The sequence below is a fragment of the Gammaproteobacteria bacterium genome (assembly GCA_036381015.1).
GTDB lineage: Bacteria > Pseudomonadota > Gammaproteobacteria > Steroidobacterales > Rariloculaceae > ZC4RG20.
Genome location: DASVDR010000028.1, coordinates 57,400 through 98,618, shown reverse-complemented (window position 1 = coordinate 98,618; position 41,219 = coordinate 57,400). Strand labels below are relative to the sequence as shown.

At 68.5% G+C, this 41,219-nt stretch carries 40 protein-coding genes (1 of these 40 running past the window's edge); 16 read left to right on the top strand and 24 right to left on the bottom strand.

The features are described from left to right. The gene (locus VF329_10605) at positions 1-948 is read right to left on the bottom strand and encodes an MBL fold metallo-hydrolase (GenBank protein HEX7081454.1); all 948 of its coding nucleotides are present in this window, start codon (positions 946-948) and stop codon (positions 1-3) included. A 249-nt stretch (positions 949-1,197) separates the two neighbouring features. Further along, a complete protein-coding gene (locus tag VF329_10600; protein HEX7081453.1) occupies positions 1,198-2,634 on the bottom strand; it encodes a sodium:solute symporter family protein in 1,437 nt (478 codons plus the stop codon). A 129-nt stretch (positions 2,635-2,763) separates the two neighbouring features. On the opposite strand from VF329_10600, the gene VF329_10595 reads away from it, so the two are divergent. Next, entirely contained in the window at positions 2,764-3,108 is a 345-nt protein-coding gene (locus tag VF329_10595) for a DUF6763 family protein (GenBank protein ID HEX7081452.1), read from the top strand. 106 nt (positions 3,109-3,214) lie between these two features. Here the strand turns inward: VF329_10595 and VF329_10590 are convergent, their stop codons facing one another. Beyond that, the gene (locus tag VF329_10590; GenBank protein ID HEX7081451.1) at positions 3,215-3,871 is read right to left on the bottom strand and encodes a peroxiredoxin; all 657 of its coding nucleotides are present in this window, start codon (positions 3,869-3,871) and stop codon (positions 3,215-3,217) included. A gap of 152 nt (positions 3,872-4,023) precedes the next feature. On the opposite strand from VF329_10590, the gene VF329_10585 reads away from it, so the two are divergent. Beyond that, positions 4,024-4,662 carry a matrixin family metalloprotease gene (locus tag VF329_10585; GenBank protein HEX7081450.1) on the top strand — a complete coding sequence of 213 codons (639 nt, stop codon included), beginning with the start codon at positions 4,024-4,026 and terminating at the stop codon, positions 4,660-4,662. A 9-nt stretch (positions 4,663-4,671) separates the two neighbouring features. Here the strand turns inward: VF329_10585 and VF329_10580 are convergent, their stop codons facing one another. Further along, on the bottom strand, positions 4,672-5,256 hold the full coding sequence (locus VF329_10580; GenBank protein ID HEX7081449.1) for an outer membrane beta-barrel protein: 585 nt from the start codon (positions 5,254-5,256) through the stop codon (positions 4,672-4,674). 321 nt (positions 5,257-5,577) lie between these two features. On the opposite strand from VF329_10580, the gene VF329_10575 reads away from it, so the two are divergent. Beyond that, entirely contained in the window at positions 5,578-6,270 is a 693-nt protein-coding gene (locus tag VF329_10575; protein HEX7081448.1) for a hypothetical protein, read from the top strand. 58 nt (positions 6,271-6,328) lie between these two features. Further along, positions 6,329-6,691 (top strand): DUF6152 family protein, encoded by a 363-nt coding sequence (locus tag VF329_10570; GenBank protein ID HEX7081447.1) that lies wholly within the window; start codon positions 6,329-6,331, stop codon positions 6,689-6,691. Between the two features lie 19 nt (positions 6,692-6,710). On the opposite strand, the gene VF329_10565 is transcribed toward VF329_10570, so the two are convergent. Together VF329_10565 and VF329_10560 are read right to left on the bottom strand one after the other, a co-directional pair. Beyond that, positions 6,711-7,262, bottom strand: a complete 552-nt coding sequence (locus VF329_10565; GenBank protein HEX7081446.1) for a DUF488 domain-containing protein — start codon at positions 7,260-7,262, stop codon at positions 6,711-6,713. After that, entirely contained in the window at positions 7,259-7,765 is a 507-nt protein-coding gene (locus tag VF329_10560; protein ID HEX7081445.1) for a GNAT family N-acetyltransferase, read from the bottom strand. Before VF329_10560 ends, VF329_10565 begins: the two co-directional genes overlap by 4 nt. A gap of 178 nt (positions 7,766-7,943) precedes the next feature. Between VF329_10560 and VF329_10555 the strand changes: the two genes are divergently transcribed. The 4 genes from VF329_10555 (at position 7,944) to VF329_10540 (ending at position 13,435) form a co-directional block, all read left to right on the top strand. Continuing rightward, a complete protein-coding gene (locus VF329_10555; GenBank protein ID HEX7081444.1) occupies positions 7,944-8,846 on the top strand; it encodes a GGDEF domain-containing protein in 903 nt (300 codons plus the stop codon). A gap of 128 nt (positions 8,847-8,974) precedes the next feature. Further along, the gene (locus VF329_10550; GenBank protein HEX7081443.1) at positions 8,975-10,444 is read left to right on the top strand and encodes a hypothetical protein; all 1,470 of its coding nucleotides are present in this window, start codon (positions 8,975-8,977) and stop codon (positions 10,442-10,444) included. Between the two features lie 185 nt (positions 10,445-10,629). Next, the gene (locus tag VF329_10545; protein HEX7081442.1) at positions 10,630-12,087 is read left to right on the top strand and encodes a phospholipase D-like domain-containing protein; all 1,458 of its coding nucleotides are present in this window, start codon (positions 10,630-10,632) and stop codon (positions 12,085-12,087) included. 241 nt (positions 12,088-12,328) lie between these two features. Beyond that, a complete protein-coding gene (locus tag VF329_10540; GenBank protein HEX7081441.1) occupies positions 12,329-13,435 on the top strand; it encodes a 3-deoxy-7-phosphoheptulonate synthase in 1,107 nt (368 codons plus the stop codon). Between the two features lie 9 nt (positions 13,436-13,444). Here VF329_10540 and VF329_10535 read toward each other — a convergent pair whose 3' ends face one another. Continuing rightward, entirely contained in the window at positions 13,445-13,876 is a 432-nt protein-coding gene (locus tag VF329_10535) for a GNAT family N-acetyltransferase (GenBank protein HEX7081440.1), read from the bottom strand. 65 nt (positions 13,877-13,941) lie between these two features. Next, a complete protein-coding gene (locus VF329_10530; GenBank protein HEX7081439.1) occupies positions 13,942-16,068 on the bottom strand; it encodes a copper-translocating P-type ATPase in 2,127 nt (708 codons plus the stop codon). Positions 16,069-16,318: 250 nt separating this feature from the next. On the opposite strand from VF329_10530, the gene cueR reads away from it, so the two are divergent. Both cueR and VF329_10520 read left to right on the top strand, forming a co-directional pair. Next, positions 16,319-16,765, top strand: coding sequence for a Cu(I)-responsive transcriptional regulator (cueR, locus tag VF329_10525; protein ID HEX7081438.1), 447 nt, complete (start codon positions 16,319-16,321; stop codon positions 16,763-16,765). A 212-nt stretch (positions 16,766-16,977) separates the two neighbouring features. Beyond that, positions 16,978-17,175, top strand: a complete 198-nt coding sequence (locus VF329_10520) for a hypothetical protein (protein ID HEX7081437.1) — start codon at positions 16,978-16,980, stop codon at positions 17,173-17,175. 99 nt (positions 17,176-17,274) lie between these two features. Here VF329_10520 and VF329_10515 read toward each other — a convergent pair whose 3' ends face one another. Further along, complete coding sequence (locus VF329_10515) at positions 17,275-17,598, bottom strand: DUF6496 domain-containing protein (protein ID HEX7081436.1); 324 nt, start codon at positions 17,596-17,598, stop codon at positions 17,275-17,277. 820 nt (positions 17,599-18,418) lie between these two features. Between VF329_10515 and VF329_10510 the strand changes: the two genes are divergently transcribed. Further along, on the top strand, positions 18,419-18,862 hold the full coding sequence (locus VF329_10510; GenBank protein HEX7081435.1) for a hypothetical protein: 444 nt from the start codon (positions 18,419-18,421) through the stop codon (positions 18,860-18,862). Between the two features lie 180 nt (positions 18,863-19,042). Here the strand turns inward: VF329_10510 and VF329_10505 are convergent, their stop codons facing one another. The 6 genes from VF329_10505 to VF329_10480 form a co-directional block, all read right to left on the bottom strand. Continuing rightward, complete coding sequence (locus tag VF329_10505; protein HEX7081434.1) at positions 19,043-22,162, bottom strand: multidrug efflux RND transporter permease subunit; 3,120 nt, start codon at positions 22,160-22,162, stop codon at positions 19,043-19,045. Continuing rightward, on the bottom strand, positions 22,159-23,319 hold the full coding sequence (locus VF329_10500) for an efflux RND transporter periplasmic adaptor subunit (protein ID HEX7081433.1): 1,161 nt from the start codon (positions 23,317-23,319) through the stop codon (positions 22,159-22,161). The genes VF329_10505 and VF329_10500 overlap by 4 nt, the downstream gene beginning before the upstream one ends. A 54-nt stretch (positions 23,320-23,373) precedes the next feature. Then, a complete protein-coding gene (locus VF329_10495) occupies positions 23,374-23,829 on the bottom strand; it encodes a hypothetical protein (protein HEX7081432.1) in 456 nt (151 codons plus the stop codon). Next, positions 23,804-24,490, bottom strand: a complete 687-nt coding sequence (locus VF329_10490; protein ID HEX7081431.1) for a DUF1080 domain-containing protein — start codon at positions 24,488-24,490, stop codon at positions 23,804-23,806. Before VF329_10490 ends, VF329_10495 begins: the two co-directional genes overlap by 26 nt. Then, positions 24,466-25,428 (bottom strand): tRNA dihydrouridine synthase DusB, encoded by a 963-nt coding sequence (gene dusB / locus VF329_10485; GenBank protein HEX7081430.1) that lies wholly within the window; start codon positions 25,426-25,428, stop codon positions 24,466-24,468. Before dusB ends, VF329_10490 begins: the two co-directional genes overlap by 25 nt. A 175-nt stretch (positions 25,429-25,603) precedes the next feature. After that, positions 25,604-27,826, bottom strand: a complete 2,223-nt coding sequence (locus VF329_10480; GenBank protein ID HEX7081429.1) for an NADP-dependent isocitrate dehydrogenase — start codon at positions 27,824-27,826, stop codon at positions 25,604-25,606. Between the two features lie 225 nt (positions 27,827-28,051). Here VF329_10480 and VF329_10475 point away from each other — a divergent pair, with 225 nt between their 5' ends. Together VF329_10475 and VF329_10470 are read left to right on the top strand one after the other, a co-directional pair. Further along, positions 28,052-28,552 carry a hypothetical protein gene (locus VF329_10475; protein HEX7081428.1) on the top strand — a complete coding sequence of 167 codons (501 nt, stop codon included), beginning with the start codon at positions 28,052-28,054 and terminating at the stop codon, positions 28,550-28,552. A gap of 55 nt (positions 28,553-28,607) precedes the next feature. Continuing rightward, positions 28,608-29,195 (top strand): membrane-associated protein, encoded by a 588-nt coding sequence (locus VF329_10470; GenBank protein HEX7081427.1) that lies wholly within the window; start codon positions 28,608-28,610, stop codon positions 29,193-29,195. 92 nt (positions 29,196-29,287) lie between these two features. On the opposite strand, the gene VF329_10465 is transcribed toward VF329_10470, so the two are convergent. Both VF329_10465 and VF329_10460 read right to left on the bottom strand, forming a co-directional pair. Continuing rightward, on the bottom strand, positions 29,288-29,554 hold the full coding sequence (locus VF329_10465) for a hypothetical protein (GenBank protein HEX7081426.1): 267 nt from the start codon (positions 29,552-29,554) through the stop codon (positions 29,288-29,290). After that, a complete protein-coding gene (locus VF329_10460) occupies positions 29,551-29,961 on the bottom strand; it encodes a peptidylprolyl isomerase (protein ID HEX7081425.1) in 411 nt (136 codons plus the stop codon). The genes VF329_10465 and VF329_10460 overlap by 4 nt, the downstream gene beginning before the upstream one ends. A 478-nt stretch (positions 29,962-30,439) precedes the next feature. On the opposite strand from VF329_10460, the gene gfa reads away from it, so the two are divergent. Next, entirely contained in the window at positions 30,440-31,012 is a 573-nt protein-coding gene (gene gfa / locus VF329_10455) for an S-(hydroxymethyl)glutathione synthase (protein HEX7081424.1), read from the top strand. A 105-nt stretch (positions 31,013-31,117) separates the two neighbouring features. On the opposite strand, the gene VF329_10450 is transcribed toward gfa, so the two are convergent. The 5 genes from VF329_10450 to VF329_10430 form a co-directional block, all read right to left on the bottom strand. Continuing rightward, on the bottom strand, positions 31,118-32,167 hold the full coding sequence (locus VF329_10450) for a hypothetical protein (GenBank protein ID HEX7081423.1): 1,050 nt from the start codon (positions 32,165-32,167) through the stop codon (positions 31,118-31,120). Between the two features lie 77 nt (positions 32,168-32,244). After that, the gene (locus VF329_10445; GenBank protein ID HEX7081422.1) at positions 32,245-33,354 is read right to left on the bottom strand and encodes a DUF6607 family protein; all 1,110 of its coding nucleotides are present in this window, start codon (positions 33,352-33,354) and stop codon (positions 32,245-32,247) included. Beyond that, positions 33,347-34,150, bottom strand: coding sequence for a DUF3750 domain-containing protein (locus tag VF329_10440; GenBank protein HEX7081421.1), 804 nt, complete (start codon positions 34,148-34,150; stop codon positions 33,347-33,349). The genes VF329_10445 and VF329_10440 overlap by 8 nt, the downstream gene beginning before the upstream one ends. Positions 34,151-34,313: 163 nt before the next feature. After that, entirely contained in the window at positions 34,314-34,772 is a 459-nt protein-coding gene (locus VF329_10435) for a hypothetical protein (protein ID HEX7081420.1), read from the bottom strand. A gap of 152 nt (positions 34,773-34,924) precedes the next feature. Beyond that, complete coding sequence (locus tag VF329_10430; protein ID HEX7081419.1) at positions 34,925-36,136, bottom strand: lytic murein transglycosylase; 1,212 nt, start codon at positions 36,134-36,136, stop codon at positions 34,925-34,927. Positions 36,137-36,371: 235 nt separating this feature from the next. Here VF329_10430 and mltF point away from each other — a divergent pair, with 235 nt between their 5' ends. Beyond that, positions 36,372-37,757 (top strand): membrane-bound lytic murein transglycosylase MltF, encoded by a 1,386-nt coding sequence (gene mltF, locus VF329_10425; GenBank protein ID HEX7081418.1) that lies wholly within the window; start codon positions 36,372-36,374, stop codon positions 37,755-37,757. 158 nt (positions 37,758-37,915) lie between these two features. On the opposite strand, the gene tadA is transcribed toward mltF, so the two are convergent. Further along, complete coding sequence (gene tadA, locus VF329_10420; protein ID HEX7081417.1) at positions 37,916-38,443, bottom strand: tRNA adenosine(34) deaminase TadA; 528 nt, start codon at positions 38,441-38,443, stop codon at positions 37,916-37,918. A 196-nt stretch (positions 38,444-38,639) separates the two neighbouring features. Between tadA and ada the strand changes: the two genes are divergently transcribed. Further along, positions 38,640-39,821 carry a bifunctional DNA-binding transcriptional regulator/O6-methylguanine-DNA methyltransferase Ada gene (ada, locus tag VF329_10415; GenBank protein ID HEX7081416.1) on the top strand — a complete coding sequence of 394 codons (1,182 nt, stop codon included), beginning with the start codon at positions 38,640-38,642 and terminating at the stop codon, positions 39,819-39,821. A 103-nt stretch (positions 39,822-39,924) separates the two neighbouring features. Here the strand turns inward: ada and guaA are convergent, their stop codons facing one another. Continuing rightward, positions 39,925-41,219: the 3' portion of a glutamine-hydrolyzing GMP synthase gene (guaA, locus tag VF329_10410; protein ID HEX7081415.1), read on the bottom strand. Its footprint extends 253 nt past the window's final position; the window shows 1,295 of its 1,548 coding nt (coding positions 254-1,548); the start codon falls outside the window, past its right edge — the gene reads right to left on this strand; its stop codon occupies positions 39,925-39,927.

Genomic DNA, 41,219 nt, shown 5'->3' with positions numbered 1-41,219 from the left:
CTAAATCACGCCGCTCACGCGGCCGCCCCACCACAACCCGTCATACGCGTTCGAGACGAACTGCTTCGAGCCGTTCCCCCACTGCGCGTCGAAATCCTTCGTGACGCCCTCTTCGATCATCTCGCGCGCGCTCTTGCCCATTTTCATCGCATCTTCAATGCGCCCCTGCAGCGTGACCAGCATCTCGTGCTCGGCTTCGAGATCCGCGCGGGTCAGCACGGGCCCCGTTTCCGGCACGATACGCGTCTCGCCGTCGCAGAGATCGATCAGCGTCTTCACCGCGTCGGCCATGCCGCCGATCCAGCCTCCGGTCGCGGTATCGAGGATCGGATAGGCGCCCTTGGCCGCGACGCCGCCGGCCACGATCACGTTGTCCTCCGGAAAGCGGACGTAGATGTCGCCGTCCGTATGGGCTTCCGGCAGGTGCGCGTACTCGACGATGCGATCGCCGATCGACGTCTCGAGCGGCTGCGGCTCGTGGGAATAGAACGTTTCCGTCGGCAGCGCCGCGTCGGGGCGCGGAGGATAGGTCCGGTCCTGCCAGTCGACGTAAAACTCGGTGCTCATCCAGAGCTTCGTGTTGATGTGAGCGTAGATGCGCGCGCCCGCCGTGGCGAACGCCTCGTTGCCGCCCGTGCTCTCGAGATGCCAGTGCGTGTTGAAGAGGGCCGAGACCGGCTTTCCGCCGAGCTCGTCCGCGAGGAAGGCGACGAGCGCGGCGGCGTGCTTCGGCGCGCCGCTGTCGACGAGCGCGAGTCCGTCCGGACCGTCCAACACGACGACGTTCCCGCCCGCTCCGCCGATCAGCGCGACCCTGTCGCTGAGCTTCGTCCTCGCAAGCGGCGTCTGCGCGAGCGCCGGGCGGAAGGCGCCGCCCCCGAGCAGCGCCGCCGACAACGCGCCGGCGCCGTACACGGCCGTCTTGAGGAAGTCGCGACGATCCGTCATTTCGCCTTCGTCAGCCCGTCCCGCACGACCCTCATTTTAAAGGACACGATTCCGTTCTGGCCAAACGAGCCTCCGGCATGCGGGCTCGCCGCGTTCGGCTTCGCGCTCGAAGCCGGTCGGAACCCGCGCCGCGCAAAGCGTCCGCCGCGCCGACGCGGGCGCCCTTGCCCCCCAAAAAGTGCATACAAAATGTAAACCGGTCCGGGCTCGGGAATGTGAAGAATTGACAAGCGTCGCGGCAGCCGCGGCTCACGAGCCCCGGAGCCGCGGCGCAATGACCCATCGCCGCCGGTACGCGGCACCGACGGCGAGGCCTTCGTAGGCGGCCCACGCGATTCCGGTGGCGGCGAGCTCTTGAGGCACCGGCACGTCGAGCCATGGGCCGGCAAACGTGTCCCAGCCGAGCGCGAGGTGGGCCATCCAGATGCCGATGCCCGCGGCCATCGCGGCGAGCGCGGCCCGCTCGTCGCCGCGCCGGCCGTGTAGCCCGCAGACGAGCGGCACGAACAAGCCGACCATCCCCACCGCGTACGCGCTCTCGAGCAGCTCGTACGCGCTGCTTCCCGAGTACGCCACCCCGAGGCTGCACGCGGCGACTCCGAGGATCGCGACCTTCGTGAGCGCGATCGTTGACGCGCGCGGCTCGAGCTTCGCGAGCAGGTTGTGCGCGAGCACGCTGCTCGGCGCGAGGATCGCGCTCTCGATCGTCGACATCACCGCCGCAATGATCGCGAGAACGAAGACGATCCCGAGCGCGGGCGTCATCAGCGCCGCGGCGAGCGCCGGCACCGTGCTGCGGCTCGTCTGCACACCGAGCGCGTCGGCCGCGAGACCCACGAAGGCGGGCACGAGACCGAGGGCCACGTAGAGCACGCCGCTTACGACGCACGCGAGGCTCGCGACGCGGTCGGAGCGCGCCGAAAAGATGCGCTGCGCGAGATCTTGTCCCGGGATGTTGCCGAGCGCGCCGACGGCGAGCACCGAGAGCCAGCCGACGAGCGCGGCCGGGTCGCCGGCCGGGACGAGCTTCAGGTGCTCCGCCGGCACCGAGCCGACGAGCGCGTCCAGGCCGCCGGCCGCGGCGAGCTTCGCGAGCATCGTCGCGGCAAGCACGGCGAGGCCGACGACGATGAGCGCGGCTTGCGCGGCGTCGGTCAGCGTCACGGACCACATCCCGCCGAGCAGCGTGTACCACGTGCCGACGGCCGCGACGAGCCACAGGCCGTGGCGCAGCGGAATGCCCCAGAAGAGCTCGAGGATGCCGGCCAGCGCGACGAACTGAGCGGCGATCCACCCGAAGTAGCCCGGGACCATGATGACGCTCGCGAGAACCTCTGCGCGCGGGCCGAAGCGGCGCCGGTAGAAGTCGGACAGCGTGAGCAGCTTCATCCGCCAGAGCCGGCCCGCGAAAAACGCGCCGGCGAGCACGAGGCAGAGGCCGGGGCCGATCGGCTCGAGGGCGGCCGCGCCCAGGCCCTCGGCCCGGATCTGATCGCTGGCCGTGAGCATCGTGCCGGCGCCGAACCACGTCGCGAACAGCGTGGCGGACGCGAGGGGCAAGGACAGCCTGCGCCCGGCGACGAGGTAATCCTCGGCCGAGCGCACGCGCGAACGCGCACGCATGCCGATGCCGAGCATCAGCAGAACGAAGGCGACCAGCGCAACAGCAAGAGCCGTGCCGTTCAACGCGGGGCCCGGGCGACCGGCGACGGAGGTGTCATCGCGCTGCGGAGAATATCTTGATGCGGTGCCCGAGGCTACCGGAACGCTATTTCATACCGATTCGGACGCGCGCAGAATAGGAAGCCCGCCTCGATGGAGAGAAGCAGCGTGAACGCGGAAGTCGATCCGATCGTCGGCTACTGGTACAGGCGCGTGGACAAGGGGCAAACGTTCACCGTCGTCGGCGTCGACGAGGACGAAGGCATTATCGAGATTCAGCACGCGGACGGCGAAGTCGAGGAAATCGACGAGGCCGCGTGGGCCGACATGGAGCTCGAGGTCGTCGACGAGCCGGACGAGTGGCGCGGCGCGCTCGACGATGTCGAGGACGAAGACCTCGATTACACCGACGACGGCACGGAGCGGGACGTCGACGAGTTGCGGGAGCTCGACGAGGACGACGACGAGTGGGACGACTCGCGCGACGAGCGGAAGTGACGTCGTCGAGCCGCCCGCCCGAACCGCGCCAAGCGCGCCGGCCGCTTGCCGGCGCGCTCGAGCAACGGAACGAAAGCAGCGCGGCGCTCGCGCCGCGCGTGCCGCCTCAACGCGGCTGCTGCACGTATCGCAGGTAAGGCTTCAGCTTGCGGAAGCTCCCATGCTTCTCTTGGACCGCCTCATCCGACAACGCCGGCGGCACGATCACGTCCTCGCCCGGCTTCCAGTTCACCGGCGTCGAGACCTGGTGCTTCGCCGTGAGCTGAATCGAATCGAGCAGCCTCAGGACCTCGTCGAAGTTGCGACCGCTCGACATCGGATACGTCAACGTCGCCTTGATCTTCTTGTCCGGGCCGATGATGAACACCGATCGGACCGTCTGGTTGTCGACGGGGGTCCGGCTCTTCGAGTCGCCGCTCGCGTTCGGATGCAGCATGTCGTAGGCCTTCGCGACCGATAGATCGCTGCCGTCGATGATCGGGTAGTTGACCGGGTGGCCCTGAGTCTCCTCGATGTCCTTCGACCAGGCGCGGTGATCGTCCACCGTGTCGCAGCTCAATCCGATCAGCTTGCAGTTGCGCTTGTCGAACTCCGGCTTCAAGCCGGCCATGTAGCCGAGCTCGGTCGTGCAGACGGGCGTGAAATCCTTCGGGTGCGAGAAGAGGATCGCCCAGCCGTCGCCGATCCACTCGTGAAAATTGATGCGCCCCTGTGTCGTCTCGGCGGTGAAGTTGGGCGCCTCGTCTCCAATGTGCAGTGCCATGCCTGGTTACTCCTCTCGGTCTCTTATGACGTTCAGCACTTATCTAATTCTAGATTGCGCCCTTTTGGGGCAATCGGGTGTGTGAAGGATACACGTGCGATACTCGGTGACAACTCCGCTGCGAGGACGATCGCCGCATGCCGACGAATATCATGATGCGACGAGCGGTTGCGCTCGTGGGTCTCGCCGCCGCGCTCTGGCTTGGGATCGCCGATGCGCAACGCGCGCCGCTCCTCATGCCGCTCGACACGGGAGCGCCGATCGGTTTCTTCGTCGCCGAAGGTGAAGCCGGCTCGGGCTACCGGCCCTCGGATCTAGAGCTCGCGCGGTGGGCGCTCGATGCGTGGGAGCGCGCGGCCGGCGGCGCCGTCCGCTTCGAGCCGGCGCCCGAGCCCGAGGCGCTGCTGCGGATCCATTTCGTCCAGGCGAGCGCGGGGCAGTACGGCGAGATGCGGCCGATCCGGGTGGGCGGCCGCCGCGGAGCCGACGTCTTCATACGTCCGGACACCGACGCGCTCGGCCCCGACATCGCGCGGCTCGCGGGCGCCGACCCGCTTCTGCGCGAGACGATCGTGTACCTCACGTGCCTGCACGAGATCGGCCACGCGCTCGGTCTCGGCCACACCGCAAACTATGAGGACGTGATGTACTTCTTCGGATTCGGCGGAAACATTCCCGAGTTCTTCGGCCGCTACCGGAGGCGGCTCGAATCGCGCGACGACATTGCCCGCCTCGAAGCGTTGTCCGCGGGCGACCTCGCGCAGCTTCGCGCGCTCTATGCAGCGCGCTGAGCGCCGCGCTCAGAATCGAAACAGCAGCGAGACGTTGAAGTTCGTGAGGTCCGCGTCGTCGGTATCGAACCACTCGTACTCGCCGCGCACGCCGATGCGATCCCAGTCGTACTGCAATCCGCCGACGACCGTGGCGCCGCTCTCGCTTTGCTCGCTCGTCAGCGTCAACGGATCCACGACGCTGTCGAACGTCCAAGTCACGTCGAGCTTCGCGTCGTAATACCCGGCGCCGCCGAACATGCTCAACCCCTCGAACGGCGCGAACGCGAGGAAGCGCACCGTCGCGATCTCGTATTCGCCGGCGACCTCGAGCTCGGCGAGATTGTTGGCGGAGTCGACGCCCAAGAAGCTCTCGGTGATGTCGCTCGTCGCACCCCATGCGACCTCGATGCCGTAAACGTCGGCAAACTGATAGCCGCCGAGGATCCGATAGGAGGTCGCACTGTCGGAGATGCTGAGACCGAACTCGTCGTCGCTCTCTCGGTACCGCGCGGAGCCGAGCGAAAGCCCGAGATAGCCGCCGTTCTGTTCCTGCGCCTGGGCCGCGGACGCAGTCAAGCCGATGAGGAGCGCCCACCGCACCGCGGTTCGCATGTCGTTACTCCCGTTTGCAGAAACGTCGTGCAGCGTAGCCGGAGGTCGCGAGAACCACAACGGCGTCGATTGGAAATCGAGAACCAGTCGCCTCTTGCCGCCCCCGCTGCCGTGTGCCAGCCTACGCGGAAAACGGCGCCGCGGCTCGGCCCGGAGAATCACGGGGGAGGAAAAACCATGAGGACGTCGAGAGCTGTGCGGGCTCGGCCTGTGCCGCCCGTCCGCCGTGCCTGCGCGATCTTGGCCGCTCTCGCCGCGGCGGGCGCGGCGCCCTCGGCATGGTCACAGGCCGAAGCGCCCGAGGGACCGGCGAGGCTCGGCGTGTTGGCTCCGGAGAACCTCGCGAAGCCGCGCCCTGCGCCCCCGTTCGACCTCACCGGCACGTGGCAGCACGACCTCACCGACTGGAACTCGTGGCGTTTCGTTCCCGAGCAATTCGAGCTCACGCCCGAAGCGCAACGGCACTACGACGCGGGGCGCCGCGCCCAGGCCGAAGGCAAGGTCTACCGGGACGACATCGGCCAGTGCTGGCCGGCGGGAATGCCGCTGATCATGACGCGAGTCTGGCCGATCGACATGATCCAGCTGCCGACCGCGATCTACATGATCAGCCACTTCATGAACAGCTTGCGCGTCATCTACCTCGACGGCCGGCCGCACAGCGACCCCGACGTCGTGGTCCCGTCTTGGAACGGCGAATCGATCGGGCGGTGGGAAGGCGACTCGCTCGTCGTCGATACCAAGTACTTTCCCGGCCACCATCATTGGATCGACCAGGGCGGAGCCAGCATCCCGGCGAGCGACGCGCTCCACATCGTGGAGCGCATCAGGATGATCGACGACGAGACCCTCGAGATCGAGTTCACGATGACGGACCCGAAGAGCTGGGTCGGCGAATGGAAGTCGACGAAGGTGTTCAAGCGTCACCACGACGTCGACATCGTCGAGGTGGAGTGCTTGCCGGATTTGAACGAGAACCTGCCGGCCACGTCGTCGCAATCTCTGGTGCGCTGATGCGTCCCGCAAACATCCGTCCACGATGCTTGCCGGGAACGGTTGGAGGGGGAAACTCATGAAACGGTTCTTCGCCGCCCTGCTGCCCGCAGCGCTCTCGGCCGCGGCAGTCGCCCATCATTCACCGGCGGTCTTCGATCAATCGAAGGAGATCACGGTCGCCGGCGTCGTCAGGGAGTTTCACTGGGGCAATCCGCACTCGTGGATCCACCTCGACGTCGCCGGTGACGACGGCACGGTGGAGCGGTGGAGCGTCGAGATGGACCCGGCGAGCCACCTCGCCCGCCGCGGCTGGCGCTCCACGACGGTCAAGCCGGGCGACGAGGTGTCGGTCGTCGTGCACCCGCTGCGCAACAACGAGAAGGGCGGGCAATACGTGAGCATCACGCTGCCCGGCGGCGCGGTGATGGACGCCCGCTGAATTTGCAACCCCGGCCGGGTCACGTTTCGGCCGGATACGTGATTCGCGTCCCGTCCACTTTGGCGAACCGCGTCAGCACGTGCTTGCGCGCGCTCTGCTCGCCGATGATGTCGACGACCTCGACGCCGCGGACGAGCAGCGCGTCGCCGACGAGCGAGCGGTGGCAGCGCCACGGCACGGCCTCGGCGCACATGATCGCCGCCGTGCGTCCCTCGGCCGCACCGATCAGCTCCGCCACGGCGGCCGAGAACTCCGGCGTCTGCATGTAGTCGGCGAAGCCCCGAAAGGAGTCGTTTCGCCAGCCGCGATTCACGGAATCGGCGGCCGGCCGCCGCAGGCCTCCGAGGCTGCCCATGTGGCGATACTCGATGCCCGCGTTCTCGAGGCTTCGGCGCAGGCTCTGCTGCTCGAACTGGGGATTGTGACGGGATTTCGGGACCGTGCGGATGTCGACGAGCAGATCGACGCGGTGGCGCCGCAGCAAGTCGATCAGCTCCTCGACCGGGCGCGTGGAATGCCCGATCGTGTAGATCGTCGGGGACGCGTGCGGACCGCCGGGCACGGAGCTCAAGGCTCGTCGGGCGCGGCCGCGAAATCGGCCAGTGCCCGCCCCGTGAGCCGATACGTCGTCCAGTCGCGAAGAGGCCGGGCGCCGACCCGCTCGTAGAACCGGATCGCCGGCGCGTTCCAGTCGAGCACGGCCCACTCGAGCCGGCCGCAGCCGCGCTCGACGGCGAGGTGCGCGACGCGGCGCAGCAACGCCTTGCCGATTCCCCGCCCCCGCAGCGCCGGTCTGACGAAGAGATCCTCGACGTAGAGCCCGGGCCGGCCGAGGAAAGTCGAGAACGTTCGGAAGAAGAGCACGAAGCCCGCGTCCTCGCCGTCGTAGCGGGCGATCAGCGCTTCGGCCGCCTTGTTCTCGCCGAAGAGCCCGCTGCGCAGCCCCGCCTCGTCGGCGACGACCTCGTGAGAAAGGCGCTCGTAGTCGGCGAGCTCGCGGATGAAGCCGAGGAGCGCCGGAACATCGTCGGCCTCCGCGGTCCGCACCGTGAGCCGCGGGCCGGCGCTCGTCATGCGGCGCACCCACCTCGCGCTGCACGTCCGGCTCGTCGCGTCGGCACGGCCGCCGGTGCCGTCACACTCGGCCTGAATCCACGTGCGGCGGCTGTCACGAGCGGTTCGAGCATTCGAAGTCCCCACGGGGCCCGAGTTGGGCTAGGTTATGCCCAATGCCCGGATCGAGCCAACCGCCATGCCGCCCGAACGGAGTCGAAAAAGTCGCACCGTGCACGGCGGCGGCGCGCACGTCCCGCTTCCCGCGGTCCTCGCCGCGGCCGCGGTGCTGCTCTTCCTGATCGCCCTCGGCGACTATCTGTCCGGACCCGAGATCTCGTTTTCGCTGTTCTATCTGGCGGTGATCGCGATGACCGCCTGGACGACGGGCCGCACGGCCCTCACGACGGTGATCGCGTCGACCGGCGCGCTGCTCTGGCTCGCGGCGGAGTGGCTCTCGCTCGGTCCGGCCAGCGTCGGCGTGGTCGCGTGGAACGCGACGACGCGTCTCGTGATCTTCACGCTGATCGGCGTGCTGATCTGCCGGCTCCGCAACGCGCTCGAGCTCGCGCACGAGCTCGCGCGCACGGATCACCTCACCGGGCTGCTCAATGCCCGGGCGTTCGAGGAGATCGCCAGGGTCGAGATCTCCCGCGCACGCCGATACGGCCATCCCCTGACGGTCGTTTACGTCGACGTGGACGACTTCAAGAGCGTCAACGACCGCTTCGGCCACAGCCGCGGCGACGACGTGCTGCGGGCCGCGGCGGGCACGTTGAAGCGCTCGCTGCGCCGCAGCGACAGCGTGTGCCGGATCGGAGGCGACGAGTTCGTCGCGCTGCTTCCGGAGACCGCGGCCGACCAGGCCGAGGACGTGATCGCGAAGCTCGGCTCGTCGCTCGCGAGCGCGGCGGGCGAGCTGGGCGTGCAGGTCACTTTCAGCATGGGCGCGGCCGTCTTCACCGTGCCGCCGGCGGACGTCGACGCGCTGATCAGGGGTGCGGACTCGCTGATGTACCGCGCGAAATCGGCGGGAAAGAACTGCGGCCACGTCGCGGTGCAGGAGCCCGCGATCGAGCCGCGGCGCCGCCTGCCCCATTAGCGACTCCGTCGCGTCGATGACGGCGCTCGGCGCGCGGGCAGGCCGCCTTCGGACCGACACGAGCACCTCCCCGTGCGCTTTCGCGCGTGTTGTTCCGCGGCGCGCGGGTCTGGTAGGTTCATATCGACATGCGAAAAGGTTTGCGTCTCCCGCTGATCGCCGCGGCCGCGCTCGCCGCGGGGGCCGTCGCGCTGACGGCGATGCTCTCGTCCCGGCTCGGCAACGAGCCGGCCGGCGAACGCGCTGCTTCCGCGCCGGCCGCGGAGCCTGCCGGCGACGCGGCCGAGCGACCGCTCCGCTACGACGTCGAGTACCCGGCCGTCGGCTACTCGACGACACCGACGACGGACCGCATCAGCGCGCTTGCGCAGACCCTTGCCGACGGCCGAGCGACGCTCGAGCACAGCGCGCCGCGAGGCTATCTCGACTCCCTGCTCGAAGCGCTCCAGATCGATCCCGCTTCGCAGGTGCTCGTGTTCTCCGCCACGAGCTTGCAGGTCGGCAACATCCGCGCGAGCACGCCCCGTGCGATCTATTTCAACGACGACGTGTACGTCGCCTGGGTGCAAGGCGGCGGGCCGATCGAGATCGCGTCGATGGATCCGAAGCTCGGCCCGGTGTTCTACACGCTCGATCAGACGGAGCCGCCGCAGTTCGATCGCCAGATGGAGCAGTGCCTGCGCTGCCACGATTCGCTGTCGTTGACCGGCGGCGGCGTGCCGCGCTTCATCGTCGGCTCCGGCTACATCGGCGCGCAAGGCAACGTCGTCGCCCACGAAGGGTGGATCCTCACGACGCAGCGAACGCCGCTCCGTAACCGCTTCGGCGGCTGGTACGTCACCGGCCGGCACGGCGACCAGGTGCACCTCGGGAACATCGTCGTGCGCAACATCGCGGACCTCACGGATCTCGAGAGTCTCCGGGTCGGCAATCTCGACGACCTCGACGGGCGCGTCGACATGACGCCTTACCTTGCTCCGGGCAGCGACATCGTGGCCCTGCTCGTGCTGCAACATCAGGTGGACGTGCAGAACGAGATCGCGCGGGTCGGCTATCGCGTACGCACGCTGCTGCCCGATACGGGCCGGGACGGCACTCGTTCCTCCGGCGAACCGGAGGATCCCGCGGTTCGCGAGCGGATCGCCGAGCTCACCGAGCCGCTCGTCGAAACGATGCTGTTCGTCGGCGAAGCGGAGATCACGAGCCCGATCACCGGCAGCTCGTCCTTCCAAGAGCGCTTCGAGCAGCGCGGTCCCCGCGACCGCCGTGGACGGTCGCTCCGCGAGCTCGACCTCACGCGGCGGCTGCTTCGCTACCCGTTGAGCTACCTCGTTTACTCCGAGGCGTTCGACGCTCTGCCCGGCCCCGCGAAAGCCTACGTCTACCGCCGCTTCGGCGAGATTCTGCGCGGAGAGGACCGAAGCGAGAAGTTCGCGCACCTGTCGCCCGCGGATCGCACCGCGGTGCTCGAGATACTGGCCGATACGAAGCCCGAGATCGTCCCCGCGCTCGAGAGGAGTGCCGCGGCGGAACCGCCTTCCTCCCCTGCGGGCGCGCAGGCCCTCCCGGAGCCCGGCCGCGGTGAGCGCGGGGGGTGACGACGGGCGGAGCGGGCCCTGGCCCGGAAGTTGCAGCCGCGGGGCATGCTCGCCGCGCACGGCACGCTCCGTCCCTCGAGCGCCGCTCCGCCGGCCTCGGGCTGAGCGCTCGAGCCGGGTTCCCGATGACTACCGGCGCTCGGAGTCCCGTCGACGCGCGAGGTGAAGCGGCCGTAGAGCGCCCGTTGCCTTCCTCCGACGACGTCGAAGCGCATCTTCGGGAGATCGCGGACGACGCATTCTCGCGCGCCGCGGGCGCGCCGCTGATCCACGGGAATCGCGTTCGGCTCCTGCGCGACGCGCAGGAGAACTACCCGGCATGGCTCGATGCAATCCGCGCCGCGCGGAATCACATCTATTTCGAGAGCTACTTCATCTGCGACGACGAGGTCGGACGGGAGTTCGCGGCGGCGCTCGGCGAGCGCGCGGCCGCCGGAGTCCATGTCCGGCTGATCTACGACTGGCTCGGTAACCTCGGCAAGGCATCGGGCCGCTTCTGGCAGGCGCTCCGCGCGGCCGGCGTCGAGGTGCGCTGCTTCAATCCGCCGAAGCCCGAGAGTCCGTTCGGGTGGCTGTCGCGCGATCATCGCAAGATGCTCGCGGTCGACAGCGAGGTCGCTTTCGTCACCGGGCTGTGCGTCGGCCGGGATTGGGTCGGCGACCCGGAGCGAGGCATCGACCCGTGGCGCGATACCGGCGTCGAGATTCGCGGTCGGGCCGTCGCGTCGGTCGAGCGCAGCTTCGCGCGGATGTGGGCGATGCTCGGCGAGCCGATTCCCCCCGGGGAAGCGGCGGACGAGGTCCGACCGGCGGGGCACAGCGCGATGCGGATCGTCGCCACCGAGCCCGCTACCGCCGGCATGCTTCGGGTCGACCAGCTCGTCGCGACGCTCGCGACGAGCCGCCTCTGGCTCACGGACGCGTACTATGCCGGCACCACGTCCTACGTCCAGGCCCTGCGCGCCGCGGCGCAGGACGGCATCGACGTGCGCCTCCTCGTCCCGAGCTCCACCGACGTGCCGCTGATGCGTCCGTTGAGCCGCGCGGGCTACCGTCCGCTGCTCGAGGCCGGCGTGCGCATCTTCGAATGGAACGGCACGATGCTGCACGCGAAGAGCGCCGTCGCCGACGGCAGCTGGGCGCGGGTCGGCTCCACGAACCTGAACGTTGCGAGCTGGTTCGGGAACTGCGAGCTCGACGCGGTCGTCGAGGACGTCGACTTCGCCCGCGAGATGGAGGAGGCGTACCTGCAGGATCTCGACCGCTCGACCGAGATCGTGCTGACCGCACGCCGCCGGGTGCAGGCGCCGGCGCCCGAGCGGGCGAGGCCGAGGCGAGCGGGGCTGTGGCCGATCGGCGGCCGCCCGAGACCCGGCCGGGGGAGCGCGAGCCGGGCAGCCGCCGGCGCGATCCGCATCGGCCACACGATCGGCGCGGCGTTCACGGATCGGCGCGTGCTGGGACCGGTCGAAGCGCGGCTCACGACGATCGCCGGCGTTCTCCTCTGCGGCCTCGCGCTGCTCTTCGCGTTGTTCCCGCGCGTGCTGGCCTACCCTCTTGCCGCGCTCGCCGCCTGGGGCGGCCTCGCGCTGCTCTATCGCGGCTATCGCCTGTGGCGCCGGGGCGCGTCCGACTCGGCGTGACGCTCGCATTTGGCGATCGCGCGGAGCTGTGGTATCAATAGCGGCCATGACGGTCGGCCGAGCCCGCTTCTACTATTTCCGGTTTTACGGTTTTCCGATGCCGCAGGCGGAGGAAGGGTTGCGATCGATCTAGAGTTCCCGTTCGAGAAGCATTCCGAAAGAGCCGCCAGCGAGACTGGCGGCTTTTTTTTCGGGCCGCCGGATCTCGCGGGCTCCAGCGACGAAAGTGAAAGGAAAAGTCATGGCGCCCCATACCGACGACCTGCGCATCCGCAGCCTCGAGCCGCTCGTCACGCCGGCCGAGCTGATCCGCGACCTGCCGTGCACGGACTCGATGTCCGAGACGGTATCCGCGGCACGAAGAGCCATCCACGAGATCTTGCGGGGCCGGGACGACCGTATCGTCGTCGTGATCGGGCCCTGCTCCATTCACGACCCGGCTGCGGCGATGGACTATGCGGAGCGCCTTCGACCGCTGCGCGACGCCCTGGGCGACGCGCTCGAGATCGTGATGCGGGTTTACTTCGAGAAGCCGCGCACGACGGTCGGGTGGAAAGGGCTGATCAATGATCCGGATCTGGACGGCAGCTTCCGAATCAACAAGGGCTTGCGCCTCGCCCGCCGGCTGCTCTGCGAGATCAATGCGCTCGGCTTGCCGGCCGGTTGCGAATATCTCGACACGATCTCGCCGCAGTACATCTCCGACCTCGTCGCCTGGGGCGCGATCGGCGCGCGCACGACGGAGAGCCAGATTCATCGCGAGATGGCGTCGGGGTTGTCCTGCCCGGTCGGCTTCAAGAACGGCACCGGCGGCAGCGTGAAGATCGCCGTCGATGCGGTGCGCGCGGCTTCCGAGCCCCACCATTTCCTGGCCGTGACGAAGGACGGCCGCTCGGCGGTCGCCGCCACCACCGGCAACCGCGACGGCCACGTGATCCTGCGCGGGGGCAAGGTGCCGAACTACGACTCGACGGGCGTCGACGCGGCAGCGAAGCTGCTCGAGGAGGCCGGCCTGCCGCCCCGAGTCATGATCGACGCGAGCCATGCGAACAGCGGCAAGCGGCCGGAAAACCAGCCGAAGGTCGTCGAGAGCATCGCTGCGCGGATCGAGAACGGCGAGAAGCGGATCATCGGCGTGATGGTCGAGAGCCATCTCGTCGGCGGCCGTCAGGATCTCGAGGCGGGGCGGCCCCTGACGTACGGCCAGAGCGTCACCGACGCGTGTCTCGGCTGGGACGAGTCGGTCGCCGTGCTCGAGCGGCTCGCTGCTGCGGTACGGCAAAGGCGCGCCGCCGAAAGCACGGCCTTCGAGGCGCGCACGCTGCGGAAAGACGTGACGGCGGCCTGAGCCGCAACGTCACGGCAAGGTTCGCTCCATCCTCACGTGCTCGATGTCCGCCTCGAGAAAGACGTCGCTCGTGATTCGGTAACCGAGGCGCTCGTAGAACGGCGCGGCCGAGACCTGCGCATGGCACCACACGCTCCGCAGTCCGTCGGCTTCGGCGCGCCGATGCAGCCACTGCATGATCGCCGAGCCGACGCCGCGACGGCGGGCCGCCGCGGTCACCGCGACGCGCCCGATCTTGCCGCCCTTGTCGAGGTCCAGACGGCCGGTGCCGACCGCCTCCCCGCCGACGTACGCGAGCACGTGCGCGCAGAGCGGGTCGCGGTCGTCCAGCTCGAGGCTCTCGGGCACGCCCTGCTCGTCGACGAACACGGCGTATCGAATGCGCCTGATCTCGGCACGGTCGGTGTGGAAATCGGCGTCGCGGACCTCGACGCTCGCCATGATCGGCTCCCGGTGCTACGGACAGGACGACAGTCTAACCCCCTCGACCGCCGTGCCCGCCGTGCTCAAACGCGAGCGCGGCGCAGCCGCAAAGCGTTGCCGATCACCGATACGGAGCTCAAGCTCATCGCCGCCGCCGCGATCACGGGGCTCAGCAGCAGACCGAACGCGGGATAGAGAACGCCCGCGGCAATCGGCACGCCGAGCGCGTTGTAGACGAAGGCGAAGAACAGATTCTGCCTGATGTTGCGCATCGTCGCCCGGCTGAGCAGCCGAGCGCGGGCGATCGCGCGCAAGTCGCCGCGAACCAGCGTCACGTCGGCGCTCTCCAACGCGACGTCCGCGCCGGTGCCCATCGCGATGCCGACGTGGGCGGCCGCGAGCGCCGGAGCGTCGTTCACGCCATCGCCGGCCATCGCAACCTTGCGGCCTTGGGCCTGCAGGCGCTTCACGACTTCGACCTTGTGCTCCGGCAGCACTCCTGCGAGCACCTCGTCGATCCCGAGACGCCGGGCCACCGCCCGGGCCGTCGTCTCGTTGTCGCCGGTCGCGATCGACAGCGTCACGCCGTCCGCCTGCAAGTCCCGGACGGCCTCGGCCGACGTGAGCTTGATCGGGTCCGCGACCGCGACGAGCCCCACGACCTCGTCGCCGTGCGCGACATACATCACGGTTCGGCCTTCCGTGCGCAGCGTCTCGGCGCGCGCAGCGAGAGCGGCCGCATCGAGGCCGAGCTCCGCGAGCAGCGCGCGGTTGCCGAGCGCGATGCGCTGCCCGCCGACGCGGCCGACGACTCCCTTTCCGGTCACCGAACGGAATTCCTCGACGGCGGAGAGCGCGAGGCCGCGGTCCATTGCGCCGGACACGATCGCCGCCGCGATCGGATGCTCGCTCCCGCGCTCGAGGCTCGCGGCGAGGGCGAGCATTTCGTCCTCGCCGATGCCGCCCGTCGTCACCGCCGAGACGAGCTTCGGCTTCCCTTCGGTCAGCGTGCCGGTCTTGTCGACGACGAGCGTGTCGACCTCGCGCAGGAGCTCGATCGCTTCGGCGTTCTTGAACAGCACGCCGACGGAGGCGCCCTTCCCTGCCGCGACCATGATCGACATCGGCGTGGCGAGCCCGAGCGCGCAAGGGCACGCGATGATCAGCACGGCGATCGCGTTGATGAGCCCGTAGGCCATCGCCGGGGCGGGCCCGAGCAGCGACCATGCGACGAACGTGACGATTGCGGCGACGACGACGGCCGGCACGAAGTACGACGCCACGACGTCCGCCAGGCGTTGAATCGGAGCTCGGCTGCGCTGCGCCTCGGCGACCATGCTCACGATCTGCGCGAGCAACGTGTCCGCGCCGACTCGCTCCGCGCGGATCACGAGCGAGCCGGTCGAGTTCATCGTGCCGCCGATCACTTCGTCGCCCGCGCGCTTCTCCACGGGCATCGGCTCGCCCGTGATCATCGACTCGTCGACGGCGCTTTCGCCTTCGATCACCGTCCCGTCCACGGGCACCTTCTCGCCCGGACGGACGCGCAGCCTATCGCCGACACCGATTTCGTCCCGCGGGACGTCCTCCTCCGTGCCGTCCGCGCCGATCCGGCGCGCCGTCTTCGGCGCGAGCTCGAGCAGCGCGCGAATCGCGGCCCCGGTGCGGCTCCGCGCGCGCAGCTCGAGCACCTGCCCGAGCAGCACGAGCGTGACGATGACGGCGGCCGCTTCGAAATAGACGGCCACCTCGCCGCCCTCGCCGCGAAACGCCGCCGGGAAGATTCCCGGCGCGACGACGGCCGCGACGCTGTACGCGTACGCCGCCGCGACGCCGAGCGCGATCAGCGTGAACATGTTGAGACGGCGCGTGGCGATGGAATACGCGCCGCGCACGAAGAACGGCCATCCTCCCCACAGCACGACCGGCGTCGCGAGCACGAGGCCGATCCAGCCCATCAAAGGGCCGTGCGCGAGCCCTGCGAGCGGCAGGGCGGGAATCATCTCGGCCATGGCGAGCACCACGAGCGGCACGGTGAGGATCGCGCTCACGACGAGGCGGCGCGTCATATCCCGCAGCTCCCGGTTCTCCGCCTCGTCGGCGCTCGTGACGACCATCGGCTCGAGCGCCATCCCGCAGCTCGGGCAAAAGCCCGGGCCGTCCCGAACGACGTCGGGATGCATCGGGCAGGTCCACTTTCCGGCCTGCACCGCGGCCGGCGAAGGCCGGCGCTTCGAGTCCGTTCCGTGGCAGCCGCAGTGCGCGTGCCGGCTCGATGTCGATTCGTGCGCCCCGTGCCCCGCTTCGGCGTGACTGCGGCGGTCCGCTTGTCTGGCTCGATCGCTCGTCATTTCCCGCATCAATCCCATCCTCCTCGACGCGGCCGTTGTCGAAGCTCCGCGGCACCCCTAGAATTGACCTTCCAATGATGGGAAGGTCAACCCGCAGCGGCAGCGAGGGATGAGCAGGAGAACGGCGAGCCCCGTCGAGCTCGACGCGGCCCGCAAAGCCGGCTACTTCAACATCGGCGAGGCGGCCGAGGCGGCGGGCGTGTCCGCGAAGATGATCCGCTACTACGAGTCGATCGGGCTGATCCCGAAAGCGGCGCGCACCTTCGCGAACTACCGCCTGTACGGCCCGGACGACGTGCATACGCTTCGCTTCATCCGCCGTGCGCGCGAGCTCGGGTTCCCGATCGAGCAAATCCGCACATTGCTCGGGCTGTGGCAAGAGCGGCGGCCGAGCGCCGAGGTCAAGCGCGTCGCGCTCGCGCACATCGCCGAGCTCGAAGACAAGATCCGGGCGCTCGATGCCATGCGAAAAACACTCGTTCACCTCGCGGACAGCTGTCACGGCGACGATCGCCCAACCTGCCCGATCCTGGAGGAGCTGACCCGCCCCGATTGACGAGGCCGTGCTGCACGGTGTCGTCCGGAAGCGGTTGCGCGGCGGCGTCGGGCTCGGGTGACGCCTTTCTTTACAGCTCTCGGGAGCGGATCCCTGCAAAGCCGCGAGTTTCGCGGGTTTGGGAGTCCGGCACGCCTTTTGCTGTGACTGTGATGGACGTCCGCGCAAACGCGGCGGCCGAACGAGACGATGAGCGAGAAAGTGCAGATTCGATGAACAGACTGATCGAAGACGGTGTCAGGTACCTGCAGGCTCGCGGCTATCCGGTCGACGAGCAGAGCCTGCTCCGCGATGCCGCCTATCGTGCGCTATTCGACGACCTGCTCCGCGCCAATCCGTGGCATCCGGAGCTCGACGCAGTCCGGAGCCTCTTGTCCCGCGTGCCGGAGGAAAGCGGCGAGCCCGGGTAGACCGGCCGCCGAGGTCGGCGCGAAGCGCTTCGTAGCGTCCCCGGGACCGCATCCCGGCACTGTTGCCGCGAAGCTTCGTCGCCGTCCGGCAACGCTCCGCTAGCTTTTCGAGCGCTTCTTCGTCGTTCGCTTCCGGGTCGATTTCTTCTTGCTCTTGTTCCGGCTCGACCGCTTCTTGCCGGATGCCTTTTTCTTCGAGGCCTTTTTCTTCGAGGCTTTCTTCTTCGAGCCCTTCTTCCTGCTCCCCGGCTTGCCCGGCACTTTCGCACCTTCGCGGCGCGCCTCGGCGAGCCCGATCGCGATCGCCTGCTTACGGCTCTTCACCTTTTTCCCGGACTTGCCGCTGCGCAGCTTGCCGCGTTTGCGCTCCCGCATCGCGCGCTCGACCTTTTTCGACGCCTTCTTGCCGTACTTTCTCGCCATCTCTCTCGTCCCGCCGTCGGTGTGCTTCCGGATCAGCACGAATCGTGCCAAGCGGGTTGCAACGAGTGCGTGCAAATTGGCGCTCGACCCCACGGGCGCGGGCACGGCAGGCTACGACGCCGTTATGACCGCGATGATCCGGCCCGTCGGGGACACTCAGACGACAGGCAGGCGGCCGCCCAGCAGCCACGGAAGGTCAGCAGCAGGGCCACGCCCGCGAATATCCCTAACAGCGCCGCGCGGAACTGCGGGACTTTGGCGGTTTAAAGACACGAGAGTCGCTCGAAACTGCGAGGCGAGTAGCGCTACGGCTGAATCGGCTTGTGCAGAGATTCGAAGTAGACGTCTGCGGACGACGCCGACGACCGGGCCGACGACAGGCTGCTCTTTGTCGAAGCCGAGTGCCGCGGACTCCGCGGAGGCGTTTTCTGAATGAGAATCGTTTCGTAAATCCCTCCGCGGAAGAGAATTACCAGGCTGCAAATGCGCTGCTCCAGCGGGCAGATGAAGAGCATCGTCCGGCTCTACGCCGTCTTTCACGCGAAGCAGAGCCGCCGATTCGCGGTGTGTCTCCTCGAAGCATTTCTGCACCATCGAGGTCAAATGCGACCTGGTTCACATTCTCCGGCTACCCCCATCGCGAGGATGCGCCGATCCACGAGCGTGGGACTCGGGAGGCGTATTCGCATGACTTCGAACGCGGGCCGAGCGGCTGCAATCATCATCATTCTGCTTCTTGCCGCGTGCGGCGGCGGCAGCGATTCCGGCGGCACGAAAGGCACTGGCGGCGGATCAGGCACGCGAAGGAGGGGGGACGATCATGCGCGCAGAGAATCAGGAGCGGGCAGGCCGACGCACGCGATGGTGGATCAAACCGCGTGCACTCGTGGTGCAGTGCAGTTCTGCTGCCCAGCTGGCCGCGTCCGGGTGCACGACGATGCAGACGGTAGAGCCGCCATCGGGCTCCGCGGCATGGCAGGAAGTCGACCCCGGAGAGACGGTGCTCGTGTCGTTGCGGGATGGAAGCGAGGTCGACCTGTCGTTCGTCAGCTGGACGTCCGAGGGGTTGACCGGAACCGACGAGGTCGGAGCTCTGCAGGAGATTGAGCCTGACGAGATCGCCAGGATCGAGGTCGAGAGGACCTCGATCGCGAAAAGCATCGGACTGGGTGCCGCCGTGGGCGCGGTCCTTGTCGGGATCGCTGTGGACACCGCTTCGGACATTACGGATGGGCTCGAGGACGTGGTCGATCCGGATCGATGAACGGCATGGGTGCAGCGGCGCTCGAAGCCGAGCTCGCCGCGAAGCGCGTTATCGCGGCGGCGATACGCGTCGCTCTGCGCAACCCCGAACCCTACGACGGCGATATCAGGAGGCTGTGGGCCCCGGCAAGCACCATGTTTGGATATTTGCGCGACACGACCGCTCGGAGGACGCGGCCGCTCACGCGGAGCGGCGTTCCCCGCGAAGACGGGCGCCGACCCGCGAGCTCCAGACGTAGAACAACGGGATGAACAGCACGGCGATGAAGGTCGCCGCCAGCATTCCGCCGATCACGCCCGTCCCGATCGAGTGACGGCTCGCGGCCCCTGCGCCCGAGCTGACCGCGAGCGGCACGACGCCGAGGATGAACGCGAGCGATGTCATCACGATCGGCCGAAAGCGAAGCCGCGCCGCTTCGACGGCGGCCTGCACCCGGGTCATCCCTTCCCGATGCATGTGCGCGGCGAACTCGACGATCAGGATCGCGTTCTTCGCCGCGAGCCCGACCAGCGTGACGAGCCCGATCTGAAGGTACAGGTCGTTGTAGATACCCCGCAGCCACACCGCCATGAAGGCGCCGAACACGGCGAACGGCACCGCGAGAATGACGGCGAACGGCAGCGTCAACCGCTCGTACTGCGCGGCGAGGATCAGAAATACCATGAGCACGGCGAGGCCGAAGATCGCGACGGTGTTCTGGCCGCTCGTCTTTTCCTGAAACGAGATTCCCGACCAGGCGAGCGTGAAGCCGTCCGGCAGATACTCGGCCGCGAGCTGCTCCATGATCGCGAGCGCTTGTCCCGAGCTGTAGCCCGGTGCCGGCTCGCCCGACAGGCGCGCGGACGGGAACAGGTTGAAGCGCTCGATGACGTCGGGGCCGGTGAGGGACTTCACCGTCGCAATGGCCGTGAGCGGCAGCATCGCACCGCTCGAGGAGCGCACATAGACGTCGCGCACGTCCTCGGGATGGGCACGATACTTCGCCTCGGACTGAAGCTGCACGCGGTACACGCGCCCGTCGCGGTTGAAATCATTCACATAGAACGCGCCGAACGTGCTCTGCAGCGTGACGTTCACGTCGTCCATGTCGACGCCGAGAAGCTTCGCTTTCGAGACGTCCACGTCGATCTGCACGCGCGGCACCTGCGCCGAGTAAGACGTGCCGACGCCGATCAGCTCCGGTCGTGCCGCGGCCGCCGCGACGAGGGCCTGCGTGGCCTGCTCGAGCGCCGCGTAGTCGCTGCCGGAGCGCATCTGCACGAAACCTTCGAAGCCGCCCGTGTTCGACATCCCTTCGATCGGGGGCGGCGACAGGGAGAAGATGAAGGCGTCCTCGATCGCCGTGCCGGCGGCGAACAGGGCCGCGGCCACCTCCTGCGAGCTCATGCCCGGCGCTTCCCGCTCCGACCAGTCCTTGAGGAGCACGAAGCTCACGCCGGCGTTGCTCCGCTGGGCGTTGGTCTGCACGTCGAAGCCGGCGACGGTGATGTTGTCCTCGTAGGCGGGATGCTCGAAGGTCGCCTCGTCGAGCTGCTCGAGCGCGGCACGCGTGCGCTGGAGCGACGCCGCCGGCGGCAGAGCGGCGATCGTGATCACGTAGCCTTGATCCTCGTTCGGCGCGAGCGCGGTCGGCACGCTGCGCGCCACGAGCCACGTCGCGAGCAGCATGACCGCGATCAGGGCCGCGGCGACCACGCCGTGGCGCAGCACCCAGCCGACGCCCGACGTGTAAAGGCGCGTGAGCTTGCCGAACGCCGTATCGAAGTGGCGCAGCGGCCCCTTCGGCTCGACCTCGCCGGTGCGCAGAAGCCGAGCGCACATCGCGGGCGTGAGCGTGAGCGCGATGAAGCCCGAGATCGTGACCGACACGGCGATCGTGATCGCGAACTGCCGGTACATCTCGCCGACCAGCCCGCCGAGGAACGCGACCGGCAGGAACACGGCGTTCAGCACCAGCACGATCGCGATGACCGGGCGGCTCACCTCGGCCATCGCGCGGCGCGTGGCCTCCCGCGAGTCGATGTGCTCCGTGCGCATGTGCCGCTCGACGTTCTCGAGCACGACGATCGCGTCGTCGACGACGATGCCGATCGCGAGCACCATACCGAAGAGCGTGAGCGAGTTGATCGAGAAGCCGAGCAAATACATGCCGGCGAACGTACCGATCAACGACACCGGGACCGCGAGCGACGGAATGACCGTCGCGCGAAGGTTGTACAGAAAGACCCAGACGACGAGAAACACGAGCACCATCGCCTCGACGAAGGTCATCGCGACCTCGCGCATCGAGACGCGCACGTACTCGCTCGTGTCGTACGGCACCGCCCAGGTGAGCCCGGCGGGGAAGCGCTGCGCGAGCTCCTCCATCTTCTCGTACACGGCCCGCGACGTCTCGAGCGCGTTCGCCGACGGTGCGAGCTGCACTGCCGCGCCGATGACGGGACGGCCCTTGCGCGTCAGCCCAAAGGAGTAGTCACGCGCGCCGAGCTCGACACGCGCCACGTCGCCGAGACGCACGATCTCGCCCGATTCGCCGGTCTTCAGCACGATCTGCTCGAACTGCTCCGGGTCGGACAGCCGGGACTGAGTCGTCACGGTGAGCGTCATATCGACGCGCTCGTGCATCGGCTCGTCGCCGAGCCGGCCGGCGGCAGACTGCGCGTTCTGCTCCCGCACCGCTTCGGCGACGTCGGAGGGCGTCAGCCCGAGCTCGGCCAAGCGGTCGGGCCGAAGCCAGATTCGAATCGAGTAGTCGCGGGCGCCGAACACCTGCACGTTGCCGACGCCGGGGATGCGGCGAATCTCGTCGAGCACGTTCCGCGTCGCGTAATTCGAGATGAAGAGATCGTCGTAACGGCCGTCGGGAGAGTCGAGCGTGATGATCTGGAGGAAGCTCGGCAGGGTTTTCGCGACGGTCACGCCCTGCCGGCGCACCTCCTCCGGGAGCAGTTGGAGCGCGCTCTGCACGCGGTTCTGGACGTTGATCACCGCGATGTCGGGGTCGGTTCCGACGGCGAACGTGATCGCAATCTCGAGCGAGCCGCTCGACGAGCTCGCCGAGCGCAGGTACAGCATGTTCTCGACGCCGTTGAGCGCCTGCTCGAGAGGCGCGGCGACGGTCTCGGCAACGACGTCGGCGCTCGCGCCGGGATACACCGTCGTGACGCTCACCTGCGGCGGCGTGATGTCCGGGTACATCGCGACCGGCAGCGCGCGAAACGCCGCGAGGCCCGCGATCACGATGAAAGCGGCGACCACGGTCGCGAAGAGCGGCCGGTCGATGAAATAGTTCGAGATCACCGCGAGCCTTCCGCCGAAACGCCGCCGCCTTGCGCGGCGCGTATCGGGGTGGCCTCGACGAGCGCGCCCGGCTGCACCTTCAGGAGGCCGTCGACGACGATGCGATCGCTGCTCGAAAGGCCGTTCGTCACTGCGGCATAGTTGCCTGACGACACTCCGACCTCTATCGGCTGCGCGGCAACGGCGCCCGACTCGTCGATGCGCCACACGAACGTCCCTTGCGCACCATTCATGATCGCGCGCTTCGGGATCACGAGCGCGTCCTCGACGCTCACACCCTCGATGCGGGCACGCGCGACCTGGCCGGGCAGCCATACGCCGTCGTCGTTGTCGAAGAGCGCCCGCACGGCGACGGTCCCGGTAGCCTCGTCGACCCGCGGTGCGATGAACTCGATCTGCGCCGTCGCGGGGCGCGTGCCGGGCGGCCCGATGACCCGGACCCTCACCTCCGCCGGATTCTCGGCAAGCGCCGCCCGCAACCGGCCCGCGTCGGCCTCGGGCACGGCGAAATCGACGTACATCCGATCGGTCTGGACGATATACGTGAGCAGGCTCGAGTCGGTGCCGGCCGTGATGAGGCTGCCTTCCGAGCGCACCTCCCGGCTCGTCAGCCCGTCGATCGGCGCGCGCACGTCCGTGTAGGAGAGCTCGAGCTCGGCCGTGCGCAGCGCCGCTTCCGCGGCAGCCACGGCCGCCCGCGCCGTCTCGTATGCCGCGACCGCGTTGTCGCGATCCCGCTGGCTTGCGAGCCCCTGATCGAACAGCGGCAAGATGCGATCGTGCTCGCGCTCGGCTTGTCGCAAGTTGGCCTGCTGCAAGCCGAGCTCGGCGCGTGCGCGCTCGACGTTCGCCCGAAACGGCGCCGGGTCGATCCTGAACAGCACCTCGCCGGCTTTGACCGGCGCCCCTTCGTCGTACAGCCGCTTGAGCAGGATGCCCGAGACCCGTGCCCGCACCTCGACCTCGCGGACGCCGTGGAGCTCTGCGGCATACTCGAGCGCGAGCGGAAGCTCACCGGCGCGCACTTCCAGAGAGGTGACCGGGACGCGGGGCTGGGCCGCCTGCTGGGCGGCCGGCTGCTCGCAAGCGGTGAGCCACGGGATCGCGAGCAGCGCTGCGCCGGCGGCGCCCCACGCAGCCCTATTCTTGCTCGGCACGGAAAAGCTCCTTCGCGAGGGGGGCGGCATGATACCAAAAGTGACTGCGGTCCTTCATCGCGGTTCGCGCCCCCTTAGTCGCTCGGGGAGAAGTCTTTTCGACAGTCGGTAGAGGTCCAAGTTGGCCTCGACGAAATCCCAGGCCTCTCGCTCGCGACGCGCGCTGCTGAGCAGGTAGCCGACACGCGTCATCCGTTCCCTGCCCCATTGCTGCACGACGTGGTAGTACTCGTGCAGGACGTGGCGGTCGAGCGCGAAGAACACGTCCTCGGCAATGTTCGTATAGATGCGCTCGGGCCGCGTCACCGAGCCGACGCGCGCGCCGATCAGCATCAGGTGGGCGTGCACGTACCAGGGTCGATACACGACCGCGATTCGATCGACTTCCGATCGGCCGAAGAGACGTCCGAGCGCGGCGAGGACGTCCGGCGGGACGGTGTAGCGCGTGCCCGACGGAATGCGGCCGGGAGCGCGGAGGCGCTGCTCAACGCTCGGCGATCTCGATCGCACGGAACTCGACGATTCCGGTCTCCGCCTGGATGCCGATGTAGCCGGTAGGGTTCACGATGTCGGACGCTTCGGTCAACTGGACGCCGTTCAGCTTCACGGTGAGCGACTCTCCAACCATGTCGATCTCGAGCGTCTGCCACTCGCCGGTGCCCGTGGACGTGCGTTCCGCGAGCGCCTCGTCGAAACGCATGTCGCCGGAAGGGCGGCCGTGGCGAAAAATGCCCCCTACCGGCGGGAAGCGGCTCTCGCCGACGGGGTTGCGCAGCTGCACTTGATAGCTGTTGCTCGGCCAGCCGCGGCCGAACGTGCCGTCGGCGACGGCGCGAACGAAGATGCCGCTGTCGGCGTCGTCGGTCACGAAACGGAACTCGACGCGCAGCCGGAAGTCGTCGTACTGCCCGGCCGAACGCAGCCAGCCGCGCGGCGCCGCCACCCGGAGCACGCCGTCGCGCACGTCGACGTCCGCGCCGTTCTCGACGATCCATCCGCCAAGCGTTCCGTCGAACAACGAGACCGGCTGCGCGCCGGCCCCTCCGGCCGCGACGGCCGCCGACAGCGCGAGGAGCCCGGCGGCGATTCGTGAAGCGGGCGCTCGCTCGGATTCTCGCAGCGCCTTTTCCGGCCGAAGTCGACCGCTCAGGCCGCCGCCTTTCGTCGCCATTCGACTCCCGCCTCCAGCGCGTCGAAATATTCCGCCGTCAGGCGGAGCTGCTCGTCCGCCGATTCCGCGCGGCAAACGACCTCCCGGAAAGCGGCGTTCTCCGCACGGTCCTTCGCGTACCAGCCGAGATGCTTGCGCGCGACGCGCACTCCGGTCTCCTCACCGTAAAACTCGTGCAGCGCGCGGACGTGCCCGAGCAGGATGTCGCGGATCTCGCGAAGCGGTGGCTCCGGGAGCAACGTGCCGGTGGACAGGAAATGGCCGATCTCGCGGAAGATCCACGGACGCCCCTGCGCGGCGCGGCCGAGCATCAGCGCGTCCGCCTGCGTCGCCCGCAGCACGGCTGCTGCCTTCTCGGGCGAGTCGATGTCGCCGTTCGCGACGACGGGTATCCGCACGACCTGCTTGATCGCCGCGATCGTCTCGTACTCGGCCTCGCCGGTGTAATGCATGTCGCGCGTGCGGCCGTGCACGGCCAGCATCGCGATGCCCGCCTGCTCCGCGATCCGCGCGATCCGCAGGCCGTTGCGGTGTTGAGAATCGAAGCCGGTACGAATCTTCAGCGAGACGGGAACGTCGACGGCCGCGACGACTGCGTCGAGGATGCGTCCGACGAGCGCCTCGTCGCGAAGCAGGGCCGACCCGGCCCAGGCGTTGCAAACCTTCTTCGCCGGGCAGCCCATGTTGATGTCGATGATCTCGGCGCCCTGATCCACGTTCCGCCGCGCGGCCTCGGCCAGCGCTTGCGGCTCGGCGCCGGCGATCTGCACCGCGACCGGCGCCGGCTCGCCGGCGTGATCCATGCGCCGGCGGCTCTTCGGCGTGTGCCACAGCCGCGGATCGGCCGTCGTCATCTCCGACACGGCGTAGTCCGCGCCGAGCCGCCTGCACAGCAGCCGGAACGGCTTGTCGGTCACGCCCGCCATCGGCGCGAGCATCAGCGGCGGCGGTGCCCGGCGTGCATCCGGTGCGCTCGCTGCCGGGCCCGCATCCGGTGCGTGCGGTGCCGGGCACGGGCACGCGGCGCCGCGCCCTACTGCGAGCAGAAGTGCAAGACGCTCACGTCCGGCACCGGATGCACGGAACGCATGTCCGGCACCGTTCATTTGGCGGTCACATTCCGTCGATGACGGCGTTGAAGGTCGGGCTGGGGCGCATTGCCTTGGCCACGAGGACCGGGTCCGGATGATAGTAGCCGCCGATGTCGACCGGGTGCCCCTGCACGGCGGTGAGCTCCGCGACGATCTTCGCCTCGTCGCGCTCGAGGCGCTCGGCGATCGGGGCGAAAGCCGTGCGGAGGCCCGGGTCCGACGTCTGGTCCGCGAGCGCGCGCGACCAGTAGAGCGCGAGGTAGAAGTGGCTGCCGCGGTTGTCGAGCCCCCCGAGCTTGCGTGCCGGCGACTTGTTGTTCTCGAGGACCAGGCCGTTCGCGCGGTCCAGGGCCTCGGCGATCACCAGCGCGCGGCCGTTCCCGGTCTTGCGGCCCAGATCCTCGATCGAGACCGCCAGCGCGAGAAATTCGCCGAGCGAGTCCCAGCGAAGGTAGTTCTCCGCGAGGAACTGCTGCACGTGCTTCGGCGCCGAGCCGCCGGCGCCGGTCTCGTACAGCCCGCCCCCGGCGAGCAGCGGCACGATCGACAGCATCTTCGCGCTCGTGCCGAGCTCGAGGATCGGAAAGAGATCCGTGAGGTAATCGCGCAGCACGTTGCCGGTGACCGAGATCGTATCCTCGCCGCGGCGCACCCGCGCGAGCGTCGCCCGCATCGCGTCTATCGGCGACATGATCGTGATGTCGAGCCCGGACGTGTCGTGCTCGGCCAAGTAGCGGCGCGTCTTCTCGATGATGTTGCGGTCGTACGCACGCTGCTCGTCGAGCCAGAAGATCGCGGCCGCGCCCGTGGCGCGAGCGCGGCTCACGGCGAGCTTGACCCAGTCGCGCACGGCGACGTCCTTCGTCTGGCACATTCGCCAGATGTCGCCCGCCTCGACCGCGTGCTCGGTCAGCACCCGGCCGTCGGCGTCGAGCACGCGCACCGTACCCGGCGTCGAAATCTCGAACGTCTTGTCGTGCGACCCGTATTCCTCGGCCTTCTGCGCCATCAGCCCGACGTTCGCCACGTTGCCCATCGTGCGCACGTCGAAGGCGCCGTGTTGCTTGCAGTCATCGATCACGGCCTGATAAATCCCCGCGTAGCAGCGGTCCGGGATCATGGCCTTCGTGTCGTGCAAGCGGCCGTCCGGACCCCACATCTTGCCCGACGATCGGATGGCGGCCGGCATCGAAGCATCGATGATCACGTTGCTCGGCACGTGCAGGTTCGTGATGCCCTTGTCCGAGTCGACCATCGCGAGCGGCGGCCGCTTTCGATAGACCGCGCCGATCTCTTCCTCGATGGCCGCACGTTTCTCCCGCGGAAGGCTCTCGATCTTCGCGTAGACGTCGCCGATGCCGTTGTTCGGCTCCACGCCGAGCTCGTCGAAAAGCGTTGCGTACTTCTCGAACACGTCCCGATAGTAGACGGTGACCGCATGCCCGAACATGATCGGGTCGGAGACCTTCATCATCGTCGCCTTGAGGTGCAGGGACAGCAGCACTCCTTGCGACTTGGCGTCGTCGATCTCCTTCTCGTAGAACGCGCGCAGCTCGCGGCAGCTCATCACCGCGGCGGCGATGGTCTCCCCGTCGAGCACTTCGACGCGATCCTTCAGCACGTGCTTTTCGCCGCTCGCGTCGGTCAGCTCGATTCTGAGCTCGCCGGCCTTCTCCAGGACCGCCGACTGCTCGCTCGAGTAGAAATCGCCGCGGCTCATGTGCGCGACGTGCGACTTCGAGTCGGGGCTCCACTCGCCCATCGAGTGCGGATGGTTCTTCGCATACTGCTTGACGGCCGCCGCCACGCGCCGGTCGGAGTTGCCTTCCCGTAGCACCGGGTTGACCGCGCTGCCGAGCACCTTCGCGTAGCGCTCCTTGATGCGCCTTTCCTCGTCGTTTCGCGGCTCCTCCGGATAATTCGGAAGCGCGTAGCCCTGCCCCTGCAGCTCCTTGATCGCGGCAGTAAGCTGCGGAACGGACGCGCTGATGTTCGGCAGCTTGATGATGTTCGCGTCCGGCGTTTGCGCGAGCTCGCCGAGCTCCGCGAGATCGTCGGGCCGCCGCTGCTCCGGCGTGAGGAAATCCGGGAACGCTGCGAGCGTTCGTCCGGCGAGCGAGATGTCGCGCGTCTCGACAACCACGTTCGCGGCCTTCGTGAACGCCTGCACGATCGGAAGCAACGAGTACGTGGCCAGCGCCGGCGCCTCGTCCGTGAGCGTATAAATGATCTTTGCGGTCGTCATGCCTGTTTCACGTCCTCGTCATGCGCGCCGGACGATCGGACGCCCGGCGGAGCCGGCCATTATAGGGGCCGCGCCCGCTCGGAGCAGCCCGCGCCCCTCCCGAGCGCTTTCGAGCAGGCGCTCGAGCCTCGATACGGTCGCCGCCGGCGTTTCCCGTTGCGCGACTTTCTGATATACCGAATCGTCGGCCCGAGCCCGTCGCGCTCGACACGAAGGAGACGCAAGATGACGCGCATTCTCCTGTCAGCCCTGGGCGGCGCCGTTTGCGGCGCGCTCGGCGTTTACGCGTTGCTGCCCGACCGTGGCGGCGCGCATCCCACAAGAGGCGCGCCCGCAATGGATCTCGGCGATCGCGCGGGCCTATGCCCAAGCCGACCCGCAGCGGCGCGCGGCTGGGTCATGAGCCTCCCGGCCGGCGAAGAGCGAGACGGCGCGCTCGCGGCTTTGCTCTCGGCGGCCGCCAGTAGCGACGACGACGTCGACCGCGGCGTCCTGTCGGCCTTCAGCTCGGATGCGCGCCGGCAGCAGGCGATGGTGAGCGTCATCGCGCAGCTCGCTCTGCGGCGGCCCGAGGCGGCAAGAGCGATGCGCGACGAGCACGTATCTGACCCGGCGCTTCGCGCGCGCGCCGAAGCGCTGCTCGAGCGCAATGCCGACATCGGCCGGTACCGCACGGTCGACGAGCTTCGCGCCGGCTTCGCTCTCCAACCCGTCGTGTCGCCCTGAGCACCGTCATGCCGCGCGCGCACGGCGCTTGCGCCGCCCCGAGCCTTTGCCCGCCGTGGACGTGATCACGCTCGCGTTCGCGATCCTGTTCACGGCGATGACCGCGGTCGTGGTGCCCGTTTACGTCGTGAACTACGGCCCTTCGAACTTCCTGTGGTTCTCCGACATCGCGCTGATCGGCGTGCTCGCCGCGCTGTGGCTCGAGAACGCGTTCATCGCGAGCATGATGGCGCTTGCGGTCCTGCTGCCCGAGGTGCTGTGGGTCGTGTCGTTTCTGTCGGGTCTTTTCTTCGGCAGGACGGTGTCGACGTTGGCCGCGTACATGTTCGACCCGGGCATACCACGCTATTTGCGCGCCCTTTCGCTGTTCCATCTCGCGCTGCCGCCGGCGCTTCTGTGGCTGCTGCACCGCTACGGCTACGATCCGCGGGCGCTCGCCGCGCAGACCGTCGCCGCGTGGATCGTGCTGCCGGCCAGCCTCGCCTTCGCGCCGCCGGAGAAGAACGTCAATTGGGTGCGGGGATTCGGCCATCCGCCGGCGAGCCCGCTGCCGGCCCGTTGGCATTTCTGGGCGATGATGCTCGCCTACCCGCTGCTCGTTTACGTGCCGACGCACTTCTTGCTGTCGGCCGTGTTCGGCTAGTCCGCGCGGCGGCTCCGCGACGGCGGCCTCCCGCCGAGGCGGGCACGGAACGGCCCGCGCCGCTGGAAGGCTGTGGGGCGACCCGGGGGCCGTCAGCCCGCGGCGGGCTTCGGCTTGCGCGTCTGCGTGAGCTGCACGCGACCGCGCTTCGGCGAACGCCGCTCGTTCAACGCGACGACGATCTCCTGGAGCGACGCCTTGATCGCCGCGAGGCTGCCTTGCCGGTAGCCCGTGATCGTGTTCGTGCCCTGGGCGATCCGGTAGCTGAACCAGTCGTTACCTTCGCTGCCATCGGGCGGCGGGCTGCGTTCCACGGACACGAGCTCGAAGGGCTCGTCGTTCGGCGTGCGCCCGCTCATTCGATCGACACCACGTGGATGTCGAACTTCAGGCTGCGGCCGGCAAGCGGGTGGTTGAAGTCGAGCACGACCTTGTCGTCGTTCACCTCGTGAACCCGGATCGGCCCATCGTAGCCCTCCGCGCTCAGCTGCGCCCCGACCCGCCGCGCATTCTCCGGGATTTGCTCGGCCGGCACCTCGCGGAACGCCTCGGGCCGCACCTCGCCGTATGCCTCGTCGGCCGCGAGCGTGATTTGCTTGCGCTGGTCGACGTCGAGCCCTTCGAGCTCCCGCTCGAGCGCGGGCAGCAGCTGGTTCTCGCCGTGAACGTACCTGAGCGGCTCGCCGTCCTCGTTGCTCTGCACGACGGAGCCGTCCTCGAGCCTGAGCGTGTACCTGAAGGCGACTGTTTTCCCTGCTTCGATCATCGATCTCCCTCCTCCATGCGCGCGGCGGCGCGAGAAGAAAGCGACGGCCGGTGGCCGGGCCGCCGCGGGCGTTCACGACCCTCGTTCCTCCGGGTCGAGCTGAGGGTGAAGCGCAGGGCGGACGAGCGAAATCGGCTGGCTTCGACGCTCGGAGGAAGCGGCGTGCGCCGCAGCGCACGGCACGAGGACGGGAACTCGGATTTACCAGCCAGAATAACAGCCCGCGGCGCGGGGCCGCAAACGGGGCCGAGTCGTGCGATCGGCCGCCTCTCTCGGCATCGGGATGCCGGCTGGGGGACGCCGCCGCCCCGGGGGACGCCCGTGTGGGGCCGCCGCAACGCGCGAGCCGGCCCGCTGGTCCCCCGCGGCCCGACGCGGCGAGGGCGAGCGCGCCCTCGCCGCTCGCCTGCGCGAGCGGCGTTCTCTATACTCGAAACGCCTGCCGAAGAACGCTTCGAACGAGCCAGAGGGGAAGCCGATGCCAGTTGCGATTCATCCGGCCGTCGACGGCGGCCTGAAGCCGGCCGCGGAAAACTTCGCCGGCGGCACGCTTCGTTGCCATTGCGCGACCGACAAGGTCGAGGTCGCGATCACGGGGCAGTGCGCGCACAACCACGTCTGCGGGTGCACGAAGTGCTGGAAGCCCGCCGGCGCGCTGTTCTCGCAGGTCGCGGTGGTGCCGCGCGAGAACCTCCGCGTCACGAAGAACGAGGGCAAGCTCCAGGCCGTCGATCCCGGCGCGGTGATCAAGCGCTACGCGTGCCGCGACTGCGGCGTGCACATGTACGGGCGCATCGACGACACGAATCACCCGTTCTACGGGCTCGACTTCATCCATGTCGAGCTGTCCGACGAGCCGGGGTGGGCACCGCCGGAATTCGCCGCGTTCGTCTCGTCCATCATCGAATCCGGGACCGATATCTCGGAAATGGGCGCGGTGCGAGCGCGGCTCAGGGAGCTCGGCCTCGAGCCCTACGACTGTCTGTCGCCGCCGTTGATGGATGCGATCGCGACGCATACGGCGAAGCGGTCGGGCGCGCTCGCGGCCTGACGCCGACTGACGGGCGGCCGCCGGGGAACCGCCCGCTCCCCGGCCCGACGTCTCCGCGCCCCTGCCGCGTGTGGCCACCGGCACGGCGACGCGGCGGCGCCGTCCTCACATCGTCGCGTCCTGCAGCTCGTCCGACATGCCGTCCTCGTAGCTGCTCCAGCCCGAGAGCATGCCGTACGGGACACGGTCGAGAACGGCCTCGATGCGGCGGATCTCGCCGTTCGTGATCTTGAACATCTCCGCGATGTACCACGTCCACGGCTGCACCGGTCCCGCCGTGACGGTTCGGCCGTTCGGGGTCGTGAACGTGCGCGTATCGCCGCCGGAGTGGTCGAAGAACACGAAGCTGAACACGAGCCCGCGCTCGCGGTCGACCGCGACGAAACGACGGTCGCGGATGCGGTTCACGAAGTGCAGCAGTCCGGATTCGAACTGCTCCCGGCAGCTCCACTGGGCCGAGTAGCCGGTCGCAGTGCGGGGATCGGGGCGCGTCTCGCCCGGCGGCGTCGGCACGTTCGTCGTCTGCCTGCCGTTCTCGATCCGGTTGCAATCGTCGGCGAACGGATACTCCCCCTTGCCGTCGTTCTGCTGCATGCCGGTGAAGTACATGTTCGCCGTACGCATCAGATCCATCCGCGACATGCGCTCGCGCTCCGGCACCGCCTCGAGGAACAGCGGATCGGGCTTGCCGAGGGCCTCGACCCGCGCCGCCGCCTCCTCGTTGCGCACGACCATCTGCTCGGCCTCGGCGATCGCGCCGTCCTCGATCTTCAGCCGCAACGCGATGATCGCCGGCGTCTCCTGCGCGGGGTCGCGATGGTCCTCGTTGATCGTGCCGATGAATGCGACCTGACCTGCCTCGACGTCGGTCACGAAGAGACGATAGGTGCCCTTCGACTTCATCGTGTTCCACAGCCCGTCGCCGAGCTCGAGCTGCTGTCCGTGCTCGGTGAACCTCGCGTCGGGAGTGAACGGCACGGCCGACACGTCGTCGTCGATCATCGCGTCGAGGTAGCGGTCCACGAAGCCTTCGAGGCAACTGCGATCGCAGCCGGCGGTCTGCGCCGGCGCGCCGACGGCGGCGAGCGCCAGGCCCGCGCCGAGCAGTCCGATCGCGGCCGTTCTGATGGATTCCGCCCCCGCCGTCGTTCTCATCGATTCGCCCCCTCGTCGTATTGTTGTCGTTCTCTCCGAGCCGCTCAGGATCGGCGTGCGGCTCCGCGGACGCTACACTACTCCGTCAGATAGCGCTCGAGCATATCGCGCACGAAGCGCCGCGATGCTTCCGGATCGTAGGGCTCGCCGTCGTTCAACGCCTGTGCGTAGTCGAACATGCGCGCGAACAGCGGCTGCCCGTCCACTTCGTCCGCGAGCCGGAAGGTGTCGCTCTGCCGATAGACGTCGCGCCACGCGTCGCGGACGTCGCTCCAGAACGCGCTCGTGCTCTGCCAGTACTCCTCTCCGGCGGAGAAATCGAAGTCGACGATGCGCTCGTACCGGCTCACGCCGACCTCCCGCGCGAGCACTTCCGCGGGTGAGCCGTCGGGCCCGAGATCGACCTTGAGGTTGTCCTCCTCCTGGACCCAGCCGGTCGGCGTGATCGTGTGCCGGTTCGTGCCGATCAGCACGTCGTAGTCGTCGCGGACGCTCGATTCCCGCCGCGGCAGCGGCCGCCAGGTCTCCTCGCTCGTCCAGGCGGAGTAGTTCGCGCGATGCACCCAGTCGCCGATCGCTTCGTACCGCGGCGAATCGTCGACGTTATACACCGCCTGCGACCACTTGCCCTCGACGTCGTCCTCCGAAAGCATGCGGCGGCGCCAGCGCCCGTCACCGACGTAGGTGTGCAAGTCACGATCCTCGTAGCGCCACTCCTGGCGCCAATGCTTCTGGACGACGGGGCCGCGGATCGTACCGTCCGGCTCGACGAACTGCATCACGATGACGTGCTGCAGGCTGATGACGTCCTCGCTGTCCTCGAGGACGAAGACATACTCCGTAGCCCACGACTGATACGGCCGCGACGGACCGTAGTCCTCGGTGAAGCCGGTGGTTTCGATGAAGTCGAACGTCGTGCGATAGTGTCCCGCCATTGCCAGGATCGCGCGTCGGTCGCGCTCGAAGTCGCTCAACGAAGGCTCGCGCAGCGCCTCCCACGCTTCGCTCGTTCCCTCGAGCAGCTCGACCTCGGGGCCCGTCGTCGTGCCGCCCCGCGGCTTCATCGCCGCATCGTCGGTGAAAAGCCAGCTGAACGTGTACTGCCTGACGTCGTCGTCGGCCGTGACGGCTCCGGCCGCGAGCAGCCCCGCGACGATCGAAACGAGCTTCGCGCGCCGGCTAATCATCGGCATTTGCTTCCGTTGCTATCGAAACCTCCTCGGGCCAACCGATGCGCCCCGCCAACGGCAGCTTGACGGCGAGATCGAGCGGGTCGACGCCGAACGTGAGCCCGAGCACGTTCAGCTCCAAGCCCTCCTCGACGCCGACGAGAATGCCGAGGACGCCGAACAGGTTGAGTTGAAAGCCGCTGCCGCTCGGGCTGCGGGCGATGAGCTTGGCGCCGAGATAGTCCTTGCCGATCGCGGTCGGCGGAAGGTCGGCACGGAGCTCTGGAACGGCGCGCAGCACGTGCGCCGTGAACGTGTTCGAATTCGGCCCCGGCCAGACGTGGTAGCGATCCGCGTACGGATAGCTCGCGACCGCCGCCTCCACTTTTTCGATCGCGGCGGCGGCCGCGTCGCCGCGGAGCTCCGCGATCAGCTCCGGAGCGTTGCCGAACCAACGCGAGTCCGGGGGACGATTGCCGATCGCGACGGACGTGCCGGTGCGTCGCATGCGCCAGCCGTTCACCTCGTAAACGGTATAGCTCGGGGCTCCGCGAGGCTTGACGGCGACCCACGTATGCACGCCGAAGTAGCCGCGCCATCGCACGGCGCGCGCGGCATAGACCTGGACGACGGGGTCGGGAACGGCGAGAGGATCCGGCGCAAGGCCGACCGGAGCGCGGCTCGCGGTGCGCCAGTCCCCGCCCGACGCGTCTTGCTCCTTGTCGACGTATGCCAAGCCGAAGAGCAGCGCGGGAACCGCACAAAGCCACGTTGCACGCGCTCTCGTCATGTCGCTGACGAAGATAGACCGCATGCAAAGTCTCGGCAAGCGCGGGCCTCCACTGACGCGGCGGCCGACATGCCGGCACGCGGCAGGGAAAACCGCGGTGGACACGGCGCCCGGCCCGCCGAGAGCACGTGCCGATCGCCGGATGAAACGGGAAGGCGAGCCCGGCGGGCTCGCCCCCGAGCCTCGGTCAGTTCTTCTTGCTCTTCTTCAGCTTGAACACCGAGTTGCCGTAGTAGTCGACCATCGCCTTCTCCAGCGCGCGCAGATGCGGCGACGACTGCTTGAAGATGTCGAAGTCGATCTCGATGTGCTTTCTGCGGCGATCCTTCGTGTCCGGCACGAGCTTCAAGATGCCGCCCGGCGCCGCCTCCGACGTCAGCGAGAACACGATCCGCGATACGGACGTGTACGGGATGCCGAGCTTCTGTGAGAGTGATTTCATCGAATGCGGCTTCCCGTCGATCGCCGCATCGATCACCTCCAGCGCGACGAGGACTTCGGCCAACGTTCCATGACGGCCCGATTTGTGAAACACCGTCAACAGCGCGATCGCCGCCTTCCGCACTCCGTTCGAGTCGAACAGCGCCTTCGAGGTCGACCGCCGCTGTTGAGTGGATGCTCCTACAGATACATTATCCCTAGTCACGGTAACTCCATGTCGTCTCGACCATAAAAAGAATGCGAATGATACGCGGGTGGGACGCGATGCTCAAAACCGGACGGTCCGGTACACGTAGCCCCCGAGGCGATTGGAGTCCCGATGCGGGTAAAAAGTTGCAGTGATCTTAAGGGAAAAGACTATTCCGAGGCCGGCGGGAGAAGGTCCAGCGCCTGCAACAGCTCGGCATCGACGTGCCCGTCGGCGACGAGACCGTTCGCGCGTTGCCAGCGGCTGACCGCGCGACGCGTGGCCGAGCCGACGAGCCCGTCCGGTTCACCGCTGTCGTAGCCGAGCGCGTTCAGCTTGCGCTGCAGCGCTTCGATCCGATCGCGCGTGAGCGGCGGACCTTCCGGCGGCGCGACGCGCAGCGGCGGTGCGCCGGCGATCCGGTCGGCGAGGTGGCCGACGGTGAGCGCGAAGAACTCCGACGGGTTCCAGCGCATCAGCGCCTCGAAATTCTCGTACACCAGAAAAGCCGGCCCTTCGTGCCCCGAAGGCACGAGCAACGCGGCAGTGTGCCGAAGCGCCGGCACCGGAGCGCCATCTGCGGTGACGACCCCGAGGCGCCGCCACGCGTCGAGCGCCTGCGGCCGATCGCGGCCGGCGAGCGTGTAGTCGAAGCCTTCCGGCAGCACCACCTCCCGCCCCCATCTCCAGCCTTCGCGCCAGCCGAGCGCGCGGAGAAATTCCGCGGCCGAAGCGAACGCGTCTGCGAGGCTGCCCCAAAGGTCGACGACGCCGTCGCCGTCGCCGTCGACGCCGTGCTCGAGATACACGGACGGCATGAACTGCGTCTGTCCCATCGCGCCCGCCCACGACCCGATCATCGTGTCGGGCGAAATGCCGTCGTCCACGATCCGCAGCGCGTTGACGAACTCGGTGGTGAAATACCCGCTGCGACGTGCGTCGCACGCGAGCGTCGCGAGCGAATCGAAGACGGGGACGTCGCCGAGGATCTGCCCGTAGCCCGTCTCGAGGCCCCACAAGGCGACGAGATACTGCGGAGCGACGCCGTGTTCCGCGGCGATGTCGCGAAGCAGCGACGCGTTCCGCCGCAGCAGCTCGCGACCGGTCGCGACACGGCGCGCCGTAACGCGCCGGCCGAAATACGTGGCGAAGGTCTCGACGAACTCCGGCTGGTTGCGATCGGCGCGTACGACCCGCGGGAGCGGCCGCACGGTCGGCAGCACCTTCTCCGTGGTGGCCGGCGATATTCCGTGCCGCTCGGCCTCCGCTTCGAGCCGCGCGAGGCACTGCTCGAAGTCGCCTTGTGCGGCCGCGAGCCCCGGCACGCCCGCGAGCGCGAGAAGCGCGGCGACCGCCGCTCTCGTCCTTGGCCGTGTGTTCATCGTCCTGCTTTACAGAATGTTGCGCCGGCGGCCTATACTGACATCAACCGCCGCATTTGCAACGCCTTCGAGTCCGGCGGAACCCGCCCGCACGCCGGCGCGGAAGGGTAGCGACATAAGCGGATCCACGCGCCCTGCCCTCCGATCCGCTCGCGCCGTCCTGCCGACGCTCGCATTTTGTGACGGAGTTCACGTTATACTGGCCCCCTCCGCATAAGGTCATGGAAAAGGATCGGTGCGAGGCCTCGTCGTCGTCCTGTTGGGCGTTTTGCTTGGAAGCTGCTCGACGCCCCCCACGGTGCTGGAACAAATCCTTCGGCTCGGTGAGCTCCGAGTCGTGACGACGAACAGTCCGGCCACGTTCTACTACGGCTCCGAGGAAGCCCGCGGCATCGAGTACGAGCTCGCCCTCGGCTTCGCGGAGAAGCTCGGCGTGGATCTCGAGATCGTCACCGAGAATGGCCTCGGCGACCTCCTGCCGAGCGTCGCGAGCCACGATGCGCACATCGCCGCCGCCGCCGTCATGGTTACGGACGAGCGCGAGCGTCTCGTGAGCTTCGGTCCGCCGTATCACCGCGCGGCGCAGCTCGTCATCTACCGGCGCGGCGCGCATCGTCCGCAAACCATTGCCGACCTCGTCGGCGGCCGAATCGAGGTGCTCGCCGGGTCCGTGCATGCGGCGATGCTCGAGGCAGCTCGCGCGGAGCACCCGAAGCTGCTTTGGCGCGAGGATCCGCGTGCGAGCATCGAGGATCTGATCCGCCGCGTTCACGAAGGCGTGATCGACTACACGATCGTGCCGTCGAACGCGTACGGGCTTCTGCGGCACTCTTACCCCGAGGCGCGCGCCGCGTTCCGCGTCGGCGGCACCTACGACATCGCGTGGGCGCTGCCGAAGGGCGCGGATCGGCTTCGCGAGCAGATCGCGGCGTACTTCGCGGAGATCGAGGCGACCGGCGAGCTCGACAGGATTCTCGACCGCTACTACTTCGCGTCGCGCGGCTTCGATTACGTCGGCTCGCGGGCGTTTCTGCGGCATATGGAGCAACGTCTGCCGAAATACCGCCAGTACTTCGAGGAAGCCGAGCGCGCCACGGGCATCGACTGGCGCGTGCTCGCGGCGATCGGCTACCAGGAATCGCATTGGAACCCGCAGGCGGTATCCCCGACCGGCGTACGCGGCATCATGATGCTGACGGAGCAAACCGCGGCGATGGTCGGCGTCGACGATCGCAGCGATCCCCGTGAAAGCATCTTGGGCGGCGCACGGTACTTCAAGCGAGTGCTCGCGAAGATCCCCGAGCGCATTCCGGAGCCGGATCGAACGTGGCTCGCGATGGCTGCCTACAACATCGGCTTCGGCCATCTCGAGGACGCGCGCATCCTCACGGAGATGCAGGGCGGCGACCCGGACCGGTGGGACCACGTCCGCGAGCGCCTGCCGCTGCTCACGCGCAAGGAGTGGTACTCGCGAGTGAAACGCGGCTACGCGCGGGGCAACGTTCCGGTCGTCTACGTCGACAACATCCGCCGCTATCACGAGATGCTGATGTGGCTCGCGGACCGCCAGATGGTCTCCGAGTATCGCGAGCCGGCCGCGCGCTCGAGCGGCACCGGCTGACCTCGCGCGTCGTACGTGTCCCGCAAATACCTGTACATGATGCTTGCCGGGACCGCCGTGAACCCGTCCCTGGGGGCTCGCTCCGCGACATCCCTGTCGCGGAGCGTCCCGTCAAGCATCATGTACAGGTATTTGCGGGACGCCAGACTGGCTACGAGCTAGCCGCGTCGCTCCGCGAAGAACGCTTTCAGCAGCGCGGCCGCCTCGCTTTCGAGCACACCCGATGCAACGACGATGCGATGGTTCAGCCGCTCGCTGCGCGCGATGTCGAAGACCGAGCCGCATGCGCCCGCCTTCGGATCGGCTGCCGCGAACACGAGCCGCGCGACGCGGGCGTGCATGAGCGCACCCGCGCACATCGCGCACGGCTCGAGCGTGACGTACAGCGTCGTTCCCGGCAGGCGATAGTTGCCGACGCGCGCCGCCGCCGCGCGCAGCGCGAGAATCTCCGCATGCGCGGTCGGATCGTGGCGCCCGATCGGACCATTGCCTGCTTCGCCGAGCACCGCGCCGTCGGGACCGACCAGCACGGCGCCGACCGGCACCTCGCCTGCCCGCTCGGCCGCTCGCGCGAGCTCGAGCGCGCGGCGCATGAAGCCCTCGTCCGCGCCCGAAGGCCCCGCGGGCTCCGCAATTCCGCCGGCTTCCGACGGGTCCTTCGTATCGATCACGTCTCCGCGCCGCATCTCTCTCGCCTCGGCTCGAGACCACCGCGCATTCGCGCTATGCTCCCGCGTACGTTGCGGTCGCGCTCGGCCGCGAGCAGGATAGCCGAGTTTCGACGAAAGGCTCGAATTCGAGCACAAGCCCCGGGATGCCGTGCCGCGCCCGCGAGGCTAAGGTCGCCCGACGTTACGCCAACCTATCGGGAGACCCACCGTCATGACCACGAGCATCCGCAAGAATCGGGAAGAGGCGCCGCGGCGTCGCCGGCAGAGCGCCCTCGGAGCGCGGAAGAATGCGACCTTCGCAGCGACGGCGAGCGACCCTCGATGGGCCGCGGTCCTCGCACGCGACGCGGAGGCGGACGGACGTTTCTTCTATTCCGTGTCGACGACCGGGATCTACTGCCGGCCGTCGTGCGGAGCGCGCCGCCCGCGGCCCGAGCACGTCCGCTTCCACGCGACGGCCGCCGACGCCGAGCAGGCCGGCTTCAGGCCGTGCAAGCGCTGCGCGCCGCGCGGATCGTCGCCGGATGCTCGCCGCGCGGCGATCGTCGCGGCGGCCTGCCGCCAGATCGAGCGCGCGGAGACGGCCCCGACCCTCGCCGATCTCGCGGCGCGTGCCGGCTTGAGCCCCCATCATTTCCACCGCGTGTTTCGACGGGTCACGGGCGTCACGCCTCGCGAGTACGCGCTCGCGAGGCGCGAGGAGCGCGTGCGCGACGCGCTCGAGGAAGCGGATACCGTGACCGAGGCGATCTTCGACGCCGGCTACGGGTCGGCCGGGCGCTTCTACGCCCGAAGCCGTGACATCCTCGGAATGGCGCCCGCGGAGTATCGCGCCGGCGGCCCGAAGAGCACGATCCGCTTCGCAGTAAGCCGGTGCTCGCTGGGCTCGATTCTCGTGGCCGCGACGGAACGCGGGCTTTGCGCCGTTCAGCTCGGCGACGATGCCGGCGCCCTCGTTCACAACCTCGAGGAGCGCTTTCCGTCCGCGAGCCTCGTCGCCGGCGATGCCGACTTCGATCGGCTCGTGGCCGCCGTCGTCGCCCTTGTCGAGACGCCGCGGGCCGGTCATCGGTTGCCGCTCGACGTGCAGGGCACGGCGTTTCAGCGCCGCGTGTGGCAGGCGCTCGCCGCGATCCCGGTCGGCGAGACGGCGTCCTACGCCGAGATCGCCGCACGCATCGGCGCGCCGCGCGCGGCCCGGGCCGTCGCGGCGGCTTGCGCCGCGAACCCGGTCGCCGTCGCGATCCCGTGCCATCGCGTCGTGCAGCGGGACGGATCGCCCGGGGGCTATCGGTGGGGCGTCGAGCGCAAGCGCGCGCTGCTCGCGAGAGAGGCCGAGGCGCGCGATGCCGGCACGTCGCGTTCGCGGGCGAGGCAGGAGTCGGAAGCCTGAACGAAAGCGACGCAACGGCCGCTTCGGCCTTTCCGGGCGCCGGAGCGGCCGTCCGACATGCGAAAAGCCGGCGCGAAGCCTCGTGCTCCGAACGACGTTCGGATCATTCCCATTCGATCGTCGCAGGCGGCTTTCCGGAGACGTCGTAGACCACCCGCGAGATGCCCGGAACCTCGTTGATGATCCGTCGTGCGACGTGGTCGAGGAATTCGTACGGCAGACGCGCCCATCGTGCCGTCATGAAGTCGACGGTCTCGACGGCGCGCAGCGCGACGACGTAATCGTAGCGGCGTCCGTCGCCCATCACGCCGACCGAGCGGACCGGCAGGAACACGGCGAACGCCTGGCTCACCGTTTCGTAGAGCCCCTGCTCGCGCAACTCGCCGATGAACACGTCGTCGGCCCTGCGCAGGAGATCCGCGAACTCCTTCCGCACGGGCCCGAGAATGCGCACGCCGAGGCCGGGTCCCGGGAACGGGTGCCGGTTGACGAGGCTCGCCGGCAAGCCGAGCTCGACGCCGATCTTGCGCACCTCGTCCTTGAAGAGGTCCCTCAGCGGCTCGATCAGCTTGAGATGCATGCGCTCCGGGAGGCCGCCGACGTTGTGATGCGACTTGATCAGCTCGGCCTTGCCGGTGGCGGCGCCCGCGGACTCGATCACGTCCGGATAGATCGTGCCTTGCGCGAGCCAGCGAACGCCTTCGAGGCGCCGAGCCTCGGCTTCGAACACCTCGATGAAGAGGCGTCCGATGATCTTGCGCTTGTCCTCCGGATCCTCGACGCCTTCGAGCGCCGTCAGGAAGCGCTCCTCGGCGTCGACGCGAATCACGTTCACGCCGAGATGCTCGCGGAACACGTCCATGACCTGATCGCCTTCGTGAAGGCGTAGCAAGCCATGATCGACGAAGACGCAGACGAGCTGATCGCCGATCGCCGCGTGCAACAGCGCCGCGACGACGGACGAGTCGACGCCGCCGGACAACGCGAGAAGGACCCGATCGCGGCCGACCGCCGCCCGGACGCGCTCGACGTGCTCCGCGATGATGTTGCGCGGCGTCCAGACCGGCGGGCAGCCGCAGACGTCGCGCACGAAGCGCTTCAGGATCTCGAAGCCTTGCTCGGTGTGCGTGACCTCGGGGTGGAACTGCAGCCCGTAGATTCTGCGCCGCGGATCGGCCATGCCGGCGAGCGGGGAGTTCCTCGACTCGGCGATCCGGACGAATCCGTCCGGCAGACTTTCGACGCGATCGCCGTGGCTCATCCAGACCTTGAGCGTGCGATCTCGGCCGCCGATGCCCGCGAGCAGCCCGTCTTCGCCGGTGACGACGACCTCCGCGTAGCCGTACTCACGGTGGGCCGACGGCTGCACGACGCCGCCGAAGCGGGCCGCGAGCGCCT

Bases quoted from the DNA above. Each gene is read 5' to 3' on its own strand.
- VF329_10520 (HEX7081437.1), top strand. From the start codon at position 16,978: ATGAACAGACTGATCGAAGACGGTGTCAGGTACCTGCAGGCTCGCGGC.
- VF329_10440 (HEX7081421.1), bottom strand. From the start codon at position 34,150: ATGCGGTCTATCTTCGTCAGCGACATGACGAGAGCGCGTGCAACGTGG.
- VF329_10515 (HEX7081436.1), bottom strand. From the start codon at position 17,598: ATGGCGAGAAAGTACGGCAAGAAGGCGTCGAAAAAGGTCGAGCGCGCG.
- VF329_10480 (HEX7081429.1), bottom strand. From the start codon at position 27,826: ATGACGACCGCAAAGATCATTTATACGCTCACGGACGAGGCGCCGGCG.
- VF329_10605 (HEX7081454.1), bottom strand. From the start codon at position 948: ATGACGGATCGTCGCGACTTCCTCAAGACGGCCGTGTACGGCGCCGGC.
- cueR (HEX7081438.1), top strand. From the start codon at position 16,319: ATGAGCAGGAGAACGGCGAGCCCCGTCGAGCTCGACGCGGCCCGCAAA.
- VF329_10560 (HEX7081445.1), bottom strand. From the start codon at position 7,765: ATGACGAGCGCCGGCCCGCGGCTCACGGTGCGGACCGCGGAGGCCGAC.
- VF329_10535 (HEX7081440.1), bottom strand. From the start codon at position 13,876: ATGGCGAGCGTCGAGGTCCGCGACGCCGATTTCCACACCGACCGTGCC.
- VF329_10570 (HEX7081447.1), top strand. From the start codon at position 6,329: ATGAAACGGTTCTTCGCCGCCCTGCTGCCCGCAGCGCTCTCGGCCGCG.
- VF329_10510 (HEX7081435.1), top strand. From the start codon at position 18,419: ATGCGCGCAGAGAATCAGGAGCGGGCAGGCCGACGCACGCGATGGTGG.
- VF329_10555 (HEX7081444.1), top strand. From the start codon at position 7,944: ATGCCGCCCGAACGGAGTCGAAAAAGTCGCACCGTGCACGGCGGCGGC.
- VF329_10475 (HEX7081428.1), top strand. From the start codon at position 28,052: ATGACGCGCATTCTCCTGTCAGCCCTGGGCGGCGCCGTTTGCGGCGCG.
- tadA (HEX7081417.1), bottom strand. From the start codon at position 38,443: ATGCGGCGCGGAGACGTGATCGATACGAAGGACCCGTCGGAAGCCGGC.
- VF329_10540 (HEX7081441.1), top strand. From the start codon at position 12,329: ATGGCGCCCCATACCGACGACCTGCGCATCCGCAGCCTCGAGCCGCTC.
- VF329_10430 (HEX7081419.1), bottom strand. From the start codon at position 36,136: ATGAACACACGGCCAAGGACGAGAGCGGCGGTCGCCGCGCTTCTCGCG.
- VF329_10490 (HEX7081431.1), bottom strand. From the start codon at position 24,490: ATGGCGACGAAAGGCGGCGGCCTGAGCGGTCGACTTCGGCCGGAAAAG.
- VF329_10450 (HEX7081423.1), bottom strand. From the start codon at position 32,167: ATGAGAACGACGGCGGGGGCGGAATCCATCAGAACGGCCGCGATCGGA.
- VF329_10580 (HEX7081449.1), bottom strand. From the start codon at position 5,256: ATGCGAACCGCGGTGCGGTGGGCGCTCCTCATCGGCTTGACTGCGTCC.
- VF329_10590 (HEX7081451.1), bottom strand. From the start codon at position 3,871: ATGGCACTGCACATTGGAGACGAGGCGCCCAACTTCACCGCCGAGACG.
- VF329_10460 (HEX7081425.1), bottom strand. From the start codon at position 29,961: ATGATCGAAGCAGGGAAAACAGTCGCCTTCAGGTACACGCTCAGGCTC.
- gfa (HEX7081424.1), top strand. From the start codon at position 30,440: ATGCCAGTTGCGATTCATCCGGCCGTCGACGGCGGCCTGAAGCCGGCC.
- ada (HEX7081416.1), top strand. From the start codon at position 38,640: ATGACCACGAGCATCCGCAAGAATCGGGAAGAGGCGCCGCGGCGTCGC.
- VF329_10550 (HEX7081443.1), top strand. From the start codon at position 8,975: ATGCGAAAAGGTTTGCGTCTCCCGCTGATCGCCGCGGCCGCGCTCGCC.
- dusB (HEX7081430.1), bottom strand. From the start codon at position 25,428: ATGCTCGCGCCGATGGCGGGCGTGACCGACAAGCCGTTCCGGCTGCTG.
- VF329_10465 (HEX7081426.1), bottom strand. From the start codon at position 29,554: ATGAGCGGGCGCACGCCGAACGACGAGCCCTTCGAGCTCGTGTCCGTG.
- VF329_10445 (HEX7081422.1), bottom strand. From the start codon at position 33,354: ATGATTAGCCGGCGCGCGAAGCTCGTTTCGATCGTCGCGGGGCTGCTC.
- VF329_10585 (HEX7081450.1), top strand. From the start codon at position 4,024: ATGATGCGACGAGCGGTTGCGCTCGTGGGTCTCGCCGCCGCGCTCTGG.
- VF329_10595 (HEX7081452.1), top strand. From the start codon at position 2,764: ATGGAGAGAAGCAGCGTGAACGCGGAAGTCGATCCGATCGTCGGCTAC.